Origin of the sequence: Marinobacter orientalis (assembly GCF_004792665.1) — a bacterium.
Classification (GTDB): Bacteria; Pseudomonadota; Gammaproteobacteria; order Pseudomonadales; family Oleiphilaceae; genus Marinobacter; species Marinobacter orientalis.
This window is the reverse complement of sequence record NZ_SRZX01000006.1, coordinates 56,878-114,548: the sequence shown is the minus strand read 5'-3', so window position 1 is coordinate 114,548 and position 57,671 is coordinate 56,878. Positions and strand designations below refer to the sequence as shown.

Genomic DNA, 57,671 nt, shown 5'->3' with positions numbered 1-57,671 from the left:
CAGTGTCCCGAGAAGCTTGCTGCCTGCTTCCGTTTTCACTGTGTGCTCGGGATCGTCGTTAATTTCGATGGTCACATCACCGGTGCTTACCAGCCTGGACCGTGCCGCGAGAATGACCGCGACAAGGGCCAGTACGATAACGGTGAACATGACCACGCCGAGAATAATTTCTGTATTCATGGTCTCGCCTTTTCGTTAAACCGAATCACCGGGTTGGTTACAGTGAAATACCTGAGAATGACATAAAGCCCAGGGACATCAGACCGACCGTAATGAAGGTGATACCCAGGCCGCGCAGGCCCTCGGGAACGTCACTGTACTTGAGCTTTTCACGGATTCCGGCCAGAGCGATGATGGCAAGTGCCCAGCCAACACCGGCACCGAATCCGTACACCACGCTTTCGCCAAAGGTGTAGTCACGCTCTACCATGAACAGTGAGGCGCCCAGAATGGCGCAGTTCACTGTAATCAGCGGCAAAAACACACCCAGCGCCGCATACAGCGCCGGAATGTACTTATCCAGAACCATTTCCATGATCTGGATAAGCGCAGCTATCACACCAATATACGTAAGCAGGCCCAAAAAGCTCAGGTCAACGTTCGGCAGGCCCGCCCACTCCAGCGCACCTTCCCGCAGGATGGTGTTATAAAGCAGGTTGTTCACCGGAACCGTAATCGTCAGCACCACGACAACGGCGATACCAAGGCCGGCGGCAGCCTCGATCTTCTTGGAGATCGCCAGGAATGTGCACATCCCCAGAAAGAAGGCCAGCGCCATGTTTTCAACGAAAATGGCCTTCAGGATCAGACTGATATAATGTTCCATCAGAAGGCCTCCTTAACTGTGTGACGGGACATTTTGAAGTCGGGCTCTTCTACCTGTTCCGGCTTCCAGACCCGCAGACCCCAGATCGCCAGGCCGATGATGAAGAACGCACTCGGCGGCAGCAGCAACAGACCATTGGGAATGTACCAGCCACCTTCGTTTACAACCGGCATCAGGGACACGCCAAACAGCGAGCCGGCACCCAGCAGTTCACGGAAGAAGGCCACAAAGAGAAGCAATACCGAATAGCCCAGGCCGTTACCAACGCCATCCAGGAAGCTCAGCCAGGGGCCATTCTTCATGGCGAAGCCCTCAGCGCGGCCCATAACGATACAGTTGGTAATGATCAGACCAACGAATACAGAGAGCTGCTTGCTGATTTCATAGGCGTAGGCCTTGAGTACCTGGTCCACCACGATAACCAGCGAGGCGATGATGGTCATCTGCACGATGATCCGGATACTGCCGGGAATCTGCGCGCGAACCAGCGATACCGCCAGGTTGGAGAAGGCTGTTACCGCGATTACCGCCGCACACATGACCAGAGTCACGTTCATGCTGGTGGTCACCGCCAGCGCAGAGCAGATACCCAGTATCTGCAGTGCAATCGGGTTGTTACTGAAAATCGGCTCAAAGAGAACCTGTTTGGCTGAAGCATCTGCCATGATCAGACCTCCTCTTCACGAAGTTTTTTCAGGAATGTCGCGTAACCCTGATCACCCATCCAGTAGTTGACCAGCTGCTCGACACCACGACTCGTCAGCGTTGCGCCGGAAAGGGCATCCACCTTGTGCTCCCTGTTGGCAGCATCAGAACTCACGCCCCCCTTTACCAGGCGTATCTGCGGCTCTGTCTTATCGTCGCCATAAACTTCTTTACCAACCCATTGCTGTTTCCAGCGGGGGTTATCCACCTCGCCACCAAGGCCAGGCGTTTCCGCGTGGGAGTAAAAGCCCAGGCCCTCGATGGTGTTGGCGTCACCCTTGAGAGAAACAAAGCCATACAGTGTCGACCAGAGACCATAGCCATGGATTGGCAGCACCACACGCTTGAGCTCGCCGTTCTCGCTCAGAATGTAGATCTTGGCAACATCGGGACGACGCTTGATGCCGGCCTTGTCAGCTGAAGACAGAATGTTGGTGGACATTTCAGGATCCGTTGATGCCTTGTACATATCGTACTTCATCGGATCCTCGACACCGACAGCCTCGGGCTCCACAAAGGTGCCTGAGTCGAGATCAAGCAGATGCACGTCAAAGCGAGCAAACTGCTCTTCGATTTCTGCCTCGCTGGCTCCCTCCTCGAGCATACCGGCCGCACCAAGGATGTTGGTCTTGATATCAAGGTTCTGGTTCTTTATCTGTGCCGGCCGCAGCGAAACAGCTGCAACAGAGACAACGACCGAGAAAAAGATACTCAGCACCAGCGCAACAATAATGGTTCTGGAGACAGTTTCTTTAGCTTTAGCCACGTGCGAGCCTCCGTTTGATGTTGGCCTGAACCACGTAGTGGTCCATCAGCGGTGCAAAAAGATTGGCAAACAGGATTGCCAGCATGATGCCTTCCGGGAAGGCCGGGTTGATCACGCGAATCAGCACGGTCATAACACCCACCAGAATACCAAAACACCAGCGACCGGTGTCGGTCATGGCGGCAGACACCGGATCTGTGGCCATGAACATCATGCCGAAGGCAAAGCCGCCCATCACCAGATGCCAGTGTGCCGGCACGTCGAACATCGGGTTGGTCTCGGAACCAATGATGTTCAGCAGCAACGCCATGCCAATCATGCCGATCAATACCCCCCCGACTATGCGATAGGAGGCAATCTTCATTACCAGCAAAATGATGCCGCCTATCAGCACCGCAAGCGTTGAGGTTTCGCCCATGGAACCCTGGATAGAGCCCATAAATGCTGACATCCAGCCGATCTGTGTTTCCAGGGCTTCCAGACCGCCACTGGCAGCCCAGCTCAGTGCGGTTGCGCCAGAGAAACCATCCACCGCCGTCCACACTGTATCACCGGAAATCTGCGCCGGATAAGCGAAGTACAGGAAAGCACGTCCGGTCAGGGCCGGGTTCAGGAAGTTCTTGCCGGTCCCGCCAAATACCTCCTTGCCGATCACTACGCCGAAAGTGATGCCCAGCGCCACCTGCCAGAGCGGGATGGTCGGCGGACAGATCAGCGCAAAAAGCACCGAAGTGACGAAGAAACCTTCGTTCACTTCATGCCGGCGCACGGTCGCGAACAGCACTTCCCAGAAACCACCCACCACGAAGGTGACGAAGTAAATAGGCACGAAATACGCCATGCCGTACACGAAGTTGTCCCAGACACTGGCTGCGTTATTACCGGCCAGGGCACTGATAAACGCAGTGCGCAGGCCTCCGTCGCCCATCAGGGCATCGGGGTTTTCAGCCAGGTAACTGTTGGCCTGGAAGCCGATGTTCCACATCCCGAAGAACATCGCAGGGAAGGTGCATAGCCACACCGTGATCATGATCCGTTTGAGATCAATGCCATCACGCACGTGAGAGGTAGTGGATGTTACGCTCGCCGGCGAATAGAAAATGGTATCCACCGCCTCGTATAGCGCATACCAGCGCTCGTACTTGCCACCTTTTTCAAAATGGTGCTCGATACCATCGAGAAACTGTCGGATTGCCATCGTTTTAGCCCTCGATCTCGATTCGGGTCAGGTTCTCACGGAGAATCGGACCGTACTCGTATTTACCCGGGCACACGAACGTGCACAGTGCCAGATCTTCTTCATCCAGTTCCAACGCGCCCAGCTTCTGCGCCATCTCGGTGTCGCCCACGATCAACGACCGCAACAACTGTGTAGGCAGAATGTCCAGCGGCATGATCTTTTCATACACGCCCACCGGCACCATTGCCCGTTCACTGCCGTTGGTGGTGGTGGTCATATCAAATCGCTTGCCGCCGACCAGTTTGGAAAGATAGATGTTCATCACGGAGAACTTGTTGGCTCCCGGTGAAAGCCAACCCATAAACTCCCGCTTGTTGCCCTCTTCCAGAATGGAGATCTGATTGGCAAAGCGACCAAGGTAGGCGCAAGGTCCATCACCACGCCGGCCGCCAAATACCGAACCGGAAATCGTGCGAACCTCACAATCCGTGGCAATCTCATCCTCCAGAAGTTCGGTGAGGTTGGCACCGATGCGGGTGCGGAGCAGGCGTGGCTTGAGCGCCTTTGGCCCGCCAACTGCGACTATCCTGTCTACCGGAAGCTCACCGGTCTCGAACAGCTTCGCAATATCGATAACGTCCTGGTAGCCAATGCTCCATACCACCTTGTCTCCGGCAATCGGGTCAAGATAGTGGATATGGGTACCAACATTGCCCGCGGGATGAACGCCGTCAAACTGCTGCACTTCCACCTTGTCATCTGATGGAACCGGCACATCGGAACCGGGCTTGCCGGTTACAAATACCTTGCCGTTCGTCAGCTTGGCGAGAATTTCCAGCCCTTTCTCAAAGGCGGCACCACTTTCTCCGATAATAACCGTCGGGTCTGCTGCCAGAGGGTTGGTATCCATTACCGAGACGAAAATGGAGTGCGGCGCCGTGTCGATGGCTGGCACCTTGCTGTAAGGACGGGTCTTGAAGGTCGCCCACAACCCTGACTCGACCAGGTTGTCAACAACCTGCTGACGTTCAAGGCCGGCAATATCAGATGCGTTGTAGCGCGCAAAGGTTTCAGCATCGTCACCATCAACCTCAATGACAATCGACTGAAACACGCGGCGCTCACCGCGGTTAATTTCCTTGACGACACCGGCAGCCGGTGAAGTATAACGAACGCCTTCGGTCTTCTTGTCCGTAAACAGCAGCGTGCCGCGCTTTACACGGTCCCCTTCTTTCACAGCCATCGTCGGCTTCATGCCGATATAGTCAAAACCGATCAATGCCACATGGCGAACGGGTTTGCCGTCAGTAATGGTCTGTTCAGGAGCGCCGCTGATGGGAAGATCCAGGCCTTTTTTGATCTTGATCATTAGCCTCATCCAATCATCAGAAACTGTTCGATGGATTTATAACGCCCGACGCTGCGGCCCGATTATACGGCTACAGAACGCGATGGGGAGCGGGTGTCAGACGTACCCAAAATCGCGCCAATTATAGAGATTAAGGAATACTATTTCCACCAGAAACCGCGCTGAGTTTGTGCCTGAGCGTAAACACAGAATGATTTATAGGCACCCAAAAAGAAACCCCGACCGCAAAAACGGCCGGGGCTTCCTGTTACACCGGGCTTATCGGCCGCTGATCAGTCTCTCGCCCGCTTCGGGAAAATCGGATAGGTAACGCCCGCCATCTGGTTAACCACACGGATAACCTGGGCGCTGTATCCGGCTTCGTTGTCGTACCACACATAGAGAATCAGTCGCTTGCCATTGGCAATGGTTGCCTGGGCATCCACGATGCCGGCATGGCGGGACCCGACAAAGTCGGTAGAGACCACTTCCGGTGAGTTGACGAAATCGATCTGCTTCTGCAGCTCAGAGTGCAGGGCCATGTCACGCAGGTACTCGTTTACGCCTTCAACCGTTACCTCTTTTTCCAGGTTCAGGTTGAGAATGGCCATGGAAACGTTGGGCGTCGGCACCCGGATAGCGTTACCGGACAGTTTGCCTTTGAGCTCCGGCAACGCCTTGGCAACGGCCTTGGCGGCACCTGTTTCGGTAAGTACCATGTTCAGCGGCGCACTGCGACCGCGGCGACTGCCCTTATGATAGTTATCAATCAGATTCTGGTCGTTGGTGTAAGAGTGAACGGTCTCAACATGGCCATCCTCGACCCCATACTCGTCCACAATCGCCTTGAGCACCGGGGTAATGGCATTGGTGGTACAGGATGCCGCAGAAAGGATACGATCCTCGTCAGTGATCCAGTCGTTGTTGATACCATGAACAATATTCTTGATATCGCCCTTGCCCGGAGCCGTCAGCATGACCCGGCTGACACCTTTTGACTTCAGGTGCTGGCCAAGCCCGGCTTCATCCCGCCAGATACCGGTATTATCGATAACAATGGCATTATTGATGCCGTACTGGGTGTAATCGACCTGGTCCGGACCCGGGGAATAAATCACCTTGATAAAGTTGCCATTGGCAATCAGCGCCGAATTCTCTTGATCGACGGAAATGGTGCCATTGAAGGGACCATGAACCGAGTCCCGGCGCAAAAGGCTGGCACGCTTCTCCAGATCGTTGTCGGCACCGCCCTGACGTACAACAATGGCACGCAGGCGAAGATTGTTTCCGCCACCGGCCTTTTCAATCAGGATACGCGTCAGCAGGCGACCGATACGACCAAAACCATAGAGGACAACATCCTTGGTGTCGTTTTCGGCATCTTCTTCCGACTGTGTCTGGTACAGACCTGCAATCGGGCCAATTTCACGCTTGAGGAAGTCCTCGAGGGAGCCGCCCTCCTCCTTGAACCTCACCGCCAGCTTGCCGATATCGACGTGGCCGCGACCCAGATCCATTTTGTCCATCGCCTGGAGTATTGGCAGGGTGTTGTGGACCGACAGCTCGCTGTCTTCAACCTGGCGCACAAAACGGTGTGCACGAATGATGTCGATGACTGACCGGTTAATAATGGACCGACCATACACGGACGTAACCACATTGTTTTTACGGTAGAGGCGACCGATCAGCGGAATCATGGCTTCCGCAGTGGATTCTCTTTCCGTCCAGTTAGACAGGTGCTGATTGATCTGTTCGTGACTCACGATTGAACCTCTGCAGTTGGAACCTGGAAAAGTGGGCCCACATTATCCAATGTTATGCTTCAGACAGCAAATGCAGTCTGTCATTCCCGGTGCCGCTGTCCAGGCCAGCTGCCATGACAGAGCAACGTCTGGCCGGTAGAATAGCGGCCTCGCAGTTGCCCGGCCCTCTACACCATTTCCACACGATTCCAGGAGAAAGATCCGACCCATGACGCAAGGTGCCTTCCATTCCGACAGACATCCCGTGCTGGTGGCGCCAGCCGCCCCGGCCAAGGCTGCGGATCATCGCACCTGGGGGCAACTGCATGGCAGCAGCGACGCCCTCGCCATCTGTGAGAGCGCGAAAGCCCATCATGGCCTGACTCTGGTGGTCACACGCAGCACTGAAGAAGCCATCCGTCTCGAGCAGTCCATGCGCTTTTACCTTGGCCTGCCCACAGATGAAGACCAGCCGGCCGTGACACCTGATGGCCTTGAGCTGCTGTCACTGCCGGATTGGGAAACACTGCCCTACGACCTGTTTTCACCACATCAGGATATCACCTCACGCCGAATCCGGGCGCTGCATCGCCTGCCCGGCACCAGCCACGGCGTGCTGGTGGTACCGGCCCGCACGCTGATGCACCGGCTGCCGCCGGTGAGTTATCTGCAGGGCAACACCCTGCTCCTGGAGGTCGGCCAGTCGCTGGACATCGACAACTGGCGCATGCAACTGGAATCCGCCGGCTATCGACATGCCGACAATGTCTATGAACATGGCGAATACGCAGTGCGCGGCGCCATCCTCGATATTTTCCCGATGGGTGCCACCCGCCCCTATCGAATCGACCTGTTCGATGACGAAATAGAAACACTACGTACGTTTGATCCGGAAACGCAACGCTCCATTGACCGGATCGGGAAAATCGAACTGCTGCCGGCCAATGAATTCCCCTGGCACAAGGAGGCCCGCTCCGGATTCCGCAATCGCTGGTTCGAGCAATTCCCACACGCTGACAAGGACGCGCCGATCTATCAGGATGTCAGTCATGGCATAACGCCTCCCGGCATTGAATACTACCTGCCGCTGTTCTTCGAGCAGACAGCAACCCTGTTTGACTATCTGCCGGGCGAGACACTGGTCTTCACGGCATCGGGTCTCAACGAATCGGCAGAACATTTCGACGCCGATACCCGCGCCCGCTACGAGGAGCGGCGCCATGACCGAATGCGCCCGATCCTGCCACCGGCGCAACTGTTCCTGCAGAAGGACGAACTGTTTGGCCAACTCAAACGTTTCCCGAGGGTAACACTCACCACTGACACCACCGATGCCGCCGGTGGCAGCAACCGCCCCACGGGGGTATTGCCTAACATAGCCATGGATGGCCGCGCAGCCGACCCCGCCGGCCGGCTCAAGCGATTCATCAATGACTTCCACGGCCGCATTCTGATCTGTGCGGAGTCATCCGGCCGGCGCGAGGCATTGATAGAAAACCTCGCCGACCACGGGCTGCAACTGTCTACGGTGGACAGCTGGCAGGCCTTTGTTGGCGACCCCGAAGTCACTCTTGGTATCACCGTTGCTCCGATGGAGTATGGCCTGTTGCTGCCGGAGCATCACATTGCCCTGATTACAGAAACAGCCCTGTTCGGCGAGCGGGTGCTGCAACGCCGCCGGCGGGAGAAGCCCACCGAAGCCGACGATGCCGGCTACCGGGATCTGTCCGAGCTGCGCATCGGAGCGCCGGTGGTCCACATTGACCACGGGGTTGGCCGCTATCAGGGCCTGGAAACCATTACCGTCGAAGGCGAAGCAAGCGAATTCCTGATGCTGGAATACGCCGGCGGCTCCAAGCTCTACGTACCGGTATCCAGCCTGCACCTGATTTCCCGCTACACCGGCTCTGACACCGATCACGCTCCGTTGCACAAACTTGGAACAGAGCGGTGGAGTAATGCCAAACAGAAGGCCCTGGAAAAAATCCGCGATACTGCAGCCGAGCTGCTCGACGTCTACGCGCGCCGGGAAGCCCGCAAGGGCTTTGCCTTTGAAGACCCGCAGGAGGCCTACCGTGCTTTCGCTGCCGGCTTCCCGTTCGAGGAAACCCCGGATCAGCAGGCTGCCATCGAGGCGGTTTTCGAGGACATGGTCAGTGAAAAGCCCATGGACCGCCTGGTCTGCGGTGATGTCGGCTTCGGCAAGACCGAGGTGGCCATGCGCGCCGCGTTCATGGCGACCTATTCCGGCAAGCAGGTGGCAGTTCTGGTGCCCACGACCCTGCTGGCACAGCAACATTACGAATCCTTCCGCGACCGCTTCTCGGATACTGCCGTCAATGTGGAACTGCTCAGCCGCTTCCGCAGCGGCAGCCAGACCACCAAGGCCCTGAGCGCTATAGAGGCCGGCAAGGCCGATATCGTGATCGGCACCCACAAACTGCTGCAGGGTGATATCAGGTTCAAAAACCTGGGACTGGTCATCATTGATGAGGAGCACCGTTTCGGCGTGCAGCAGAAGGAACGCCTGAAAGCACTAAGGGCAGAAGTCGACATGCTCAACCTCACGGCCACGCCGATCCCCAGAACCCTCAACATGGCCATGGGCCATCTGCGGGACCTGTCGATCATTGCCACCCCGCCGGCCCGGCGCCTGTCCGTAAAGACCTTTGTACGCCAGCGGGAAGAGCCGATGGTCAAGGAGGCCATCCTGCGGGAAGTATTGCGTGGCGGCCAGGTATACTTCCTCCACAATGACGTTGCTACTATCGAGAAAACTGCCGAGGACCTGCGGCGGCTGATTCCCGAGGCCCGGGTGGGTGTAGCCCACGGCCAGATGCGCGAGCGTGATCTGGAGCAGATCATGTCCGACTTCTACCACAAGCGCTTCAACGTTCTGGTCTGTACCACCATTATTGAAACCGGCATCGATATTCCCAGCGCCAACACCATTATTATCGAGCGTGCGGACAAATTCGGGCTTGCACAGCTGCACCAGCTGCGGGGCCGTGTCGGCCGTTCCCACCACCAGGCTTATGCCTATCTGCTGACCCCACCGCCGAGGTCGATCACAGCGGACGCCAGGAAGCGCCTGGAAGCCATCTCGGAGGCGCAGGACCTGGGCGCCGGTTTCATGCTCGCCACCCATGATCTGGAAATACGGGGCGCCGGGGAATTGCTGGGAGAGGAGCAGAGCGGCCAGATCGAAAGTATTGGCTTTACCCTCTACATGCAATTGCTGGATGAGGCCGTCCAGGCCATTCGCGAGGGGCGAACCCCCAATGCTGAATTGCCGCTCAGTCATGGCACAGAGATGAATCTTCGGATACCGGCCCTGATTCCGGACGACTACCTGCCCGATGTGCATAACCGGTTAATGCTGTATAAACGGATTGCCAGCGTCAGCGACACGGAGGGATTAAAAGAACTTCAGGTCGAAATGATCGACCGCTTCGGATTATTACCTGAACCGGCAAAGAACCTGATCCGTCAGTCGGAACTCAGAATCCGCGCTGAAGCTCTGGGAATCGTAAAAGTGGATGCCGGAAAGGAGTGGGCAAGGCTGGAGTTTGGCAGTTCCACCCCGGTAGATCCCCTGGTTCTGGTCAAGAAAGTGCAAGCCTCACCGGACCGGTATCGTCTCGAAGGCGCCAACAGTTTCCGTTTCCGGCTGAACGACACCTCAACCAGTGGTAAACTCGAGGGCATTTCCGACATGCTGGGCCAACTCGTTTGATGATGCGCCCGGCCCAGAGGCCCCTGATGAACAACAGGAACATTGGAGCAAAGCCCTTGCGAACGACCGGTAACCTATTGCCTGGAAAGTCCATTCTCATTTTCGCGGCCGCCCTGGCCGTGTCACAACTGGTGTCGGCGCAGCAGGCTTCTGAGCAACCGTCAGAACAGGCCGCAGCCGCAGAAACCCGGGAAGAGCAACGCAGCAGCGATCAGGCAACTGAGCGGGACGGCCCCCGCAAGGATTACTATCGTGCGGAACTCGTTATCCTGGAGCGCAGGATTGCACCAGACAACATCAATGAACAAATGGCCAGCCGCATCCCTGAGCCACCCGACCCGGAAATCAGCGAAATTCTGCGGGTGGTGGACGAAAACGGCACATCTGAAACCACGCTCGACCTGGTTTCACGGGGAGAGCTTCATCTCAACTCAGCCGCCAACCGGCTGGAGAACAGCGGCCGGTTCCGCATTCTCCTGGCAACCGGGTGGTACCAGTCCTTTCCGCCCGATTTCGAGGGTGAGCCACTGCGAGTCGCCATTGGAGACTGGCTGGCCGAGGCCGGGCACCGTGATGTAGAAGGCCATATCACCATTGACCGGCAGCGCTACCTGCATGTAGACGTGCACCTCAATCACTGGCAGCCAATGCCCGCCGAAGAAAAGCCGGCCGATGTGGGCGCTGACGACCTCGACATTGCCCAGCCTTCCGACGATGGCAACGCTGAAGGCGGTGAAGATGGCGCAGAGAGTAGCACCGGGGACAAGGAAGAGGTTCCGGTTGAGAATGTTACCGAAACCGTTGACCAGCCGGGTCAGGCGCCGACTTCGGACGTGAACCGGCCGCGGGCGGAGCTGGTGACCTGGATTCGCGAGACCCGCCGCATGCGTAGCGAGGAGGTTCACTTCCTCGACTCCCCCACCATTGGCGTTCTGGTATTCTTCAAGAAAATTGAGGAGTAAGGGCGCCCAGGCCGCTCATTGAGACTTCGAGAATCCGCTTGACACCAGACATCCCCTGGTCGATAGCGGCCTCGATTTCTGCCATGGTAATAACGTGGTCCGATTTGCCGGCAGCGTGGTTCACCACCAGCGCCAGACAGACGTAGTTCATCTTCAGCTCTGCCGCCAGGGCAGCCTCTGGCATCCCGGTCATCCCTACCAGATCACACCCGTCACGCTCCAGCCGCGATATCTCAGCCGCCGTTTCCAGCCTTGGCCCCTGAGTCGCCCCGTAGACACCAGAACCGGAAAACGGCAGATCCAGATCCCGGGCCCCGGCAATCAGCAATTCACGGGCTTTCTCTGTGTAGGGCCAGGTGAAATCGATATGGGTGGTTTCATCCAGTTCGCCCTCGAAGAAGGTACTCGCCCGGCCCCAGGTGTAATCAATGATCTGATCAGGGATCACTATGTGCGCCGGCCCCATGTCCGGATGAATGCCGCCCACGGCATTCACCCCCACCACGGTGCGAACGCCCGCATCATAGAGTGCCTGCAGGTTGGCCCGGTAGTTGACCTGGTGTGGCGGAATGCGGTGGGGGTTGCCATGACGGGACACAAACACCACCGCCTGATCCCCGAGAAGCCCCTCAACCAGCACCGACGATGGCTTTCCCCATGGCGTGTCCACCGGCCGTTCCGCCGTTATCTGAAGGCCTGACAGGGTTGTAAGTCCGGTGCCACCGATAATACCGACCGGCGGATTGTTTACTGGTGGATTCATGATCAATTTCCCGTTGCCTCGGCGCTGTCGCCCTGGGTTTCACTGGAGCCTTTACTGCCAGCTACCGGCGCACGACTGCTGCCGGGCTCGGCACTGGATGTTTCGCTGTCCCTGAGCGCCTGATCGTTGGCCAGGCGCACGCCATCCGGCAGGTGCAGTGTACGCGTCGGGAACGCAACCTCGGCACCATGACCCTCGATGATGTCACTGATCTTCAGCAGTACATCCTGCTTGACCTCATGAAACCGGACCCACTCAATGGTCTTGGTGAAGGTGTAAACCATGATATCCAGGGACGAGGCATTGAAAGCCAGAAAATTGACAATCAGTGTCTGATCGTGATCGATATCCTCATGCTGCTCCAGCATGTTGCGGATTTCCGCAACGATCTGCGCCATGCCGCTGACATCCGCGTAGCGGATTCCGATGGTTTCCGAAATACGGCGGTTAAACATTCTGGACGGGTTCTCCACCGATATCGTGGTGAAGACCGCGTTGGGTACATAAAGGGGACGCTTGTCGAATGTGCGAACAGTGGTCAGGCGCCAGCCGATGTGCTCAACGGTGCCTTCGATATTACGGTCTGGCGAACGGACCCAGTCACCCACCTTGAACGGCCGGTCCAGGTGGATAATAAACCCGCCGAAAAAGTTGGCCAGCAGATCCTTCGCTGCAAAACCGACAGCAATGCCACCAACGCCACCAAAGGCCAGCACACCGGAAATACTGTACCCCAGCGACTGGAGGGCAATCAGCACGGCGGTGATAATCACCACGGCCCGGGAAAGCTTGCTCACCGCATTGACCGTGGTGTAGTCCATCGGCTTTTTCATTTTGAGGGGCGAGGTCAGTATTTCCTCCCCCTGCTTGATAAACCTCAGCAAGGTCCACACCAGCAACCAGACAAAACCAATCTGTAACAGTGTGTCGTTGACGGAAAATATCTCGGCATCCGAGTAACGGTGGGCCACCTCCGCAGCCCAGTAGACCCCCTGCAGCCAGACAAAGGCAACTACCGGCTTCCTGCCGGCATGCAGCAGTGCATCGTCCCAGAAGTTGTCGGATTTCTTGAAATGCCGCTCAATGACCCCCACAACGAAACTGGCGATGAAGGCCACTACCGCAGTTCCAGATACCAGGGCAAACACCACAATCCCGACCCGCCAGCTCTCTGACAGCAGATTCCAGTCCTGAATCCAGTTAGTCACTATGGACGGAGTTTCTTCGATCATCGATTCTCTCGGCTCTTTCGGTTCAGGGACGGGTTCAGCGAATCAAAACCGGCATGCCCGGCCTCACCCGATTGTACAAATCAATCACGTCCGTGTTCCGCATACGGATACAGCCATGGGAACGCGGAATGCCCATGGGCTCGGTATCCGGCGTGCCGTGAATGTATATGAAGCGACGAAAACTATCGACCCCGGGGCCACGGTTTTTACCGGATTCCAGGCCACACAGCCAGAGGATTCGGGACAGGATCCAGTCCCGCTCCGGAAATTGCCGCGCAAGTTCTGTCGAATACACTTCTCCGGTTGGCCTGCGGGCTACAAAAACCGTGTTCGCGGGAACACCGGCACCAACCATGGCCCGCACATAATGGCTTCCCCTGGGTGTGCAGCCACTGCTCTGGCGCTCACCGGGACCATTGAGTGCCGTGGAAACCGGATAGGTAATGGAAGAGAAGGCGTCGTCCGCAAACAATGTCAGTGTCTGTGTGGCCAGATCGATTTCAATCCCGGGTGTCTTTTCGGGCACTGGTTACGCTCCCGGCGGATGGGTCAGAGCAGAAGCCTAACCGACAGCGTACAATTCAGGCAACCGAGCTTTTATGGGCAGGAGGTACCAGCATGGCATCCTCGGCCTGCATTCCGGCGGCGAGGAATGGCACCAGCCGTGCCGCAATTTCCTGCACCGTGGTTTCCACGCCCAGCTTGTTCTGCAGGATATCCCTCAGGGCATCGCTACTGGACATGGTGAACGCAGTAGCACCCAGCATGAACTGGATTCGCCAGTAGCGGTCCACCGAAGACAACTGTGGTGTGGCTTCCTTCAGCAAACGCATGAAACGACTGAATGGCTGGCTGTATTCCTGCTCGAGAAACTTGCGCAGATGCCCCTGGGACTGGGTATAGGCCAGACCAAGCAGACGCATGAATATGGAGATACCCTTCTCGTTACGCTGGGGCATACGCACAGCGCTTTCGGTCAGCGCCCAGAGAGTCTGGTTCAGCGTGGGCGGCTCGCCTTCACAGCGCGCCTCAAGGTCATCGAAGGCATTCTCGAGTGTCGCCGAAAAGGGTGTAAGAAAGCGGGCGAACACCGCATGAATCAGCGCATTCTTGGAGCCAAAATGATAATTGACAGCAGCCAGATTTACCTTAGCCTTACTGGTGATCATCCGCAGCGAGGTTTCGGAAAACCCCCGGTCTGCGAAAAGTTCTTCCGCTGCATCAAGAATCCGGTCAACCGTATCAGACTGAGCCATATTATTATCAGTGCCTCTAGCAAACGTCTGTTTGAAACATACGTTTGACCGGCAATCTTGTCAAGTTCTCGGCAACGACTGGGACGCCACGGCATCCCAGCCCTCGTCGATCGCCTGTTGGTGACCCTCGAAAAAAGCCTGCTGGGCCCGGGAATACGCTTTTTCAGCCTCAAGGAGATAAACGAGATAGAGGCGGACATGTTCCCTGCGGGTCACATTTCTTGCCAGTACACGCCGCTCGGACAGCGCCAGGAGTTCACTGAAACGCATTGCCTTGAGCGCCGGGTTGAACTCGGCCATGCGGGCACACTGCCACACCAGACCTTCTTTCCCTTCCAGGTGTCCAATATGCTTTCGTGCGTCTCGCAGCAAGCGGCGGCGCCGAATGATCAGATCCATGTAAGAGGGCCGCGAAGTATACAGACGCCGGACTGTCGGCACACCCATGAGCAGGATAATAACAAACGCGCCAAATCCGCCGCCTGCAATCCAGGCGGGTACAAAACCGGTCATTCCGCTGAGGAAGACAATTGCCGCCAGCAGCGCGCTGAACAACCAGAGATCCCGGTTCCTGCGTGCCGCGGAGAGTGTGTAGTTGTCGGGCCAGTCCGGCAGCGCCAGCAGGTCGAAATCCAGCAGCAACACTCGGTCGCACTGCCGCAGCATCAGTCTCAGCTTGCGCTGACGGGATTCTGCCAGGGTCTTTTCAGCGCCTTCCGGCTCATCGCTGGCAGCGGTCGGAGCGGCCTGCACTGGGGGCGCAGACGGCTGCGGATCGGCAGGACGCCCTTTCCTCAACAGGGGCGCCTCCGGATTGATACTCTGACGGACTGTGCTTTCGTTCTCTGCCATCACGATTTACCCGTTCATTGCCAGGCCAACAACCTGAAAACTGTGCCGCCCTTTCCGTCTATCGACCGCGCCAGCGTATCCTTGAGTCGGATTCGGTGATCTTTACCCTGCCACACCGCTTGGCATGGCTCCATGCTATCGCTATGCTTGCCTGCTCCAGTGTAGCCGGAAGCGGCCACAAACGTCGTTAGAGGGGGCAGGAATGTTTACAGGTATTGTTCAGGGTGTTGCCACCATTGACAGGCTAACCGCCGAACCGGGGCTCAGCAGCTTCGCAATCCGTTTTCCCGAAGAGCAGGTGCACGGCGTTACCATCGGGGCATCCGTTGCCATTGACGGTGCCTGCCTGACCGTGACCAGACAGCAAGGCAATCTGCTTTACTTTGATGCCATGCAGGAGACACTGCGTGCCACCACTCTGGGAGAACTCAGGCCCGGTGACCGGATAAACTTCGAAAGAGCCGCCAGAATCGGCGACGAGATTGGCGGCCATCTGCTGTCTGGCCACATTCACACAACCGCAGACATCGTGGCAATTGAGCGCCCGGAGAACAACTGCACCCTGGAATTCGAAGTGCCCGAATCCTGGGCCAGATACCTCTTTCCCAAGGGCTACATTGCCATCAATGGCTGCAGCCTCACCATCGGCGAGGTCCGGGATAACCGGTTCAATGTGTACCTGATTCCGGAAACCCTGCGCGCCACCACCTTTGGGGATGTATCGGTCGGCGACCGCGTCAATATCGAGATCGACAGCCAGACCCAGACCATCGTCGATACCCTGGCCCGAATGGGCTACGACCGGCCGGCCACCTGATTACCGGCTTCGAACACCACGAACCTGCGGTCCGCATCCAGTTGCCGGACCATTGAAAAGAAGCGTTTCAGGCTACGGTGATATCCCAGATGGCGATTTCCCACCATCAGCATTCGCCCGCCCGGAGCCAGGTGGCGGGCGACCTGCCGCAACAGCCGCATGGCGATGTGATCCCCGACCACGCCGCCCTCATGGAATGGCGGATTCAGCAAAATCAGCTGGAACTGGCCAGTATCTTCGGGAATACCATCACTGTGGTGAAAAACCACATCGGCCTCGGGAAGCGCATTCAGTACGTTGTCACGGGCACTGACCACCGCCTGGCTGGAAACATCTGAAAATGTCACGGCCAGCTCCGGATTTTCCGTCAACGCCGCCAGGCCCAGCACACCATTGCCACAGGCCAGATCCAGCACCCTGGCCCCAGTGCCCAGACCACCAGCTTCCCGTTTGACCAATGGCAACAGCAGCCGCGTGCCGATATCCAGCTTTTCCCTGGCGAACACCGCCGGCATGGCACTGACTTCATGCTCTGATTGTGGCAGTGGATATCCCTTCCAGAAATCGGTCCAGTTTCTCAGTGTCTGGTCTCCGGGAGCAGCAACAATCACCCTCGCCTTCTTGCGCGCCGGGCAGACTTCCCGGGTATGCACAAGGTCCGCGAAGACGCTGGCACTGCTGTCCGGCAGATGCTTGATCATGCCCCCGGCGATGAGCGTACCGTCAGGGGCCAGCACGCCATTCACCCACCGCAGCAGACAGCTCAGATAATCCACCTGCCGGGGAATACGCATGACCACCAGATCGAACGGACCTTCCGGTGGTGCCAGCCAGCTGGTTGGCGCCGCAATCTCTTGGCCGCCGGGCGCGTTTGTCTCCAGAGCCAGGGCGAGTGAGTGGCTGTCTGCGAAAGACACCGGGGCAAAGGGCGCAAGCCCGAGCGTCAGCGCACCAAACTGGTCGTCGACAATAAGCACGCGACACCGGGATTGCGGCGAAAACCGGGCCATGGCCTGTTGCAGCAGTTGTTCGTCTGCCGCATCCCAGGCCCGCAACCCCGGCCCTCCAGCGGGGCGCTTTAAAGGCAGAGAAACACCGCTTACTTCCAGTACATCACTTGTCATTTCACGCTTCCGCATTTCATTTTTGAAACAGCGGACATTCTAGGCTGATTATTCTAGAAATTAACCCTACTCTGCCAGAACGATTTCAGGTTGCTCCACTTTTTTGGAAGCCAACCTTTTTGCCCCTCACCCCAGGGGCTTTTTTTCGTCCCGAAAATCTACCGCGATTTCAGCCAGGTGCTGACCAAAAGCTCATTGGCGGCGGGCAGACCAGACAGTAAAGCGCCTATCGCTGGCGATGGCTCGAACTGGCCCCACATAGCGGCGAATCAGCTCAGCATAGGGCAGGAAGCTGTTAGCCACCAGCCGCAGCTCACCCCCCGGCTCCAGGTGCTCTGCCACCTGCCGCAGAAACTGCTCGGTCATTGATGTATCGGTCCGGATACCGGTGTGAAACGGGGGGTTGCTCAATACCGTCGTGTATTTGCCATGAACCCGGTCCAGACCATCGGAGGCAGTGATATCGCCGGTTGCGGCGGCACGCTCATAGGTTGAACGGGCGCAGATGACCGCCTGGGACTGAACATCCACGCCATCGACCCGAGTGCCCGACTGCCCCCGGGATCGCTGATAAAGCTGCAGCCAGGCGCCGATTACACCGGCACCACAGGCGAAATCCAGCACTACCCCCTGGTTCACGGGTAAATCCGCAAGGGAGCCGAGCAGCATGGCGGTACCGGCATCCAGCTCACCTGCACTGAAAATTCCGGGTAACGCGGCGACGTCGAGGCGGACACCCGCACACTCAACCGGGTGCCACTCCAGCCATTGGCGTACATCAAATGCTTCCGCTGGCTGCAGATTGTCTGCCAGCCAGACCTGGCAGTGTCGGGCGCTGTCTACCTTGATTGCCTGGGGCGCCAGGGTCCTGAGCTGTTTCACGGCACCGGCGATGCCTTCTTTCTTCTCTCCCACCAGGATCAGGCGGGCACCTTTTTCTGCCAGCCAGCGCGCCAGTTCCAGCCGCAGAGCCAGTTCGGCCCTTGCCTTGGGAAGGAATACCACAACCGTATCGGCGCAGGCTGGCGCCAGAACAGGGTCGTCATAGCCGAATGCGGTCCTCCAGCCCTCAATGCTGTTCAGTCGCTGCCAGAGACCATAATGCTCCGCCAGCACCAGGCCGGATTGCCCCAGGGCGGGAATCAGCGAAATGTCCGAAGGGCCGAGCACCGCCAGACGGCCGTGCAGGTATTCGTGGTTTTTCAGCAGTGCTTCGTGGGAGTTGGGCAGCGCAGGCATTATGGGACCGTTCCGGGTGGTGTCATTTTTTCTGACGCCCCGAGCGCACAGGCCTTAGCACCAGCTCATCAACGCTGTTCTGCCTGGTGCTTTCGCGTTCCCCTTCAGAGCCGATGGAAAGCCCCATGTCCCGCAGAATACCGTCGGCCACGTCATAAACGAAACCGTGAACAGTCAGCGGCTGCGCCCTGCGCCAGGCTTCCTGGACAATGTTGTTCTGACAGACATGCCCAACCTGCTCGACCACGTTAAGCTCGCATAGCCGGTCGATGCGGTCCTGGTCCGATGCCAACCCGTCAAGTACATGCTGGTGCTTGTCGCGAACGTCCTGAACGTGCCTCAGCCAGTTCGATATCAGACCAAAGCCTTCATTGTGCAGCGCTGCCTTCACCCCGCCGCAGCCATAGTGGCCTACCACCAGAATGTGCTTTACCTTCAGTACATCAATAGCGAACTGGAGTACCGAAAGACAGTTAAAATCCGTGTGCACGACTACGTTTGCGACGTTACGGTGCACAAACAGCTCCCCGGGCATCAGATCCACGATCTGGTTGGCCGGCACGCGGCTGTCTGCACACCCGATCCAGAGATATTCCGGGGCCTGCTGATTGGAAAGCCGGGTAAAAAAATCCGGGTCCTGACTTTTAATGCTGTCGGCCCACGCTCTGTTTTTATCCAGCAGTTTATCGAGCAACCCCATCAAACCTCCTGTCTGCAAATCAACGGTGACGGAATTGAACGGCAATCAACGCCATAAAGCAAGACTCAAATGGTCGGAGCCAAAGCGTCATCATGCTGCTGATGCATGGTGGTCTGGGCCAGGTCCAGCAGCTCCCGCAGTGCCACCGAAAACATCGCATATTCCGGCTCCCTGACGCTCTTGAGCTCGGTCAGCATGGACTTCCAGCGGCTGATCATGGCGTCGTGCCGCTGCATCCAGTTCTCGACACAGATGTTCACATCCGCCGGCGTGCCAGCCAGTTTGAGGACGCCGGTAGTCAGGGCCCGCTGTTGCCAGTCCAGGTCCTCACGGAAGCTCTCCCGCGCCAGAGCCTGCCAGTGAGAAGCGGGCACCAGGGCAGCGATGGCGTTGGCGAACCAGTTCAGATCCAGCCTGTCGCCAAGGTCATAGTAGAGATTGGCGACGGTCTTCAAGGGCATCCCCGTCGCTTCTCTCGCCTCTATAATACCCAGCGCCGAGTACAGATAGCTGGTGCCGGACACCACAGAAGCGAGATCCTGTGGCACCCCTGCTTCCACCAGCTCATCATGCCGCTTTTTCCAGTCTGCCCGGGCCTGGTCTCCCAGATAATCCGGCAGGTCCGCCGTGATCTTCCACACGCTGTCGGCAAACCGCTCCATATGGCTCTGGATACTGAGCTCGGCCCGGCGATTGCGCAGCAGCCAGCGAACCGCGCGACGAATCAGTCGCATCAGGTCACCCATCAGCTCTATTTGCAGGTCCGCCGCGATGAAGTAATCCAGGCATTCAATCTTGTCCCACCAAGTGTCCAGGCGGAACACATCACGGGCAATAATCCACGCCAGCGCGATAGAGGCCGCATCGGCGCCGGTAGACTGCTTCAGCCTCTCGACAAAGGTGATCCCCATGTGATTGACCATATCATTGGCAATCTGGGTAGCGATGATCTCCCGCCGCAACTGGTGTTCGCCCAGTTCCCGGGAGAACTTGCGGGTCAGATCCTGGGGAAACACCTTGTACATTTCCCCGGCCAGCAAGGGTTCATCGGGCAAACTACTGGCAATAAGAGTCTGTTTCAGGTCACCCTTGACGTAGGAAATCAGCACCGACAGCTCGGGGCGCGTCAGCCCTTTCTTGTCCAGCTTCCTCTCCGTTAGCGTTTCGTCATCCGGCAGGAACTCCAGGCTGCGATTGAGTTTGCCTTCACTTTCCATCGAGTTCATCAGGCGGCGATATTCTTCCAGCCGGGTAGCGGCGCCCACACTGGCAATACTGATGGCCTGGGTCTGCCGGTAATTGTTTTTCAGAACCAGCGCAGCAACGTCATCGGTCATCTCCTCCAGCATGATGTTGCGCTGCTTGTCGGTAAGATCACCCATGGCAACCACTTGGTTCAGCAGGATTTTCATGTTCACTTCGTGGTCCGAGCAGTCCACCCCACCGGAGTTGTCAATGAAGTCGGTATTCAGCCGGCCGCCTTTCAGCGCGAATTCAATCCGCCCCAACTGGGTCATACCCAGGTTACCGCCCTCGCCCACGATCTTGCAGCGGAGCTCGGAACCATTGATACGCAACCCGTCATTGGCCTTGTCGCCCACATCGGCATGGGACTCGTCACGCGCTTTGACGTAGGTGCCAATGCCACCAATCCAGAGCAGATCCGCCTGGGATTTGAGAATATGGGTGATCAGCATATTGGGGGGCACACGATCAGACTTGATGCCCAGCAGTTTTTTCATTTCCGGGCTGACCGGAATCGACTTTGCACTGCGGCTGAATACACCGCCACCGCTGGAAATCAGGCTGGTGTCGTAATCGGTCCAGGAGGAACGCGGCAGCTCGAACAGACGCTTGCGCTCCTTGTAACTCCTGGCTGCGTCCGGGGTCGGGTCAATGAAAATGTGGATGTGGTTGAATGCAGCAACCAGCTTCGTCTTCTCTGACGACAGCAGACCATTACCGAACACATCACCAGCCATATCACCGATGCCGATCGCGGTAAATTCGTCCAGCGCCGGGTTAATGCCCATCTCCCTGAAATGCCGTTCCACTGAGACCCAGGCTCCACGGGCAGTAATGCCCATTTTCTTGTGGTCATAGCCGTTACTGCCGCCAGAGGCAAACGCATCCCCCATCCAGAAACCGTATTCCGCAGCAAGGCCGTTGGCTATGTCGGAGAAGGTCGCCGTGCCCTTGTCTGCAGCGACCACCAGGTAGTGGTCGTCGTCGTCATGACGCACAACAGACTCTGGCGGATGTATGCCACCGTTCACAAGGTTATCGGTAATATCCAGCAGGCCCCGAATGAAGGTCTTGTAGGCCTCGATACCCTCGGCCTGGAATGCCTCCCGGTCCGATATGTCGGGCAGGCGCTTGGCCACGAAACCACCCTTCGCCCCCACCGGCACGATCACCGCATTCTTGACCTGCTGTGCCTTGACCAGCCCCAGGATCTCGGTGCGGTAGTCCTCGAAGCGGTCGGACCAGCGCAGGCCCCCGCGAGCCACTTTGCCACCACGCAGGTGCACACCTTCAACCCGCGGCGAGTAGACAAAAATCTCGAACATGGGCAGGGGCAAGGGCACGTCCGGAATCTCTGACGGATCGAACTTTACGCTGATATAGGACTTCGTGCGGCCATCCGTATCCGGCTGGTAGTAGTTGGTGCGCAGGGTGGCCTGCATCAATTCCAGAAACAGTCTCAGCACCCGGTCCTCACTGAGGTTTTCGACACTGTCGAGACCGGCGTTGAATTCAATTTCCAGCTTCTGCTGCGCAGCGGCGCTCTTACCGGCACTCTGGTAACGGGCGGGGTTGAACCGGACCTCGAAGAACTCAAGCAACTGGCGTGTCAGGTCTACATGGTTGACGAGGGTGTTGGATATGAAGGTCTGGCTGTTGGAGAAGCGGATCTGGCGCATGTAACGCGCATAAGTGCGAAGCAGGGCAATTTCCCGCCAGCTCATGTAGGAGGACAGCAGCAACCGGTTAAAGGCATCGTTTTCGGCATCGCCATACCAGACGCGACGGAACAGATCCTCAAAGATGGGGCGAATGCGGTGAATATCCACCACCTTTCCGCTCTGGGAGTACAATGTGAAATCGTGGATCCAGACCGACTTGCCGCGACGATCGCTGACTTCGAATGGGTGCTCGCCAATAACCCGGAATCCGAGATTGTCAAAAATCGGCATCACGTCCGACAGCGGTATAGGCTCATCCGGATAGAAAAGCTTGAAGTGCAGCGTGCTTTCGTCTTCCTCAAGCGCCCGGTAAAAGCTCATGGTGAGGTGCTTTTCCCTGGCCGCCCCGACAATGTGCTCCAGGTCTATGGCCGCACGACGTGGTGAAAACATGTCCCTGTAGCTGCCAGGAAAGCCGGCGGAATAAAGCCGGAACATCTCGTTGCCCTGCTCTTCGCCATACGCCTCATTGAGTGCTTCCAGCAGGCCATCGCGCCAGGACTGGGCAAGCTCAATCACCTTCTCGCGAATTTCAGAAATCGGAAGCTGACGGTTTTCCACCTGGGGCACACGGACCGTGAACTGCACCCTGGCCAGCACAGATTCTGAAAAATGAGTGACAAACTCGATGTCCTTGGCATCCAGCATGTCCTGCAATACCTGCTCGACTTTCAGACGCAGTTCGGTGTTGTAGATATCCCGTGGAAAAAACGACAGGCAGGTTACAAACTCGCCGTACACATCTTCACGCATGAACAATTCGATGCGTCGACGTTCCTGGATATACAGAATGCTCTTGGCGACCGAAAGCAACTCATCGGCCTCAATCTGGAACAGTTCATCCCGGGGATACACAGTGAGAATCTGATCCAGTTCCTTGCCCGCGTAATCGGCGCGCAGGAAGCCCGATCGTCTCATTACGGTCTGGACCTTGCGCCGCAGCAAGGGAATCTCATCCGGACGCTCGTTGTACACACGGGCCGTATACAGGCCCAGAAAGCGGCATTCGCCGACCACTTCACCCTTGCTGTTGAACTTCTTGACCGCAATGTAGTCCGGATAGGCCGGCCGATGAACCCGTGAACGCTGGGCAGACTTGGCAAAAATGAAAATATCGTCGGTGCGGGTCATCTCATGCCGTGTACGTTGCGGTAATTCGTTCAGCCGCACTTTGTCCGGGCGCTCATTATTGACGCGCAGAATACCCAGTTCCGAATTCTCGACCCGGCGGACCACCAGCCCGTTCTTGTCCTTGACGAAATCGTATTCGTCGTAGCCAAGGAAGGTAAAATGATCCCGAACCAGCCATTCCAGGAACGCCTTGGCCTCTTCTTTTTGCTCTTCGTCGATGCCGGCGGTGGTATTATCAAGCTCCCGGCTGATTTCATTAACTTTTTCGGTTACAACCGGAAAATCGCCGACCGCAATCCGGACTTCATGAAGAATGGTCTGAAACACCTCTTCCAGCGACCTGAGATCCTCCGGATTGCTGTGGCGGTCGATCTCCAGAACAATGAATGCCTCGTGATTACCTTCCGCGACCTTTTTCTTGGGGGGGTGCAGTTTCTTCAGCCTGCCCTCGGCGTCGCGTTCCACCTGGAGTACCGAATGCTGGATGGAGTGGGTGCCGATCTCACGCTGGTTGATCGCTATCCGCAGGGAATCGATCAGGAAAGGCATGTTCGGGTGAAGAACGAAAATGACGGAGTGGGTCGACTGCCAGCCGTCAGTTTCCAGTTCGGGGTTGAACACCGATACGGGAGTTTCGTCGGCCGTGCGTTTCTGGAGAAACTTCCAGGCGGCCATTACGGCTCCGTAAGTATCAGAAAACCGGCGGCTCACGAGCTCTTCAAGAGGAAGGTGGGCATAATGCTGTTTGGCGAATTCACTGATTTTCTTCGCTTCGGGTTTTGCCATTTTTTCGGCGAAAGCTTCGTCCAGCTGCTGAAAAAACTGTTCCTTGCTGGCGATTGTCAGCGCATTCATAGTCGACCTCTGTGAGTATGAAATAAACGTAATCGATGTACTGTCACATAAGCATAGTCAAAGCCTTGATTTTTGCGCCGCAGATGCGAAAACTGCGGCAACTACTTACGCTAACCGTACCTGCACCAGGAGTAGATATTTCCCATGGCATTACAGCATACGTTCGGTGAGCTCCGATCCCAGCTGGCAAAACGGATTATCGGCCAGGAAAAGCTGGTGGACCGTTTGCTGATTGCACTGCTCGCCGACGGTCACCTGTTGGTGGAAGGCGCTCCCGGCCTGGCCAAAACAACCGCGATCAAGGCTCTGGCCGATCATCTTGAGGGTGATTTTCACCGCATCCAGTTCACTCCGGACCTGCTCCCCTCAGATGTAACCGGCAGTGAGATCTACCGGGCAGAAACCGGCCAGTTCGAATTCCAGCACGGGCCGATCTTCCATAACCTGGTGCTGGCCGATGAGATCAACCGCGCGCCGGCCAAGGTTCAGTCAGCACTGCTGGAGGCCATGGGAGAACGCCAGGTCAGCGTCGGCATGCGCACCTTTCCGCTGGACCGCCTGTTCATGGTGATGGCCACCCAGAACCCCATCGAGCAGGAAGGTACCTATCCGCTCCCCGAAGCCCAGCTTGACCGGTTCCTGATGCATGTGGTCATCGATTACCCTTCCGCTGAAGCGGAGAAAGCCATTCTGCACCTGGCCAGAAACGACTACCGGCGGGGGCAGGTTGCCGCGGAAGTCCGGCTGACGGCAGAGCAGGTTTTTGAGGCCCGGAATGCCGTTTCCGACATCTACATGTCGGAGCCTGTCGAACAGTATCTGCTGGCGTTGGTGCTGGCAACCAGGGACCCGGTCACCCTGGACCCGGAGCTCGCACGCTGGACAGCCTTTGGCGCAAGCCCCCGCGGCACCATTGCACTGGATCGTTGTAGCCGCGCCATGGCCTGGCTCGAAGGGCGCGATTACGTCAGTCCTGACGATGTCCGCAGCATCGCCTTCGATGTCCTCAGGCACCGCATTCTGCTGACATTCGAAGCGGAAGCCGAGGGCCTGACCGCCGATGCCATCATCCAGCGACTGATCGACCGTGTGCCGGTGACCGCCTGAACACCGTGACTATGACTGCAGCCGATCCAGCCACACACATCTCCCTGCCCGGCCTGATCCGGCTGCAGGCGGACGCCCGTGCATTGAAGTTGCCATCCGCACGGCCGGTCAGGTCGCGCCAGGCCGGCCTGCAACGCTCTCCCCGTCGCGGGCGGGGCATGGCCTTTGCAGAGGTGAGACAATACCAGCCGGGCGACGATATACGCAGTATCGACTGGCGGGTTACCGCCCGGCGGCAATCGCCCCATACCAAGCTCTATGAGGAGGAGCGCGAGCGGCCGGTACTGCTGTTATGTGATCTTGGCCCGTCACTGTTCTTTGCCAGTACCGGTGCCTACAAGCAGGTTCGCTGTGCCCAGCTGGCAGGCATCCTGGCGTGGCTGGCGCTCTGGTCCGGGGATCAGGTGGGAGGCATTGTATTCAATGGCAGGGAATTGACCGTACAACGTCCCGCGCGCCGCAAGAAATCGGTGCTGCGGTTTCTTGATACCATCGCACGGCAACAGAGGGTATCCCGTGGCGCCGGAGACCTGCACTCAGCCACAGAGACAGCGGCGGACCTGGATACCGCGCTCCAGGAAGCACGCCGGGTCGCCCACACCGGAAGCCGGATTTTCGTGGTCAGTGATTTCCTCAACATTACCGGCGACACTTCAAGGCTACTGGGTTCCCTGGCACGCCATAACACCGTCAGCGCACTCAGAGTCGTTGATCCGCTGGAGCTTAAACTGCCCGACAGCGGTCGCTTTGCCATCGCCGGCAACGACGGGCCGGTGTGGTTTGACAGCAGCAACCCCCGGTTTCAGAAGGCGTATGCTGAAAAGGTACAACAACACACCGAAGCACTCGCGGAATGCTTCCGCATGGCCGGCGTACAGCCGGCCAGCGTCATGACCAGCGATGAGCCGGCGCTGGCACTCCAGTCACTGCTCGGCCCTCGTGGCCACATCGGATAACAGGACCGCTTCAAGCCCATGATGGAACAGGATCCACTGAGCCAGCTCAGAGACATACACCTGCCACAGCCGGGTGGCTTCTGGCCTCCCGCACCGGGCTGGTGGATTCTGCTGGCCATTGGCATAGCCCTGACGGTACTGGCTTTTGTCTACCTCAGGCGGAAACACCGCAGAAACCGCTGGCTGGGTCCCGCCAGGAAGGAACTGCAGGAGCTGGCACAAAATCCTTCAACAGACAATCAATGGTTCGCCGATTTGAATCAGCTGCTAAAGCGGTCAGCTCGAATACGCTACCCGGAACGGGTGCCGGAGTCCCTGTCTGGTGAGCCGTGGATTCAATTCCTCCTGGAAACCAGCCCGAAAGACCGGGTGGCATCCAGGCCCGTGGTCGAGACCATGGTCAATAGCGCCTGGCAACCGATCCCCGGATGTAAACCGGAGGACGCCATCGCCTTCGCCCGAGTGTGGCTGGGAGGCCAGAAATGCTGAGCCTTGCCTACCCCTGGGTCCTGGTTCTGGCCCTTCTGCCGTTACTTCTGCGGCTGCGCCGACGCAGTGCCCAGGCAGTGGAGGCGCCGGTATTTCCTGTCGGCCACTGGTTGTCCGATTTACCCGGCGTCAGTCGCACTGGCAGCCGGGTTCCCCTCTGGCAACAGCTGGTGTTGCTGCTGATCTGGTTTCTGCTGGTGGTAGCACTGGCCCGGCCGCAACATGTAGGAGAGCAGGTACAGATGCCCGTCAGCGGTCGCGACCTGCTGCTGGCCGTGGACATCTCTCCCTCCATGGATGAGCCGGACATGGTAATCCAGGGCCGCAGCATTAACCGATTGCAGGCGGTCAAGCGGGTACTGGATGACTTTATCCAGCGCCGTGAAGGTGACCGGCTCGGGCTTCTGCTGTTCGGTACCGAGCCCTATATCCAGGCACCCCTTACATTTGACCGGGCCACGGTGCAGACCTTACTGGACGAGGCAGGCATCGGCATGGCAGGGCGTGCCACCGCAATTGGCGATGCCCTGGGCCTGGCGGTCAAGCGTCTTCGGGACCGGCCCCAGGAACAGCGGGTTGTCATACTGCTGACCGATGGCGCCAACACGGCAGGAGAAATTGCCCCGGACAAGGCTGCCGAGATTGCCAAAGCCGCAGGCGTGCGCATCTACACCATCGGCATTGGTGCCGAGTCCATGGTGCAGCGCGGACTGCTGGGCTCTCGCCGGGTCAACCCCTCCCGGGATCTGGACGAGGGCCTGCTGAAACGGGTTGCCCAGCAGACTGGCGGTGAATATTTCCGTGCCCGCAGCCTCTCCGAGCTGGAACGGATCTATGAGAGCATCAACCAGTTGGAACCCATTGAGCTGGAGGGCAAGCACTATCGGCCGGTGACCGAACTTTATGTCTGGCCAGCGGGCCTTGCAGCCCTGACGTGGGTATTGATGCAGGCCCTCAGGCTGGCCCGGCTCAGGCGAGGATCCATGACCCCCGTGAAGGAGGCAGGTAATGGCTGACTTTCACTTCCTCCGCCCACTTTGGCTACTGTTGTTACTGGCGGCTCTGTTCTTGCCACTGCTTTTAAGGCGCTTTCACCAGAGCGACAGTGGCTGGAGCAGAATCATTCCGGCAAATTTGCTGCGCCCGATGATCAGCCAGTCGGGTGCCGCCGGGGCTCGCCGTAAATCCCCGCTATTACCGGCGACAGCAGCTGTCGTCGTGCTGGCAATTGCGCTTGCAGGGCCGGCCTGGCGACAGGCACCAACGCCCTTGCAACAGCAGAACGACAGCCTGGTGGTCGTGCTGGACCTGTCCCTGTCCATGCTGGCAACCGATGTCGAGCCGGACCGGCTGACCAGGGCCAAGCGCAAGATTCGCGATATCCTCAAGGCCCGTGAGGGCGCTCTGACGGCTCTGGTGGTTTATGCGGCAGATGCCCACGTGGTAACGCCGCTGACGGATGACCGTAATACCATCGAGGGCATGCTGGATGTGCTCGAACCCGTCATCATGCCGGCTACGGGAAACCGCGCCGATCTGGGCGTCCAGCGGGGTCTTGAACTGCTGGAACAGGGAGCGCCCGGCAGCGGACGCCTGCTGCTGATTGCAGACGACGTTGGCGAACGCTATCGCGAGCGCATCAGTGACCGACTGGCGGGAAGCCGCTTTGCCCTGAGCACCCTCACTGTCGGTACTGCTGAGGGCGGACCGATACCACTGGCGCGCCACGGATTCATCAGAGACAACGGCGACATCGTCATTACCCGTGCCAACCCTGACGCCATGGAAAGTCTGGCAGAGAGAAACGGCGGCAACAGCCATGAGCTGACCCTCACTGATGACGATATCCGGGCCCTGGAACTGCGCCCCATCGACTCTGCAGACTGGCAGGCCAGCGCTCAGGACCTGACCGTCAATCGCTGGCAGGACGACGGCTACTGGTTACTGTGGCTGGCAGCGCCTCTGGCACTTATTGGCTGGCGGCGGGGCGCCATGATTATCATGCTGTTTGCGATCCTGCCACTGACGCCCCGCCCGGCCATGGCACTGGACTGGGACAGCCTCTGGTCGCGGCAGGATCAGCGGGCGCCGGAGCTGATTGAACAGGATCCCGGGCGCGCGGCAGAGATACTGGATGATCCCGCCTGGCGTGGCAGCGCCCTCTACCGGGAAGGCGACTACGAGAGCGCTGCAAAAGCCTTTTCCCGGGCCGAAATTCCCTCGGCAGAATACAATCGTGGCAATGCCCTGGCACGGGCTGGTGAGCTCGAACAGGCACTGGAGGCTTATGAAAAGGCGCTGGAAAAAAATCCGGATAACGAGGACGCCCGATTCAATCACGACCTGGTGAAGCAGCTGTTGGAGCAACAACAGCAAAACCAGTCCGACGATGAAGGGGACGAATCTTCCGACCAGGGCGGCGACCAGCAACAACAGGATAATCAGCAGAATGACCAGGGAGGCCCGGACAGCCCGAACCAGCAGGGCGACTCGTCCGATCAGGCCGGCGACCAGCAGGACAACCAGCAACAACAAGGTGAGCCGGATGGCGACAGCGACAATGAGGAGCAGCAACCCTCCCAGGGGCAGGAAGACCAGCGCCGCGCCGAGGGAACTGAGGGCGACAGCCAGGAGTCCCCGTCGCCGGCAGAGCTGGAGACCTCCCCACTGAGCCAGGGCCAGGAACAATGGCTCAGGCGTGTCCCGGACAATCCCGGCGGCCTGCTGCGTAGAAAATTCCTGCAACAGTATCAGGAACGGGAAACACCATCTGACGAGGGCGACACACCATGGTAAGCCGGCTGACCTATCCGTTAATTCTGATATCACTGCTGATGGCCATGGTCGGCCAGGCCATGGCTGCAAACGATCTGACTGTCGAACCGGACAGGACCCGTCTTTACCAGGGCGAGGTGCTTACCCTGACGGTAACCGGCAGCACCAGGATTGACATCAACCTCGGCAATCTGTTCGATTTCGACATGTCCAGCCTGCCAAAGCCGGATATTGAGAAGGTGGAAGAGGATTTTGAAATCCTGGCCCGCAACCAGCAGTATTCCATCCGTACCATCAATAACGACATGCTCGGCGAAATCACCTGGACCTATCAGTTGGCTCCCAAAACCACCGGGAAGCTGACGATTCCGTCACTCAGATTCCGCGATTCGGAATCCGATCCGGTCACAATCAATGTTATCGACGGCACACCACCAGAGTTGGAGGCCGACGTCTCACGTGACAGTTTTATCGAATTGGCAGCCGACAAGGACGAGGTCTACGTGCAGGAACAGCTCGTCCTTACCATCAGGCTGTTTTTCACTGGCAACCTGATTCGCGGCGAGTTGTCAGAGCCGGAGCATCCCCACGCCATCATTGAGTCGCTGGGCAAGCAGAACGAATACACCCGCTACCGGGACGGCGTACGCTATCGAGTGGTGGAGCGCCGATATGCCCTTTTCCCCCAAAAAGAGGGACAACTCAGCCTGCGGCCCATCCAGTTCGAGGGGCAGGCCCGTGCCAATGATGGTACCTTGAAACTCCTCCGGGACACTGCCACCCTCTTCGACGTGCCGGTCAAGGGCGTACCAGCGGATTTCAGCGGCAGCACCTGGCTGCCCGCACGTAACCTGGAACTGAATGAATCCGGGTTGCCAGAGAACCGGACAGTGTCTGCAGGCCAGAACCTTACCCGAACCCTGAAACTGCAAGCCGAGGGCCTGCCCTCGGAGACCCTGCCGCCGTTGTCCGAAGAGCTGCCCGATGGCATTCGTGGCTATCCCGAGAAACCAGAGCGCACAACAACGCCAGGCAGTGAAGGACTGTCATCTCAGCTGACACAGACAACCGCACTGGTACCAGTCCAGCCAGGGAAGCTGATACTGCCGGAAATCCGGATCCCCTGGTGGGACACTGAGAGTGACACCGAGCAAGTTGCGGCCATCCCCGCCCGGCCCCTGACAATCGAAGCCATTCCAGGCCAGATTGAAGCATTGCCAGCAGACTCATCCGTCGACACAGACGTTGCTGCCGAAGATGGAGGAAAAGATGCTGACAATGCAACCGCAGGGAATGCGGACGCCGGTTTCTGGCCACTGGCTACGCTGGCATTTCTGGGAGCCTGGCTGGTAACTCTCGCAGCCTGGTGGCTATCCCGACGCAGGTCGGAGCCCAAGCCGGTGGTCCGCGATCCCGGAGACTTCCGTGAAAAGGCCCTGTTCAGAGAACTGTGTGAAGCAGCACAAAAGGGTGAAGCGAAGACCACCGACTTGCTGGTGCGTTGGATGGCGGCAAGATATCCCGAAAACACCTTCCACAGCGTGGTGGATGTTAACCGGTTTCTGCAGGACAAGGAGCTGGCAGCCTGCATTGAAGCGCTGCAACAACGATTGTTCGGAACGCCGGAACAGCAAGCATCCATACCCTGGAACGGGGACCGCCTGGTGGCAACACTGATCCGGATTCGTGGCGCCGCCGGTTCAGAACCGGCAGAAGAACACTTACCACCACTCTACCCCGACCAACTGAGAACCAGCGGAAGCTGAGCCAGCTACTGCACCAGTTGCGTATCGATAACCAGAGTGACCGGGTCGGCTTCATCAGCGGTAACCGGTACCGGTTCGTCCAACTGGCCCTGCCAGTCGCCGGCCTGGGGCCGGGCTGTTCCCGACCTTGAGAGTCTTGCCTGCACACGAACCTCCTCGGCATCCGACAGCTTGCTATCAGGTGACATAGTGAAACGGTCATCCAGGCGTATATCCGTGGGCAACTGTCCCGCTGTCAGGCGTGCTACCGCCAGTGGCGGGCCACCCTGCCCTTCGGCACTGCGGGCAAACACAAACAGCGTGGTGTCGTCAGGAATTTCACCACGGAATGACTCATCAATCTCTACACGCACCGTAACGCCAGGCCCCGCCGCAACTTCCCTCTCTGCGGCAGGGGCCTCACGACCAAGGCGCTGATAGGCCTGCTCTATTCCCTGTTGAATAGAGCCAATCTGCGGGTGGTCAGGTGCCACCTCAACAATTCGCTCCCAATACCCGATTGCCTCTTCGTAGTTTTCCTGGCCAAACGCATAAATACCTAACAGGCCGAGCGCATTGACCTCATCCGGATTCAGTGCCCTGGCCTTCTCAATGGCTCCGGTAACCTCAGGCGTCAGCTCTCCCCGGCTCAGAAAAAACCGGGCTTGCGCCGACAATCCCCAGGCCACCGCCTTGCCGTTGTCATTATCTTCGATGCTATCGGCAAGCCGCTCAAAGGCCCAGGCTGCATCATTGTATTGTTCCAGGCGCATATAGGTGCGACCCAGCATCGCCCAACCGTCGGTATTCTCCGGATTTTCCTCAAGGCGCTTCCGAAGCTGGGCGGTCAGTTCCTGCATCTGGCCCAGCCGGTCGCCGTCCTCCGCCATCATTTCCTGCATGGCACCAAACTGCTCCACATCGTCCAGGGCACCCCATTGTTGATACAGAAACACCGCAGCAGCGGGAACGACTACCAGGCTCAGGAGTATCACCGCAACAGTGCTCTTGCCACCCTTGACCTGAGCCGGCGACCCAAGCACGCCGCGGTCGGCGTCAGGCACATCGTCCAGCATGCTGCCCGCGAGCTCCTCCTTGAGCTGCCTGTAGCTTTCTTCATCCATGGCCCCGGCTTCAAACTCGCGATCCAGCTCCGCCATCCGGCTTCGGTAAGCCAACAGGTTCTGGTTGCGCAGATCCAGTTCTGCACGGCGACCAGAGTGGTGAAAGAACAAAGGCGCGACAACGAATGCCAGGGCAAGGATGATCAGTACTGCGGATATCAGCCAGAAGGTCTGTGTCATAGAACGGTCATGGTCCGGTTAAGAGAAATGGGGCAGCGTTAGTACGATTGACCTGCAGGCCGGCGGCTCTCAGGACGTGCGATCGGATCCGTCACCATCAAGGATCCTGGATGCGCGCTCACGCTCTTCGGCGGATAACCCGGAGTCGCCCTGGTTGTCACGGCGAGAGCGGATCACAATGCCCGCGACCACCAGCAAACCAATCACCACTGCGATCACTGGCGTGGCCCATAAAAGAAGCGTGCGGCTTTCCACCTGCGGTTTGTAACGCACGAATTCGCCAAAACGGTCCACCAGAGCACCGACAATTTCGTCATTGGAGGCCCCCGAAGACATCATCTGGTATGCCTCTTCACGCATGTCCTTGGAGATGGGGGCATTGGAGTCTGCAATATTCTGGTTCTGGCATTTCGGGCAGCGAAGCTCCGAGATCAGATCGTGAAACCGCTGTTCCTCTGCCCGCGTATCAAAATCGTATACATCACTGGGCTCGGCTGTCAGGAAAGGCCCGTATGCGAACAGTAGCAAGGCTATCAGTACCGAGCGCGTCATCAGATATTCTCCCTGTACCGTTTCACCAAAGGCTCGATATCCTGCTCCCAGACTTTCTCGTTAACCACCCCGACATGGCGGTGGCGCACAATACCTTCGGCGTCAATCACGTAGGTTTCCGGTGCACCGTAGACGCCCAGATCAAATCCCAGGCGGCCACGGGGGTCGTAAATGGAAACCTGATACGGGTCCCCCAGCCTGTCCAGCCACACCAGGGCGTCGTCACGGTTGTCCTTGTAGTTCAGGCCGACGATACGAATACCCTTCTCTTCCGCCAGCCAGACCAGATCGTCGTGTTCATCGCGACAGGCCGGACACCAGGTGCCCCAGACATTCAGCAGTGACACCTGGCCCCTGAACAGCTCACGGTTCAGCTCACGCCCTTCGTCATGAAGGTCCGGCAACTGGAATTCCGGCACCGGCTTGCCGATCAGGGCGGATTCCAGCTTGTTGGGATCCTTGCCGATACCGGCAAACAAAACCACACCAAGCGCCACGGCCAGAACGACGGGAATAAACAGAAGCAGACGTTTCATGATACAGCCCCTGCCGGATCAGGGCGGCTGTTGTCACCACTCTGACCTGCTGTTGACGGCTGACCTTCAGAGACCTTGGCACGAATACGGTAACGGCGATCAGAAATTGCCAGGAAACCACCGGCAGCCATGAACAGTGAACCCAGCCACAACCAGCGCACCAACGGTTTGTATTGCATACGGATCGCCCAGGCATCATCGGAAACCCGCTCGCCGATGGCGACAAACACATCCCGGAACAGGCCGGCATCAATTCCGGCTTCGGTCATGGTATTGCGCTGTACCATGTATTGACGTTTTTCCGGATAAAGTGTCGAAACCACCTGACCGTTGCTGTCGGAGACCTCAAAACGCCCGTATTCCGCGGTAAAGTTCTTGCCCCGACGGTTGCCGATCTCCGCAAACGTCACCTGGTAGTCCCCCACTGAGGCGGTGTCGCCCGGGGACATCCGCACATCCCGCTCGATACCGTAATTGGATGCCACTGTGGCACCAGCCATGACAATGGCCATGCCCAGATGTCCGAGCACCATGCCATAGTAGCTTCGCGACTGGCGCCTGAGACCGTGGAGTCGACCCTTTCTGGATCCGGACTTGTCCCAGATATCCCAGAAGGTGGCAACGCTGACCCAGACCGCCGCGAAAATACCGGCAAAAGCCCAGGGCTTGAAGCTGCCGTACCCTGCTATTACCGCAGCCGCTATCACCATACTCACAGCCAGTGGCCAGAGCAGTTTGCGACCCAACCAGCCACCATCGGTTTTTTTCCAGCGCGAAAATATCCCTGCACCAAGGAGCAGGCCAGCGGCTATGCCCAGTGGGCTGAAAGTCAGGTTGAAGAAGGGTTCACCGATAGAAAGCCGGCCCATATCGAGATAATCCAGCACCAGCGGATACAGGGTTCCAACAAGTACCAGCAACGTGGCGGCCACCAGCAACACGTTGTTGAGCAGCAGGAAGATCTCCCGCGAAAAACTTCCGTAACGAGAGCGCACATGCACCACCGGTGCCCGGAACGCATAGAGTGTCAGGCTGGAGACGATGGTAATCGCCAGCAGCGCAAGCAGGAACGTACCGCGATCGGGATCGGACGCAAAGGCGTGCACAGAGGTCAGCACACCGGAGCGCACCAGGAAGGTTCCCAGCAGGCTCAGGGCAAAGGTGACAATTGCCAGCAGCACGGTCCAGCTCTTGAAGACCCCACGCTTTTCGGTAACAGCAAGACTGTGCATCAATGCGGTACCGGATAACCAGGGCAACAGCGAAGCATTTTCGACCGGATCCCAGAACCACCAGCCACCCCAGCCAAGCTCGTAATAGGCCCACCAGCTCCCCAGGGCGATACCCAGAGTCAGGAAAGACCAGGCCACGGTTGTCCAGGGACGGGACCAGCGTGCCCAGGCAGCGTCCAGCTTGCCGTTAATCAGCGCGGCAATGGCGAAGGCAAAGGCCACGGAGAAGCCCACATAGCCCATGTACAGCATGGGCGGATGGATAATCAGACCGAAATCCTGCAACAGGGGATTCAGGTCCGCACCGTCGGCGGGAACATTGGGGAGGGTACGGTCAAAAGGGTTCGAGGTGATGATCGTAAACAGCAGGAAACCCACCGTGACCATACCGATAACGGCCAACACCTGAGACACCATCACTGCCGGCAAACGGCGGCTGAACACGGCAACCGCAAGGATCCAGCCAACAAGCATCAACACCCAGAGCAGCAATGAGCCTTCATGGCCTCCCCAGACGGCGCTGAGTTTGTAGTACCAGGGCAGCATGCTGTTGCTGTTGTTGGCCACGTAAGCCACGGAGAAATCGTCCGTCATGAAGGCGTGGGTGAGTATTCCATAGGCCAGCGCCACAAACACGAACAGCCCGGCGGACAGCGGCCTGGCAAAAGCCTGCAATTGGTCACGGCCGGTCACCGAGCCCACAAGAGGGACCACGGAAAGCAACACTGCCAACAACAGCGCGAGTATCAGTGCAATCTGTCCAAGTTCCGGATACATCAGGATTCTCCTGCGATTTCAACAAGGTGGCCAGCGGGTTCAGTAGCTGACGGCAGATTCGCTTTCCGCGCCAGACATGGCGGCCCGTTTACCGGCCGCTTTCTCCAGCGCCTCGTTCACTTCCGGCGACATATAATTTTCATCATGCTTTGCCAGCACCTGGTCCGCCACAAAGCGGCCCTGGCCATCCAGGCGGCCCATGGCAACAACACCCTGCCCCTCGGCGAAGAGATCGGGCAGAATACCGGTGTATTCCATCAATACCGATGAGGTAAAATCGGTTACCTTGAACTCCACTCTAAGGCTTTCCGGATCCCTTCGCACAGAGCCTTCTTCCACCATGCCACCGGCTCTTATACGCACATCCACCGGCGCCTCCCCCTCAGCAATCTGGCTGGGGTCATAAAACAGGTTGATGTTCTGCCGCAGCGCGTAGGTGGTCAAGCCTACCGCCACCGATACCCCGGCAAGCAGGAAAAGAACAATGGTGAGCCGTTTTTTGCGAATCGGGTGCATGGTTCATCTACCAGTCAGTCTTGTGAAGGTTCAATTCGGGTGAAGCTTGCGCCTGCCGGGCTCTTTTCCCTTACCCGGGGACTCTCGGCCCGCCGGTGCTGCGCGATAACGGCACGACGCTGGCGTAGTGACCACAGCGAAACAGTACCCATTAACAGAAAAAATACGAAGTAACAGGTCCACACATAGGGGCCGTGCCCTTCCATAATCATAAACGCACCGAAAGAATCGAATGCCATGGGATCAGTTCCCCCGTGCCTGAACCAGTTCTTTTACCCAACGCGTCCGGCCTTCCCGCACCAGGATCTCGGTCTGCATACGCAGGCAGGCCAGCCAGCCGAAAATCAGGTAGAGCCCCAGCACCGAAAGCAACAGCGGCACCCACATTTCCGCCGGCATGCTGGGCTTTTCTGTCAGCTTGAAGGTGGCCGGCTGATGAAGGGTATTCCACCATTCAACAGAATATTTGATGATAGGTATATTTACTACACCCACCAGCACCAGAACGGCTACCGCTCGCGCCGACGATTTTTCATCGGATATGGCTGCACCCAGTGCCATCACGCCGAAATACAGAAACAACAGGATCAGCATCGACGTCAGCCGGGCATCCCATATCCACCAGGTTCCCCAGGTAGGCTTGCCCCAGACCGCACCGGTAAACAGAGCCAGGAACGTCAGAATCGCCCCAACTGGCGCGACAGCCCTGACAAACACATCGGCCAGTTTCATGCGCCACACCAGAGTCACCAGGCCGGCTACAGCCATCATCATATACACGGACTGCGCAAGGAGGGCAGCTGGCACGTGGATGAAAATGATGCGGTAGCTATTACCCTGCAGATAGTCCTTGGGAGCAAAACCCAGACCCCAGACAATGCCGGCCGCCAGCAGCGAAAGGCCAACCCATAGCAGCCAGGGCATCAGTTTTGATGCGATACCGAAAAACCACTTCGGTGAACCCAGCTTGTGAAAAATTTGCCACATCAGGTTGCTACCCTTTTTTTACTTTTTAACTGTTGGACAGGCTGATTCTTAGAGCGGCTGCCGATGCAAACGGAGCCAAGGTCAGTGCCAACACCAGAAATGCCCCCATCAGCGCCAGCTGTCCTTCCACCGACGCGCCCTCAGAGGCGGCCATCACCGTTCCGGTGCCGAAAATCAGCACCGGAATGTACAGCGGAATGATCAGCAGTGACAAGAGCACGCCTGCTGATCGCAAACCGAGGGTCAACGCTGCCCCAATGGATCCGATCAGGCTGAGCACGGGCGTGCCGATCAGCAGCGTTAGACACAGAACCGCAACAGAGTTCCCCTCAAGATGCACCATCACCCCGAGAACTGGCGCCAGCAGAACCAGAGGCAGGCCGGTCAGCACCCAGTGCGCCAGAGATTTGGCCAGTACCAGCAGAAACAGTGGCTGCGGCTGAAGCACCAATTGCTCCAACGTACCATCATCAAAATCATGCCGGTACAAATGATCCAGTGACAGAAGCACCGACAGCAATGCCGCCACCCACAGGATACCGCTGCCGGCCTGCTGCAGGAATGACACTTCCGGGCTAACTCCCAGGGGAAAAAGGGTTACCACCATCACGAAGAACAGTAACGGGTTGAGCAGATCCTGGGGCTGACGGAACGCCGTTTTCAGGTCCCGGACGAAGACCGCTTTCATGGCAGTTGCGGTGCCCACCGATGCCTCGGGGGCCCGCAAGCCGACGGTGAACTCAGTAGTCATAGCCATCACCTCCGCCAAGGGTGAGTCTTTGCATGGATGGCAACTGCAAATCATGGTGGGTTGTTACTACGATGGCGCCGCCATTTTCCACCCGCTCAACCAGCAGCCGCTCCAGGGCGCCCACCCCCTGGATATCGATCGCGGTGAATACTTCATCCAGTATCCACAAGGGCTCATCCGCTATTAACAGCCTGGCCAGAGCAACCCGCCGCTGCTGGCCGGCGGAGAGATTACGGCAGGGAACCGTCTGGAAACCACCAAGCCCCGTGCCTTCCAGCGCCTGCCACAGAATTCTGTCCGGCAATGACCGGCGGCCGTCCATGAGAGCACGCAGATTTTCCATCGGAGTGAGCAGGGGCTTGATGCCCGGACGGTGACCGAGATAGAGCATGTTGCGAAGGAATTCTTCCCGGTAACCATGGCGGTTTTTGCCTCGCCAGAGCAGATCACCGCTGTAACTGTCGTTCAGTCCGGCCAGGATTCGCAACAGCGTGGTCTTGCCGGACCCATTAGGACCCTCGACACGGATCAGAGTACCGGGCAGTATGGAAAACGAGAGATCACGGAACAGTACCCGGTCATCACGCTCACACTCAAGATTGACAGCCTGTAGTAACGGCTCAGACATCGGGGCCCCAGGGCTATATACATTACTGACCCGGCGGGTTCAGACGTTCGGGAAGGCAGACCTTGCCAGCCACGATATTATACCGAAAGCGTCGCGGGAATACTCTTGTCTGACATCAAATCAGTGACAATGAAATTACCAAACAATAACCCTGTACCACCACCAGAATCCGGAACGCCCGCCCAGCATGCCGGCCGGGCTTCAGCAGCGCAACCGTCGGTAACGCCGGATGTAGCATCCGCTCGGGTGCAGCTCGATCAGCTCAAGCTTGCCAACCGGGAAGTCACACTGGCACGGGTGGCCGAAGTGATCAACCGCCAGTCGTCCGGTGGGGCGCAGTTGTTGCTGGAAATACGCGGACAAGCGCTGACGGTTCAGGCAGCCATCGGGGAAACATCCCTGGCGACCGGTGACTGGGTCAAGGTGATGCGGGCGGGCAATGAACTGCAACTGATGGGCAAGCTTGCCCAGGCACCGGAAGCCGGCATTGCCCGTGCCCTGGCCCAGCGCCTGCCGTGGCAACAGTCCATTGATGCCGGCCTGACGAAACTTGTCGCTGCTCTTACTCAAGGCCTCAAGCAGGACCCTCTTCCCGGCCAGTTACCCTCATCCAGGCTGGCCCAGCCGCTCCCGGAGCCGGCCCGGAAGGCCATTGAACAGATAGTGGCAAGGCTTCCCTCGGGCAACATGCTGGCACCGGGCGCGGGCACTGAGGGTACCGCGCCACAACAGGTCCGCCAATGGCTTGCTGAAAGCGGACTGTTTGCCGAATCGCGCCTGGCCCGGGCGCCCGCCAGTGAGCTGCCCGATCTCAAATTGGCCCTGGGCCGGATCATCACGGCCTTGCTGGCACAGCAGGGCAGCACACCGGAACAGTTCAACCGGTTGACGCCCACCTCAACGCCAGAACTGATGCAGGCGCCGCTGCAGTTCCCGCAACCCTTGGCAACGCCCCAGGCGCGGAATGACGGCGAGCCATCCAGTGTCGGGCAGATGCTTCGCCTGCTGGCGGGAATGCTTAACCGTATCACGGTCAACCAGCTGCACAGCCAGGTATTGACGGCCAGGGGCGGCGGCGATGCAACCGCGCCGACCTCCACTATGCTGCTGGACCTGCCATGGCTGACGCCACAGAATGAACCCAGGCTGGCGCAACTGCGGATGGATCAGTATCTGGAAGACAGGGCATCGGAGGGAGAATCCCCGACGCGTGCAACAACCGAGTGGCGCCTGTCATTGGCGATGGATCTGGATGAAGCCGGCCCGCTGCACTTCGATATTGCCCTGCGGCAGCAGGCGGTCAGCGCCCGGGTCTGGGCGGAAAAACAGACGACCCTGCGCCGGGTTAATCAGGAACTGCCCGTACTGCGACAGTGTCTGGCAGATCTCGGCCTGGAGGTGACAGAGCTGGAATGCCGCCGCGGCACCCCCCAGAGCAGCGTCACCCGACTCGAACACAGACTGGTGGATACCCGGGCATGACATCACAGACAGAGCACCAAAGCAGAGCCGCCGTCGCGCTCAATTACGACGGTGAAAAAGCGCCTACGATTACGGCAACCGGCACCCACGAGCTGGCCGAGGAAATTATCCGCATTGCCCGGGAGCATGACGTTCCGTTGTACGAAAATGCAGAGCTGGCAAGCATTCTCGCCCGGCTTTCGCTCAATGAGGAAATCCCCGAGTCACTCTACCGGGTGATTGCCGAAGTTCTTGCGTTTGCCTTCCACATTCGCGGACTGACGCCCGAGGACCGGAAACCGTAGGCCTGACTGCATAAACGTTTGTGTCCCCCCCCTGTCAGGCCGCCTGGCGTTTTCTGAGTGCTGACACCAGTTCGGCTTCGGGACGGGAAATTCCGCAGGTGTTCATGAGGTCGTCGATATCAGCCCCGAGATCAACAAGTCTTGAGGCTTCATCATAGGATATCCTCAGCGGGTCATTCTGGCGCATCTCATCCAGCATGCCCCGCATCTCGTGAAGCTGGCGTTCACAGGCTACCACCCGCTGCCCGACTCCCATACTGCCGCTGGCGGTTGCATGAAGCTCGCGGCCCAGAATTTCGCAGCGCTCTTTGATCTGTTCCCGAAGCTTGCGGTTTTCGCGCCGCAACAACATGCCCTGGACAAAAAGCAGCCCCAGTGCAACGGTGGTGAGAAGCCAGGGGGCGCTGGAAGCTATATCTGCAAACATGACGGACGTCCTCGGTTAATGGTTCCCCGGGCGTCCATCCTGACTGCACTCCATCCGGCGACCGCCGGCGTTACAGTGCGGAGACTTCAGCCCATTCGTGCTCTGACAGCATCTTGTCGAACTCGACCAGTATGATCAGTTCGCCATTCCTGTTACATACACCCTGGATGAACTTGGCGCTTTCCTCATTCCCCACATTGGGTGCGGTCTCTATTTCACTGGATTTCAGGTACACCACCTCGGCCACCGAGTCCACCAGAACTCCCATCACCTGGTTGGAGGACTCCATTACCACAATACGCGTTGCGTCCGTTACTTCCGCATCCGCCAGCCCGAAGCGACGGCGTGTATCGATAACGGTGACCACGTTGCCCCGCAGATTGATGATGCCCAGAACATAATCCGGGGCACCTGGAACCGGTGCGATTTCGGTGTACCGCAACACTTCCTGGATCTGCATGACATCAATGCCATAGGTTTCGTCATCCAGCCTGAAGGTGACGTACTGCAGTACCTGATCGTCCTGGGCCTGATTTTGCTGTCCGCTCGGGGATGCCATAGCCTTGTGTCTCCTGTGGGCCGCCCCGTGCGGGCAGCCTGATCGTCAAAATTTCATCATCAGCGCCCAATACTATAATCAAGGGCACAAACCGTGCCAGCACGGCATGGTTTCATTCAGTAACCGATGTTATTGCTGAGCTAGCTCAGATCCAGATGGTGCTCGCGCTCGGCCCGGACCAGCAATTCCGCCATGGTCCTGACGTCAACCAGTGCGCACATGTGATCAATGACCGTGCCCGCCAGCCAGGGACGCTTGCTGCGGGCCGTCCGCCAGCGCACCTCGTCCGGTTTCAGGGTAAAAGACTGGGCCACGTCGTCACAGGCCAGGCCCCATTCACTGCTGTCGAGGCGGATTACAAAACGATAGTTGTCCCTGGCATTGGCCGGTGCCCTGCCTGCCATTATCCATTCAGCGGTATCCACAACACGAAGGTTGTGGTCCCGCTCCGGTCGCATGCCCATATACCAGCGCGGGCTTCCGGGAATCGGCTTTACCGGCTCGTCAATGCGGTGAATGGCTCCCAGCAGGATCAGGGGTACCGCCAGTTGCAGGCCTGCCACAGTAAAAATAAGACACTCGAAAGGCGTGTCGGACCATTCTGGCCTGCCCGGTGGCTCCGAAGCCGGTGGTGACGGAATGTCGGCGGCCGTGCCTGTCTCCGCCGCTGGCTCTGCAATCTCGGGAGTCTTTTCCACCACCGGCGCAACAGACACCGGGGTTTCAACCCTGGTTTCCGGGATTGACCTGACCACCGCCAGCGCGGGCCGGGGAGCAATGCGGGCACGCTCGCGAGCAACCCGTTCTGGCCGTGACTCCGGCGCTTCCTGCCTGGCGGTATCCGTTGCCGTATGCAGTAACTCATCCAGATAGCTGGCAATGGCGGAGGTGGGGTCTGCCACCTGCGTCAATTTCTTGTCAGGCATGCCGACGCTCCGCTAACGGGCCGGTCATTTCCTGCAAATCCTTCAGCAAATGGCTATACGCCCTTACACCATGGGTTTGCGCGTCCAGTGACGAGGGCGTAACACCGGCCTGACTGGCATCGCGAAACTTGGTGTCCACCGGAACAGCAAATCGCCAGAGTGAATCGGTATGGGTTTTACGCAACTGGTTCAGACTTTTTACCGAGGCCTGGGTGCGACGGTCAAACAGGGTCGGCACAATGGTGTAGGAAAGCCGGTTCTTCTGGGAGCGCATGATCATGGTGAGCGTATGCAGCATTCGCTCCAGGCCCTTGATAGCGAGAAACTCGGTCTGCACAGGAATAATCAGGTGCTGCGCGGCGGCAAGCGCATTCACCATCAGCACACCCAGAGATGGCGTATTATCCAGCAGCACATAGTCGAAATCGTCCCATAACTGCGCCAGCGAACGCGAGACAATCAGCCCCATTCCCTCAACACCGACCATGCGCCGCTCCAGGGTAGCCAGTGCGGTACTGGCTGGCAGCAGGGACAGCCCCGGGCAACCGGTTTCGGTAATCAGTTGCGCAGGCAGGCCGTCCGGCACCTTGCCCTGATGCTGGAACAGATCGAACACGCTGTGGGCGATGGTGTCCGGGTCATACCCGAACCAGCTTGTCAGTGAGCCATGGGGATCCAGATCCACCACCAGCACGCGTTTGCCGCTTTCTGCCAGCAGACCGCCCAACGCCACAACCGATGTGGTTTTCCCCACACCGCCTTTCTGATTGGCTACTGCCCAGATTCTCACGCTGCATTCTCCAGAAAAATCAGCTCCGGAAACGCCGGAAACCCTATAAAGGTATCGGCCATCATCCGCTCAACTTGAAGACAATTCGGCAACGGATTGCCGCCATTAAAGATGTCCGGCAATCAATACAGATATTGTGCCAGTTTGCCTGTAGCGGGCTTCGGACGTCGCCCGCCAGGCTGCTGACCGCAAACCGCTTATCGCATGGCGCCGCGGATACTGGCGTCCCGGGAAACCAGCAGAACCACGCGGCGATTGCGACGTCGCCCCTCTTCGGTGTCATTGCGGGCAACAGGCTGATGTTCACCGTAGCCCACAGCCGCCAGCCGCTCGGGCTCAACCCCCTCCATCGACAGCATCCGCACGACCGCAGCCGCCCTGGCTGCCGAGAGCTCCCAGTTCGAGGGAAACGCACTGGTTCGTATTGGCTGATTGTCAGTAAAACCTTCCATGCGGATGGCATTATCGCGATCGCGAAGTACACCGGCGATTTTTTCCACCACCTCAAAAGCGTCGTAATGGGGTTCTGCATCCCCGCTGCCAAACAGCAGGCTGTTGCGCAAACTGAGCTCCAGCCACTCATCACTGGTTTCCAGCGTCACCACACCCTGGTTTATCAACTCATCGAACTCCAGCGCCAGCTGGTCAGCCATGGCACGAAGCGCTTCGGTTCGCCCCGCCGCGCTCATGGACGGATTCTGTGGTGCTTCGGTTACCGGGGGTTCGATCACGTCTTCCGCGGCCCGGGGCGTTGAACGGCGGGGCTGATCACCCACTTCAATCGGCTGGAAGGAGCGCTGGGGCGCGTTGAAAACCCCCGTCAGTGTTTCCGACAGTACCTTGTACTTGCCCTCGTTCACCGACGACACCGAATACATCACCACGAAGAAGGCGAACAGCAGGGTGATGAAGTCGGCGTAGGAAATCAGCCAGCGTTCTTTATTGTGAAGGTCATCGTCCTGGCGCCTGCGACGTCTCACAGAAAGCCCCGCAGGCGCAGCTCGATGGACTTGGGGTTCTCGCCTTCAGCGATGGCAATGATGCCGTCGATCATCATGTCTTCATAACGGGTACGCTCCCGCAGGATGCCCCGCAACTTGTTGGCAACCGGGAAAAACAGAAGGTTTGCCAGCGCCACGCCGTAAATGGTAGCAACAAATGCCGTGGCAATGCCGCTACCCAGAGACTGCGGGTCCTCAAGGTTGGTCATCACCTGGATCAGTCCCATGACCGCGCCAATGATGCCGATGGTCGGTGAATAGCCCCCCATGGCCTCGAATACCCGCGCGGATTCCAGGTCCCGCTGCTCACGGGATTCCAGGTCCACTTCCATGATGCCACGAATGGTTTCGGTTTCAGCACCATCGACCAGCAGTTGCAGGCCCTTACGGGCAAAGCGCTCGGATTCCTTCTCCGCCAGCCCTTCCAGACCCAACAATCCCTGTTTGCGGGCTTTCACGCTCCAGTCGATAACCTTGCCAATACCATCTTCCAGGCTGATATACGGGGGAAAGAATACCCAGCGCGCCTGGGAAAATGCCCTTTTGAGCAGCGGCCAGGATGTCTGGAGAATGGTCGCTGCGAGGGTACCGCCAATAACGATCAGCGCAGCCGGTGCGTTGAACAGGGAACTGATCGCGCCGCCTTCCAGCAGGTTTCCGCCAAGAATGGCAACGAACGCAAGAATAACCCCCAGAAGGCTGAGAATATCCATCAGCTCACTCCGCCAGCCAGGCGTGGGCCAATGTCGTCAAGGGCCAGGATCTCATCCGTAAGGCCGGCTCTGGCCACCGCCATTGGCATACCGTAGATCACCGATGTCTTTTCATCCTGGGACCAGATATCGGAGCCGCTCTGTTTCATCAGCCGGCAGCCCTCCCTGCCATCGGCTCCCATGCCGGTCAGGATCACCCCAAGCGTTTTGCCCGGAAAACTGCGCGCCAGCGAGCCAAAGGTAACGTCTACACAAGGTTTGTAGTTGAGGCGATCATCACCGGGAAGAATACGCACCCGCCCCTGACCACCCCGGTTCTCTATCATCATCTGCCTGCCTCCGGGCGCGAGCAGAGCCAGCCCCGGTTTCAGCACATCGCCGTCGGCCGCCTGGCGCACTTCAATCTGGCAAAGCCTGTTCAGTCGTTCAGCGAACGCCGGGGTGAAACTGGCCGGCATGTGCTGAACCAGCACCACCGGGGCCGGAAAGCGCGCTGGCAGTGCTGTCAGTACCCGCTGCAACGCCACCGGGCCACCGGTGGAGGTACCGATAGCAACTACACTGTAGTGCTTCGCCGCTCCGCGACGGGAGGCGTGCCTGGCGGGTGCTTGTGACTCTGGTGCCGGCCGCGGAGTTTCGCGCCCGCGCTCGGTGCGGGGACTGGCGGGGGGGACAGCACGTTTTTCAGAGGATACAGTGGCCGCCGGAGTCGGAGCTGGCCCAGGAACAGATTTTGCGCCTGGCCGGCTACGTGCCACATCCAGAATGCGATCGATCAGAATCTTCTGGAGCTGGCTGGAGTCCCTGGCAATTTCCTCGAAATTCTTGGGCAGGAAATCAACTGCGCCAGCCTCGAGAGCATCCAGGGTCACGCGGGCACCCTCGTAGGTCAGGGAAGAAAACATCAGTACCGGGACCGGATGCCGTTTCATGATTTCCCGGACAGCACTGATACCGTCCATCACCGGCATTTCATAATCCATGGTGATGACGTCGGGCCGCAGCTTTGCGGCCAGCTCGACGCCCTCGCGGCCATTGGTGGCTGCGCCCACCACCCTGATCTGACCGGAAGCGGTCAGGATTTCCGTCAGTCGTTTGCGGAAGAAACCTGAATCATCAACGACCAGGACAGAAACCGTCATCCATTTCTCCTAAACCCGGGCCTGCTGCCGAGCTGCGACTGAAAACGTGTCAGCCGTAGTTCTGCAGCAGGCTTGGAACGTCAATTATGAGGGCAATACGGCCGTCACCGGTGATGGTTGCACCCGCCATTCCCGGTGTCCCCTGCAGGGCCCGACCAAGAGGCTTGATCACCACCTCTTCCTGACCGATCAGCTGGTCCACCACAAAGCCGACACGACGGGTACCCATGGCGACAATCACCACATGGGCATTCTCTGGCTCCGGCTCTCCTGCGGCACCCTTCACCAGCCACCGCTTGATATGAAACAGCGGGAAAACCTTGTCACGAACCACAATGCATTCACGGCCATCAACAACATTCTTTTTGCTCAGATCCAGGTGGAAAATTTCCACTACGTTGACCAGCGGCAAGGCGAAGGACTGATCCCCGAGCATGATCATCAGGGTGGGCATGATGGCCAGGGTCAGCGGTACCTTGATAACGATTCGGGAGCCTTTGCCCAGCTCGGACTCTACATGCAACTGACCGTTCAGCTGGCCGATCTTGGTCTTGACCACATCCATGCCCACACCCCGCCCGGACACGTCGGAAATCTGCTCCTTGGTGGAGAAGCCAGCGGCGAAAATCAGGTTGTAGCATTCGGCGTCGGTGAGCCGGTCGGCAGCATCCTGTTCGTAAATGCCCTTTTCGACTGCTTTGCGCCGCAACACCTCGGGGTCCATACCGGCGCCATCATCTTCGATAAACAACAGGATATGGTCGCCCTCCTGCTCCGCGGAAAGGGTCACCTGACCCTGGCGCGGCTTGCCCGCCTTTTCACGGACATCCGGCGCCTCAATTCCATGGTCAACCGAGTTGCGGACCAGGTGCACCAGAGGGTCGGACAACGCCTCCACGAGGTTCTTGTCCAGATCCGTATCTTCGCCGTGCATCTCGAGATTGATCTCTTTCCTGAGACTCCGCGCCAGGTCACGAACCACCCGCGGGAAACGGCCGAACACCTTCTTGATAGGCTGCATCCGCGTTGCCATCACCGCGGACTGAAGGTCGGTGGTGACCACATCCAGGTTGGAGACAGCCTTGTGCATATGCTCGTCTTCGCTCTGCGCGCCCAGGCGCTGCAACCGGTTACGAACCAGTACCAGTTCACCCACCATGTTCATGATGTCATCGAGCCGCTTGGTATCAACACGCACCGAGGTCTCTGCCACCGGCGCACTGGCGTCCCTGGACGGCATCGCAGGCGCAGCGCCACTCCTTGTTTCTGCAGGGGCCTTCTCGCGACTGTCCGGTTCGGCAGACTTTTCAGCCATGCTGTCCTCAGGCTTCGCTTCCGCTTTCCCGGCGGCAGCAGCTGGCGAGGCCTTTGCAGTATCCGCCGTGGGGCTGCCTCCCTTGCCGTGCAGGTCGTCCAGCAGCTTTTCAAATTCATCGTCCGAAATCAGGTCGTCAGTGCCGCTTTTGCCGGCATCTTCAACAGCTTCCGGCTTTTGATATTCAGTATCGCCCGTCTCTGGCGGGCCGGCGAACCGGCCCTTGCCGTGCAGCTGATCCAGCAGCGCTTCAAACTCGTCATCGGAGATTTCCTCGTCGCCGGCGCTGCTTTCGCTGCCGACAGCCGGACTGTCGCCCACGGCTCCGGCCGGGGTTGCGGCTTTCTCATCCTGCAGGGCATCCAGAAGCTGCTCGAATTCATCGTCGGTAATGTCGCCGCCGTCGACGTTTGAGCCGGATTCATCCGGCGACTCCGCCTGCTCAACCACCAGGCTCGCGGCCGGGGCTGCAGCCGCTGGTTTCGCCAGTGCATCCAGGGCGACAATCAGTTCATCGGGTGCAGGCGTCAGTTCCTCGTGACGACGAACCTGCTCGAACATGGCGTTGACGTGGTCCAGTACTTCCAGCACCACATCCATCAGTTCCGGGTCCACCTTACGCTTGTGGTTGCGAAGGATATCGAACACGTTCTCTGCGGAATGGCAGCAACTGACCAGAGCGTCCAGCTGAAGAAAGCCTGCACCGCCCTTTACAGTGTGAAAGCCACGAAAAATGGCATTGAGCAGATCACTGTCATCCGGATGTTGCTCAAGGTCGACAAGTTGCTCTGACAGCTTTTCGAGTATCTCGCCCGCCTCCACAAGGAAGTCCTGCAGGATCTCTTCATCGGCATCAAACGCCATGGGTTACCCTCTTTACTTCAGAAACCGAGACTGGACAGAAGGTCATCGACATCGTCCTGGCCCGATACAACATCTTCGCGTTCTTCCGCCTTTATTTGCGGACCCACACCCTGCTCCGCGGCAACTTTTTCCTTCTCGTCCAGCTCGTGTATGGTGCCGGTCATCTGGTCCACGTGGCTGGCCATCACCACCAGGCTCAGCAGGTGTTCTTCCACCTCCTTGACCAGGGTGGTGACCTTCTGGATAACCTGGCCGGTGAGGTCCTGAAAATCCTGCGCCAACAGTATTTCCGACAGGTTCTCGTACATGGCGCCAGCATCGGAATTGAGACTGACAAAGAAGCTATCTATCCGCGCGTACAGTTCCCGGAATTCCGCCGGAGCCATCTCGCGGCGGCGCAGTCGCTGCCATTCATCTCTCAGCTCCGCTGCTTCGTCACGAATGGCACTGGCCCTGGGCATGGCCTCTTCCACCAGATCCATGGTGCGGTTGGCAGCTTTTCCAGTCATCTGGACAACGTATTCAAGGCGGTCCGATGCGTCGGTCATTTTTGACAGCGCCTCGGACTGTTCGGCGTTACGCGGATCAATCTGGAAGTTGCGGATTGCCTCGTGGAGGCTGCGGGTCAACCTGCCTACCTCCCGGTACAGACTCTGATCCCTTACCTCGCTGAGTTCATTGATCAGGGTCATGGCCCGGCCATACTCTCCGGCGTTTACCTGCTCTACCAGCTCGGCGGCCTGGCTGCGGAGTTTTTCTGTAATCTCCGGGTCGAGACCCTGCTGCTTCTTGTCACTTTCGCTCATGGGAGCTCGTCCAACCTCTGGTTACTGGATTCGCTCGAAGATTTTCTCAATCTTCTCCTTGAGGACTGCCGCGGTAAACGGCTTGACCACGTAACCGTTGACTCCGGCTTGCGCCGCCGCAACGATCTGATCCCGTTTCGCTTCCGCAGTTACCATGAGCACAGGCAGGGTCTTGAGGTTGTCATCGGCCCTGACTTCCTTGAGAAGGTCCAGGCCCGACATGCCCGGCATGTTCCAGTCCGTGACCAGAAAATCGTATTTACCGCTGCGCAGCATGGGCAGAGCGGTATTGCCGTCATCCGCTTCATCGGTATTGGTAAAACCGAGATCACGAAGCAGGTTCTTGATGATCCGTCGCATTGTGGAGAAGTCATCCACGATCAGGATTTTCATGTTCTTGTCCAATGGGACCTCCAGTTTAAAACGCCCGGAATTCGTTTTTGGCTTCCGGCTCTCAATCGAGCAGGCCGGCAGATTAACCGCCTATTGTCTTGCCTTTGGCACGGTTGTAAAGCGCCGGTTACCAAAAGGCTACAGTAAAGAATGCTTTGCAACGCTGCACTGACACTGTGGTGCAATGAGAGCCTATTGCTGCCAGTCGGACAGCCGACCCCGCAGGCGCAGCGCCGCCTGACTGTGGATCTGGCTCACCCGGCTTTCGCTGACACCCAGCACTGCGCCAATCTCCTTCAGGTTCAGCTCTTCCTGGTAATACAGGCTGAGTACCAGTTTTTCACGTTCCGGCAGATCGCCAATGGCTGTTGCCAGGTTCTTCCGGAAGCTGTCCGAAGCCAGGCCCTCCAGTGGATTATCACTGGTCTCTGCTTCTTCTATCGGCAGCTCTCCGGATTCATTGAGCTCATCGAGGCTAAAAAGTCGGCCACTGTTGGCATCGCTCAGGGAAGAATGGTATTCATCGAGGGACAGACCAAGCTCTTCGGCCACCTCCCAGTCCAGGGCTTCACGACCCAGACGGTCCTCAACGGCCTTGATGGCTTTGGCAATGCGGCGGGAGTTTCTATGAACGGAACGGGGCACCCAGTCCCCCTTGCGGATCTCATCCACCATGGCACCACGGATGCGGATACCGGCGTAGGTTTCAAAGGTGGCCCCCCTGGTGGAGCTGTATCGCTGGGCCGCTTCCAGCAGGCCGATCATACCGGCCTGCATAAGGTCGTCCAGCTGAACAGACGCGGGCAACCGGGCCATCAGGTGGAGCGCTATTTTCTTGACCAGCGGAGCCTGCTCCTCAACGAGTTGTGAGGGCCCCTGGGTGCCAGTCTGGTGGTAAATTCCAAGTTCTTTCGCCAATGTCATGCATCCGGCTTTTCGGTGACAGGATCAAAATCAGACTTCGACGAGCCGCTCCACAAAGAATTCCAGGTGCCCGCGCGGCGACTGCGGCAACGGCCAGCTGTCAACCTTCTCCGCCAGGCTCTTGATGGCGAGCGATGCCTTGGCACGGGGATAGGCATCGAGCACGGCGCGCTGGCGCTGAACTGACTTTTTCACAGCCTCGTCGTAAGGCACTATACCCACATATTGCAGCGCCACATCCAGGAAACGCTCGGTCACTCTGGTCAGTTTTTCAAACAGATGGCGGCCTTCCTGTTCATTACGGACCTGATTTGCCAGGATGCGGAAGCGATTGGTGCCGTAATCGCGATTCATCAGTTTGATCAGTGCGTAAGCGTCGGTGATGGAAGTGGGCTCGTCACAAACGACCAGTAACAGTTCCTGGGAAGCACGGAGGAAGCTGACCACAGACTCGGATATTCCGGCTGCAGTATCCACAATCAGCACATCGATCTGGTCGCCCAGCTCACTGAAGGCATTGATCAGGCCGGCATGCTCAAACGAGGACAGCTGCGTCATACGCTGGGTGCCGGAGGAGGCCGGCACAATCCTGATTCCGCCCGGGCCGTTTACCAGCACATCACGCAGGTCGCATTCGCCGGAAATGACGTCCTGGATGTTGCGGTTGGCGGTAATTCCAAGCAATACATCGATATTGCCGAGACCAAGATCGGCATCAAGCAACACGACACGCCGCCCCATCTGTGAAAGCGCAATGCCAAGGTTTACAGCAACGTTACTTTTGCCGACGCCCCCCTTCCCGCCAGAAATCGCGATCACCTGTACCGGATGTGGTTTGCTCATACTGATCCTGATCTCTTGCCACGTTTAACCGCAGGCTGTGTTGTTGCTAAACAGCGACTGCCTCTTGCTGCTGGAGTTTTTTCAGCCTCTCCACGGCCAGCCGCACCAGCGGAACAGCCTCGGCATGGTGCAGGTCTTCCGGGATTTTCTGTCCATCGGTGTAATACGCCACCGGCAATCCCGTTTCCATGACAAATCCCAGCGCTTCTCCCAGGGTCAGCGCTTCATCAATTTTCGTCATAACGCAGCCGGAGAGATTTGCCATCTTATAGCAATGCCAGACGGATTTCATGATGCGCGGCTGACTGGTTGCGGAAACGACCAGATGGGTGCGAATCCGGTGGTGGCTGCGTGCCAGCTCCGTAAGTTGCTCCTCGTAGCCTTTGTCGGTACTGGTCAGCCCGGCAGTATCAATCAGCACAAGATGCCGGTCCGACAACTCATCCAGTATATCATCGAGTGAGTGCGACTCATCCACCACCCTGACGGGCACATTGAGGATGCGACCGAATACGAACAGTTGTTCATGGGCAGCCACCCGGTAGCGGTCAGTGGTCACCAGCGCCAGCGAGTCGGCACCATGGGCAAGCACGTAATGGGCCGCAAGTTTGCCGATGGTGGTGGTCTTGCCGGAACCGGTGGGCCCTACCAGTGCATAGACGCCCCCTTCCTCGGCCCACTCGGTACGGGCGGTTTTCACCCCGGCGGCCAGCATTTTCAGGGACTGTTTCCAGCCGTCCTCAAGGCGCCCGGCACGATGGCGGCGGGACAGTGAACCGGCAAGTTCGTGGCCCAGACCGAATTCCTGCAGCCGCTCGGCCAAACGTTGCTGCACGGCATTCACCGCCGTTTTTTCAGGCTCGGCTCCACGATGATGACCGCTGACCAGATCCCTCAGGGAGCTGATTTCAGCGCGCATCTGGGCCAGCTCACCGGAATAGGCCGGATTCGCGACTGCGGTTTCTTCCGGCACCATGTCGCTGGCGCCGGCCATATCGGCTGCCGGTCGGATATCGCCCGCGTACGCGCCATTATTCCGGCTATCTGACAGCGCACGTTTTTCCCGGACCTCGCGGATACGCTCCCTGGAACGGCCAAGTTCATCCTCCAGGCGGCGGTGCTGTTCCGCCTGGAGTTCTGCCAGCCTGGAGCCATTGGTCGCTTGCCGCGCGGCATCTCCCAACTGCTGACGCGCCATGTTTTCGTCATAATCCAGCGCTGTCACAATTTCGACACCGCCATCCACACGACGGTTGGACAGAATCACCGCTTCGGGCCCCATCTGGTCCCGCACCTGGCGCAGTGCCTCTGCCATGCTCTGGGCAAAAAACCGTTTTACTTTCATGATGACTCTCCCTCCCCGGTCAGCGCTCTGTGGCGCCTTCCGCCCTGCTGTCCGCGAGCCTTACTGGCCTACGGATGCCACAATGGTGATCTGTTTGTTATCCGGAATTTCCTGGTACGACAATACGTGCAAGCGCTCTACCCCGAAGCTTGCAAACTTCGCCAGCACCGGCCGCAGCGGCCCGGACACCAGCAGTATCGCCGGCTTGCCCAGCATCTCCTGGCGCTGGACACTGTCCTGGAGTGAACGCTGGAGCTTCTCGACCATGTTCGGCTCCAGTACCAGCCCGATGTCTTCCTGACCGCCGGATTGTTGACTCTGCTGCATGGACTTAAGCAATAACTGTTCCAGATCCGGATCCAGGGTGATAACCGGGATTTCTGCGTCGTTGCCGCAAATGCTCTGGACAATCATCCGCCGGAGCGACTGACGGGCTACCGTGGTCAGCAGTTTCGGGTCCTGGCTCCTGGGGTGAACATTGACGATGGCTTCGGCGATCGAGCGCATATCGCGGATCGGCACTTCTTCTTTCAGCAGGTTCTGCAACACTTTCAGCAGCAGGCTGATGGAGACGGTGGTAGGGACCAGCTCTTCCGCCAGCTTCGGAGAGGCTTTTTCCAGCTGGTCCAGCCACTTCTGGACTTCCTCGTGGCCCAGTAATTCATGGGCGTGCTTCTGCAGGATCTGGTTGAGGTGGGTCGCGACCACCGTGCTGGCATCGACCACGGTGTAGCCCAGGGTCTGCGCCTGGTCTTTCTTGTCCGGTTCGATCCAGCTGGCATCCAGACCGAAAGCAGGGTCTTTTCCTTCGATACCCTCGATCTTGCCGAATACCTGGCCGGGATCGATGGCCAGTTCGCGATCGGGATGGATCTCGGCTTCCGCAATGGTTACGCCCATCAGGGTAATGCGATACACGTTGGGCATCAGATCCAGATTGTCGCGAATGTGAACCGACGGCATCAGGAAACCAAGATCCTGGGAAAGCTTCTTGCGTACGCCTTTTATCCGACTGAGCAACTGCCCGCCCTGGGACTTGTCGACCAGAGGAATCAGCCGATACCCCACTTCCAGGCCAACAATGTCCACCGTGGCCACATCATCCCAACCCAGTTCACGGGTCTCCCCCGGCGGAGGGAGCTGGGCGCCCTGGTCAGCAACATCACCACCCGAGGGAAGATCCCGCCCTGCCGGTCTCGCGCCGCCACCCCTGACCGGGAACGCACCGTCCTCCTCGACGGTCTGGCGCTCCTCCTGCCAGATGTACCAGGCGATGGCACCGGAAATGGCACCAAGACCAAGAAAAGCCACATGGGGCATGCCCGGAATCAGGCCGAGAATAAGCAGGATGACCGCCGCAATCGCCAGGGCCTTGGGCGCATTGAACATCTGCTGCAGTATCTGGCCGCCCATGTCCTGGCTGGAGGTTACCCGGGTAACCATGATGGCGGCGGAAGTGGACAGCAACAGCGATGGAATCTGCGCCACCAGGCCATCACCAATGGTCAGCAATGCGTAGTTCTGGGTGGCGGTGGCAAAATCCAGCCCATGCTGCAGCATGCCGATGGCAATACCACCAATCAGGTTGATCGCCAGGATCAGCAGGCCGGCGACCGCATCGCCCTTGACGAACTTGCTGGCACCGTCCATGGAACCGTAGAAATCCGCCTCCTGAGCGATCTCGGAACGACGGTGCTTGGCCTCCTCCTGGTTAATCAGGCCGGCATTCAGATCCGCATCGATGGCCATCTGCTTGCCGGGCATGGCATCCAGGGTAAAGCGTGCGCTGACCTCCGACACCCGGCCGGCACCCTTGGTCACCACCAGGAAGTTGATGATCATCAGGATGGCGAACACCACCAGGCCAACGGCATAGTTTCCACCAATCAGCACCGCACCGAAGGATTCAATCACCTTACCGGCGGCATCCCCGCCCTCATGGCCGTTGAGCAGCACAATCCGCGTGGAGGCAACGTTGAGCGCCAGCCTCAGCAGAGTGGCTACCAGCAGAACGGTCGGAAAGGATGCGAACTCCATCGGGCGCAGGGCGTACACACACACCAGCAGAATCACGATGGACAGGGTGATGTTAAAGGTAAAGAACACGTCCAGCATGAACGCCGGCATGGGCAATATCATCATGCCCAGCAGCCCCATCAGCATAATGGGAACACCCAGATTACCCCGCGTCAGGGATTTGACATTATTGAGGACTAACGCTCGGTCCATGCCCTAAAACTCTCCGGTATACCGTTAACCGCGACCATTCGCAGGTGGTTTTTTTGACGCCAACGCATCGATTGGAGGGATATTGGCAAGATCCGTACCAGCCCTTACGGCTTTTCTGTTCATCATGCCTGACGGACCTGTCGATATACGGTATCCTTGCGCCATTTGCCGGCCGCTGCCGCCGCGCGGACATCCGGAATCCAGACGCAGACAGTAGCCAGACACAGACAGACCGCTAGCTAAAAAGGTGAGCCCCATGCCAATCCACGAGGTGAAACACCCGCTGATCCGCCACAAACTCGGCCTCATGCGCCGCGCCGATATCAGCACCAAGAATTTCCGTGAGCTGGCCCAGGAAATAGGCGCCCTGCTGACCTACGAGGCCACCCAGGATTTCTCGCTCCAGCAGAAAACCATTCAGGGCTGGGCCGGCCCGGTGGACATTGAACAGATCCAGGGCAAGAAAATCACCATCGTTCCTATCCTGCGGGCAGGCCTGGGCATGCTCGACGGGGTACTGACCCTGATCCCGGGCGCCCGGGTCAGTGTTGTCGGCCAGATAAGGAATGAAGAAACCCTGGAGGCCAGCACCTACCTCGAGAAGCTGGTGGGCGAGCTGGACCAGCGCATGGCGATGATCGTGGACCCCATGCTGGCGACCGGCGGCTCAATGATTTCCACCATCGACCTGCTGAAAAAGGCAGGCAGTAACGAAATACGCGCGCTGGTGCTGGTGGCCGCACCGGAAGGCATTGAAAAGGTGCTGGAGAAACACCCGGATGTGTCCATCTATACCGCGTCTATTGACCAGCGGCTGAATGACAAAGGCTATATTCTCCCCGGCCTTGGTGATGCCGGTGACAAGATTTTCGGCACCAAGCAGAAGGACGTCTGAGCATGCAGGACCACCTGAACGACCCGGTCTGGAAGCAGGCCATTGCCGGCTCGCAGATGTTGCTGGTGGCGTTTGGCGCACTGGTGCTGATGCCGCTGATCACCGGCCTGGACCCCAACGTTGCCCTGTTTACCGCCGGTATTGGCACCCTGATTTTTCACATTGTCACCGGCGGCCAGATTCCCATTTTCCTGGCGTCTTCGTTTGCGTTTATCGCCCCCATCATTGCTGCCAAGGGCCGCTTCGGCCTTGAGGAAACCCTCGGTGGCCTGATGGCTGCCGGCATTCTCTACATTATCCTCAGTGGTGCTATACGCCTGCGCGGTAACGGTTTTGTCACCCGACTGCTGCCACCCGTCGTTATCGGTCCGGTGATCATGGTAATCGGCCTGGGCCTCGCCCCGGTCGCCGTACATATGGCCTCCGGGCGCACCGGCGATGGCGCCGAGCAACTGGTGCCCTACGACACCGCCGTCTGGATCGCGATGATTTCCCTGGCGGTTACGGTTATCACGGCAGTCTGGTCCAGTGGCATTTTCCGGCTCATTCCGATCATGTTCGGCATTATCGTGGGTTACATACTTTCGGCCATTGCCGGCATCGTGGACCTGTCCCCCATTACCGAGGCACCCTGGTTCGCCATCCCCAATTTCGTGGCACCGGAATTCAGCTGGGCAGCCATCCTGTTCATGATTCCTGTGGCCATCGCGCCAGCGATTGAGCACATCGGCGACGTCCTGGCTATCGGCACCGTTACCCGCAAAAACTACCTGGAGAAGCCGGGCCTGCACCGGACTCTTCTCGGAGACGGACTGGCCACCAGCGCGGCGGCAGCCCTCGGTGGCCCGCCCAACACCACCTACTCCGAAGTCACCGGCGCCGTGGTACTGACCAGAAACTTCAATCCGAAAGTGATGATATGGGCCGCCTGTATCGCCATTGTACTGGCCTTTGTGGGCAAGTTCGGCGCCGCACTGCAGACGATACCGGCACCGGTGATGGGTGGCATCCTGTGCCTGCTGTTCGGCTCGATTGCCGTGGTGGGCCTCAATACCCTGATCCGCCACCAGGTGGACCTGTCACAGGCCCGCAACCTGGTCATTGTGGCCATCACCCTGGTATTCGGTATTGGCGGCATGGCAATTGGCAACATGGAAGGCATTGCCCTCAGTGCCGTGGTCGCCATTGCCCTGAACCTGGTCCTTCCCGGCGCGGGTGAAGCATGGGGTAAAAAGATTCATGAACACGACACCCTCTAAAGACAGCTCGGGCATCAGCTTTACCGCCCTCTACACCGGTGCCGTCTGGCACCGGCACGGGCTCTCTGATGACGTTCTCGCCACTGATCGGGGCCGATGGCTCTATCACCTGATGACCCCGTTTGAAGCCGCCAGCAAGGCCTTTATCGGCGGTAACATCCGCACCTTCCTGCTGCAGCGACACCTGATCATCGACCACCTGATCGAACAGGCCCTCGAAGGCGGTGTTACCCAGGTGCTGGAAATCGCCTGCGGGATGTCACCCCGTGGCATCCGCTTACGGGACAGACACCCACAGCTCCACATGGTGGAAGCCGACCTGCCCGACATGGCCACCCGCAAGGCGGCAAGGTTGCTGGTGGCTGGTCGCCTGGGTGCCAACCACCAGATCATGCCCGTCGATATTCTGGCGGCGTCCGGCGAGCAGACAATAGAGGCAGTGGTGGAGAGAGCTTTCGATAACAACGAACCCATGGTTGTTGTCACCGAGGGCCTGACCAGCTACTTTTCCCTGCCGGTCATTTCAGAATTCTGGCAACGCCTGGCCCGGCTGATGCAACAGCGCCCGGGCTCGGTGTATCTGTGCGAAAGCTACCTGATGCCAGGCCAGCCACTGCTGCGCGGCACCCTGAAAGCTCTCGGTGGCCTGCTGGGATCGGTTACGCGAAGTGATGTCAGCTTTCATTTCATGGACGATCAGCAAGCCACTGAGCACTTGACCCTTTGCGGCTTTCCGTCCGTGGCGATTCACAACCCTGCCGATTATTATGACCGCCTTCCGATTCCTGAGAGCCGTAATGATCCTATGGTCAGGGTTATTGAGGCCTGGCCCTGAGCCGCTTGTAGCCTGCCTTTTCGGTGGCGGCGGGTGTGGGAAAGGGGCTCCCAAAAAACGCCCGTAAATACATCCATGTAGGGC

At 58.4% G+C, this 57,671-nt stretch carries 53 protein-coding genes (1 of these 53 running past the window's edge); 14 read left to right on the top strand and 39 right to left on the bottom strand.

Going from position 1 to position 57,671, the window contains the following annotated elements; all coding sequences use genetic code 11:
* The 7 genes from nqrF to DIT72_RS15285 form a co-directional block, all read right to left on the bottom strand.
* Positions 1 to 180, bottom strand: partial view of an NADH:ubiquinone reductase (Na(+)-transporting) subunit F gene (gene nqrF, locus DIT72_RS15315; RefSeq protein WP_135956121.1) — the 5' end (the start) only. Its footprint begins 1,047 nt before the window's first position; only the first 180 of its 1,227 coding nucleotides appear in the window; its start codon is at positions 178 to 180; its stop codon lies beyond the left edge, outside the window.
* A 37-nt stretch (positions 181 to 217) separates the two neighbouring features.
* The gene (gene nqrE / locus DIT72_RS15310) at positions 218 to 826 is read right to left on the bottom strand and encodes an NADH:ubiquinone reductase (Na(+)-transporting) subunit E (RefSeq protein WP_135956120.1); all 609 of its coding nucleotides are present in this window, start codon (positions 824 to 826) and stop codon (positions 218 to 220) included.
* Positions 826 to 1,491 (bottom strand): NADH:ubiquinone reductase (Na(+)-transporting) subunit D, encoded by a 666-nt coding sequence (locus tag DIT72_RS15305; protein WP_135956119.1) that lies wholly within the window; start codon positions 1,489 to 1,491, stop codon positions 826 to 828. Before DIT72_RS15305 ends, nqrE begins: the two co-directional genes overlap by 1 nt.
* A 2-nt stretch (positions 1,492 to 1,493) precedes the next feature.
* Positions 1,494 to 2,297 carry a Na(+)-translocating NADH-quinone reductase subunit C gene (locus DIT72_RS15300; protein ID WP_135956118.1) on the bottom strand — a complete coding sequence of 268 codons (804 nt, stop codon included), beginning with the start codon at positions 2,295 to 2,297 and terminating at the stop codon, positions 1,494 to 1,496.
* On the bottom strand, positions 2,290 to 3,495 hold the full coding sequence (locus DIT72_RS15295) for an NADH:ubiquinone reductase (Na(+)-transporting) subunit B (protein ID WP_135956117.1): 1,206 nt from the start codon (positions 3,493 to 3,495) through the stop codon (positions 2,290 to 2,292). The genes DIT72_RS15300 and DIT72_RS15295 overlap by 8 nt, the downstream gene beginning before the upstream one ends.
* Positions 3,496 to 3,499: 4 nt before the next feature.
* A complete protein-coding gene (locus DIT72_RS15290; protein WP_135956116.1) occupies positions 3,500 to 4,846 on the bottom strand; it encodes a Na(+)-translocating NADH-quinone reductase subunit A in 1,347 nt (448 codons plus the stop codon).
* Between the two features lie 272 nt (positions 4,847 to 5,118).
* Positions 5,119 to 6,522, bottom strand: coding sequence for a glyceraldehyde-3-phosphate dehydrogenase (locus DIT72_RS15285; protein ID WP_407657992.1), 1,404 nt, complete (start codon positions 6,520 to 6,522; stop codon positions 5,119 to 5,121).
* A gap of 274 nt (positions 6,523 to 6,796) precedes the next feature.
* Here DIT72_RS15285 and mfd point away from each other — a divergent pair, with 274 nt between their 5' ends.
* Both mfd and DIT72_RS15275 read left to right on the top strand, forming a co-directional pair.
* Positions 6,797 to 10,303, top strand: a complete 3,507-nt coding sequence (mfd, locus tag DIT72_RS15280) for a transcription-repair coupling factor (protein WP_135956114.1) — start codon at positions 6,797 to 6,799, stop codon at positions 10,301 to 10,303.
* A 26-nt stretch (positions 10,304 to 10,329) separates the two neighbouring features.
* Positions 10,330 to 11,265, top strand: coding sequence for a CsiV family protein (locus DIT72_RS15275; protein ID WP_135956113.1), 936 nt, complete (start codon positions 10,330 to 10,332; stop codon positions 11,263 to 11,265).
* On the opposite strand, the gene DIT72_RS15270 is transcribed toward DIT72_RS15275, so the two are convergent.
* The 5 genes from DIT72_RS15270 to DIT72_RS15250 are packed head-to-tail and all read right to left on the bottom strand — an operon-like array spanning position 11,246 to position 15,368.
* Entirely contained in the window at positions 11,246 to 12,028 is a 783-nt protein-coding gene (locus tag DIT72_RS15270) for an S-methyl-5'-thioinosine phosphorylase (RefSeq protein ID WP_135956112.1), read from the bottom strand. The genes DIT72_RS15275 and DIT72_RS15270 overlap by 20 nt on opposite strands.
* Before the next feature lie 2 nt (positions 12,029 to 12,030).
* Positions 12,031 to 13,260 carry a mechanosensitive ion channel family protein gene (locus DIT72_RS15265; RefSeq protein WP_135956111.1) on the bottom strand — a complete coding sequence of 410 codons (1,230 nt, stop codon included), beginning with the start codon at positions 13,258 to 13,260 and terminating at the stop codon, positions 12,031 to 12,033.
* A 34-nt stretch (positions 13,261 to 13,294) separates the two neighbouring features.
* A complete protein-coding gene (locus DIT72_RS15260) occupies positions 13,295 to 13,786 on the bottom strand; it encodes a L,D-transpeptidase (protein ID WP_135956110.1) in 492 nt (163 codons plus the stop codon).
* Between the two features lie 55 nt (positions 13,787 to 13,841).
* Positions 13,842 to 14,516 carry a TetR/AcrR family transcriptional regulator gene (locus DIT72_RS15255; protein WP_135956109.1) on the bottom strand — a complete coding sequence of 225 codons (675 nt, stop codon included), beginning with the start codon at positions 14,514 to 14,516 and terminating at the stop codon, positions 13,842 to 13,844.
* A gap of 60 nt (positions 14,517 to 14,576) precedes the next feature.
* Complete coding sequence (locus DIT72_RS15250; protein ID WP_135956108.1) at positions 14,577 to 15,368, bottom strand: hypothetical protein; 792 nt, start codon at positions 15,366 to 15,368, stop codon at positions 14,577 to 14,579.
* A gap of 202 nt (positions 15,369 to 15,570) precedes the next feature.
* Here DIT72_RS15250 and DIT72_RS15245 point away from each other — a divergent pair, with 202 nt between their 5' ends.
* Complete coding sequence (locus DIT72_RS15245) at positions 15,571 to 16,185, top strand: riboflavin synthase subunit alpha (protein ID WP_135956107.1); 615 nt, start codon at positions 15,571 to 15,573, stop codon at positions 16,183 to 16,185.
* On the opposite strand, the gene DIT72_RS15240 is transcribed toward DIT72_RS15245, so the two are convergent.
* The 4 genes from DIT72_RS15240 to DIT72_RS15225 form a co-directional block, all read right to left on the bottom strand.
* Positions 16,164 to 17,309 (bottom strand): class I SAM-dependent methyltransferase, encoded by a 1,146-nt coding sequence (locus DIT72_RS15240; protein WP_135956106.1) that lies wholly within the window; start codon positions 17,307 to 17,309, stop codon positions 16,164 to 16,166. The two genes, DIT72_RS15245 and DIT72_RS15240, sit on opposite strands and share 22 nt — an antisense overlap.
* 192 nt (positions 17,310 to 17,501) lie before the next feature.
* The gene (locus tag DIT72_RS15235) at positions 17,502 to 18,548 is read right to left on the bottom strand and encodes a methyltransferase (RefSeq protein ID WP_135956105.1); all 1,047 of its coding nucleotides are present in this window, start codon (positions 18,546 to 18,548) and stop codon (positions 17,502 to 17,504) included.
* 22 nt (positions 18,549 to 18,570) lie between these two features.
* On the bottom strand, positions 18,571 to 19,248 hold the full coding sequence (can, locus tag DIT72_RS15230; protein WP_135956104.1) for a carbonate dehydratase: 678 nt from the start codon (positions 19,246 to 19,248) through the stop codon (positions 18,571 to 18,573).
* A gap of 65 nt (positions 19,249 to 19,313) precedes the next feature.
* Complete coding sequence (locus tag DIT72_RS15225) at positions 19,314 to 24,200, bottom strand: NAD-glutamate dehydrogenase (protein ID WP_135956103.1); 4,887 nt, start codon at positions 24,198 to 24,200, stop codon at positions 19,314 to 19,316.
* 144 nt (positions 24,201 to 24,344) lie between these two features.
* Between DIT72_RS15225 and DIT72_RS15220 the strand changes: the two genes are divergently transcribed.
* From DIT72_RS15220 to DIT72_RS15195, 6 genes are read left to right on the top strand one after another with little or no spacing between them, the layout of a single operon-like run.
* Complete coding sequence (locus DIT72_RS15220) at positions 24,345 to 25,307, top strand: AAA family ATPase (RefSeq protein ID WP_135956102.1); 963 nt, start codon at positions 24,345 to 24,347, stop codon at positions 25,305 to 25,307.
* 11 nt (positions 25,308 to 25,318) lie between these two features.
* Positions 25,319 to 26,263 (top strand): DUF58 domain-containing protein, encoded by a 945-nt coding sequence (locus tag DIT72_RS15215; RefSeq protein WP_135956101.1) that lies wholly within the window; start codon positions 25,319 to 25,321, stop codon positions 26,261 to 26,263.
* A gap of 18 nt (positions 26,264 to 26,281) precedes the next feature.
* Positions 26,282 to 26,752 (top strand): DUF4381 domain-containing protein, encoded by a 471-nt coding sequence (locus DIT72_RS15210; RefSeq protein WP_135956100.1) that lies wholly within the window; start codon positions 26,282 to 26,284, stop codon positions 26,750 to 26,752.
* Positions 26,746 to 27,768 (top strand): vWA domain-containing protein, encoded by a 1,023-nt coding sequence (locus DIT72_RS15205; protein WP_135956099.1) that lies wholly within the window; start codon positions 26,746 to 26,748, stop codon positions 27,766 to 27,768. The genes DIT72_RS15210 and DIT72_RS15205 overlap by 7 nt, the downstream gene beginning before the upstream one ends.
* Positions 27,761 to 29,548, top strand: coding sequence for a VWA domain-containing protein (locus DIT72_RS15200; protein WP_135956098.1), 1,788 nt, complete (start codon positions 27,761 to 27,763; stop codon positions 29,546 to 29,548). Before DIT72_RS15205 ends, DIT72_RS15200 begins: the two co-directional genes overlap by 8 nt.
* Positions 29,542 to 31,293 (top strand): BatD family protein, encoded by a 1,752-nt coding sequence (locus DIT72_RS15195; protein WP_135956097.1) that lies wholly within the window; start codon positions 29,542 to 29,544, stop codon positions 31,291 to 31,293. Before DIT72_RS15200 ends, DIT72_RS15195 begins: the two co-directional genes overlap by 7 nt.
* 5 nt (positions 31,294 to 31,298) lie before the next feature.
* Here DIT72_RS15195 and ccmI read toward each other — a convergent pair whose 3' ends face one another.
* The 9 genes from ccmI to ccmA form a co-directional block, all read right to left on the bottom strand.
* Complete coding sequence (ccmI, locus tag DIT72_RS15190; protein ID WP_135956096.1) at positions 31,299 to 32,576, bottom strand: c-type cytochrome biogenesis protein CcmI; 1,278 nt, start codon at positions 32,574 to 32,576, stop codon at positions 31,299 to 31,301.
* A 69-nt stretch (positions 32,577 to 32,645) separates the two neighbouring features.
* Positions 32,646 to 33,128 carry a cytochrome c-type biogenesis protein gene (locus DIT72_RS15185; RefSeq protein WP_135956095.1) on the bottom strand — a complete coding sequence of 161 codons (483 nt, stop codon included), beginning with the start codon at positions 33,126 to 33,128 and terminating at the stop codon, positions 32,646 to 32,648.
* Positions 33,128 to 33,664, bottom strand: a complete 537-nt coding sequence (locus DIT72_RS15180) for a DsbE family thiol:disulfide interchange protein (RefSeq protein WP_135956094.1) — start codon at positions 33,662 to 33,664, stop codon at positions 33,128 to 33,130. Before DIT72_RS15180 ends, DIT72_RS15185 begins: the two co-directional genes overlap by 1 nt.
* Positions 33,661 to 35,673 carry a heme lyase CcmF/NrfE family subunit gene (locus tag DIT72_RS15175; protein WP_135956093.1) on the bottom strand — a complete coding sequence of 671 codons (2,013 nt, stop codon included), beginning with the start codon at positions 35,671 to 35,673 and terminating at the stop codon, positions 33,661 to 33,663. Before DIT72_RS15175 ends, DIT72_RS15180 begins: the two co-directional genes overlap by 4 nt.
* 39 nt (positions 35,674 to 35,712) lie before the next feature.
* On the bottom strand, positions 35,713 to 36,189 hold the full coding sequence (ccmE, locus tag DIT72_RS15170) for a cytochrome c maturation protein CcmE (protein WP_135956092.1): 477 nt from the start codon (positions 36,187 to 36,189) through the stop codon (positions 35,713 to 35,715).
* Between the two features lie 14 nt (positions 36,190 to 36,203).
* Complete coding sequence (ccmD, locus tag DIT72_RS15165; RefSeq protein WP_135956091.1) at positions 36,204 to 36,428, bottom strand: heme exporter protein CcmD; 225 nt, start codon at positions 36,426 to 36,428, stop codon at positions 36,204 to 36,206.
* 4 nt (positions 36,429 to 36,432) lie between these two features.
* A complete protein-coding gene (gene ccmC, locus DIT72_RS15160; protein ID WP_323053156.1) occupies positions 36,433 to 37,179 on the bottom strand; it encodes a heme ABC transporter permease CcmC in 747 nt (248 codons plus the stop codon).
* Between the two features lie 22 nt (positions 37,180 to 37,201).
* Entirely contained in the window at positions 37,202 to 37,927 is a 726-nt protein-coding gene (gene ccmB, locus DIT72_RS15155; protein WP_135956089.1) for a heme exporter protein CcmB, read from the bottom strand.
* Positions 37,917 to 38,555, bottom strand: a complete 639-nt coding sequence (gene ccmA / locus DIT72_RS15150; protein ID WP_135956088.1) for a cytochrome c biogenesis heme-transporting ATPase CcmA — start codon at positions 38,553 to 38,555, stop codon at positions 37,917 to 37,919. Before ccmA ends, ccmB begins: the two co-directional genes overlap by 11 nt.
* Before the next feature lie 129 nt (positions 38,556 to 38,684).
* Here ccmA and fliK point away from each other — a divergent pair, with 129 nt between their 5' ends.
* Complete coding sequence (gene fliK / locus DIT72_RS15145) at positions 38,685 to 40,037, top strand: flagellar hook-length control protein FliK (protein ID WP_135956087.1); 1,353 nt, start codon at positions 38,685 to 38,687, stop codon at positions 40,035 to 40,037.
* Positions 40,034 to 40,321 carry an EscU/YscU/HrcU family type III secretion system export apparatus switch protein gene (locus DIT72_RS15140; protein WP_135956086.1) on the top strand — a complete coding sequence of 96 codons (288 nt, stop codon included), beginning with the start codon at positions 40,034 to 40,036 and terminating at the stop codon, positions 40,319 to 40,321. Before fliK ends, DIT72_RS15140 begins: the two co-directional genes overlap by 4 nt.
* Positions 40,322 to 40,355: 34 nt before the next feature.
* Here DIT72_RS15140 and DIT72_RS15135 read toward each other — a convergent pair whose 3' ends face one another.
* From DIT72_RS15135 to flhA, 14 genes are all read right to left on the bottom strand, one after another.
* The gene (locus DIT72_RS15135) at positions 40,356 to 40,748 is read right to left on the bottom strand and encodes a DUF2802 domain-containing protein (RefSeq protein ID WP_135956085.1); all 393 of its coding nucleotides are present in this window, start codon (positions 40,746 to 40,748) and stop codon (positions 40,356 to 40,358) included.
* 70 nt (positions 40,749 to 40,818) lie between these two features.
* A complete protein-coding gene (locus tag DIT72_RS15130; protein WP_135956084.1) occupies positions 40,819 to 41,307 on the bottom strand; it encodes a chemotaxis protein CheW in 489 nt (162 codons plus the stop codon).
* A gap of 140 nt (positions 41,308 to 41,447) precedes the next feature.
* Entirely contained in the window at positions 41,448 to 42,233 is a 786-nt protein-coding gene (locus DIT72_RS15125) for a chemotaxis protein CheW (RefSeq protein ID WP_135956083.1), read from the bottom strand.
* Complete coding sequence (locus DIT72_RS15120) at positions 42,226 to 43,023, bottom strand: ParA family protein (RefSeq protein WP_135956082.1); 798 nt, start codon at positions 43,021 to 43,023, stop codon at positions 42,226 to 42,228. The genes DIT72_RS15125 and DIT72_RS15120 overlap by 8 nt, the downstream gene beginning before the upstream one ends.
* Positions 43,024 to 43,220: 197 nt before the next feature.
* Complete coding sequence (motD, locus tag DIT72_RS15115; protein ID WP_135956081.1) at positions 43,221 to 44,003, bottom strand: flagellar motor protein MotD; 783 nt, start codon at positions 44,001 to 44,003, stop codon at positions 43,221 to 43,223.
* On the bottom strand, positions 44,000 to 44,737 hold the full coding sequence (locus DIT72_RS15110) for a flagellar motor protein (RefSeq protein ID WP_135956080.1): 738 nt from the start codon (positions 44,735 to 44,737) through the stop codon (positions 44,000 to 44,002). Before DIT72_RS15110 ends, motD begins: the two co-directional genes overlap by 4 nt.
* A complete protein-coding gene (locus DIT72_RS15105; protein WP_135956079.1) occupies positions 44,737 to 45,879 on the bottom strand; it encodes a protein-glutamate methylesterase/protein-glutamine glutaminase in 1,143 nt (380 codons plus the stop codon). Before DIT72_RS15105 ends, DIT72_RS15110 begins: the two co-directional genes overlap by 1 nt.
* Positions 45,880 to 45,928: 49 nt before the next feature.
* On the bottom strand, positions 45,929 to 48,058 hold the full coding sequence (locus DIT72_RS15100; RefSeq protein ID WP_135956078.1) for a chemotaxis protein CheA: 2,130 nt from the start codon (positions 48,056 to 48,058) through the stop codon (positions 45,929 to 45,931).
* 17 nt (positions 48,059 to 48,075) lie between these two features.
* Complete coding sequence (locus DIT72_RS15095; protein ID WP_135956077.1) at positions 48,076 to 48,864, bottom strand: protein phosphatase CheZ; 789 nt, start codon at positions 48,862 to 48,864, stop codon at positions 48,076 to 48,078.
* Between the two features lie 21 nt (positions 48,865 to 48,885).
* Positions 48,886 to 49,269: a chemotaxis response regulator CheY gene (gene cheY / locus DIT72_RS15090; protein WP_135956076.1), complete on the bottom strand. Its 384-nt coding sequence runs from the start codon at positions 49,267 to 49,269 to the stop codon at positions 48,886 to 48,888.
* 180 nt (positions 49,270 to 49,449) lie between these two features.
* Positions 49,450 to 50,181 carry an RNA polymerase sigma factor FliA gene (locus DIT72_RS15085; RefSeq protein WP_135956075.1) on the bottom strand — a complete coding sequence of 244 codons (732 nt, stop codon included), beginning with the start codon at positions 50,179 to 50,181 and terminating at the stop codon, positions 49,450 to 49,452.
* 30 nt (positions 50,182 to 50,211) lie between these two features.
* Entirely contained in the window at positions 50,212 to 51,024 is an 813-nt protein-coding gene (locus DIT72_RS15080; protein ID WP_135956074.1) for a MinD/ParA family protein, read from the bottom strand.
* A gap of 46 nt (positions 51,025 to 51,070) precedes the next feature.
* A complete protein-coding gene (gene flhF, locus DIT72_RS15075; protein ID WP_135956073.1) occupies positions 51,071 to 52,369 on the bottom strand; it encodes a flagellar biosynthesis protein FlhF in 1,299 nt (432 codons plus the stop codon).
* 60 nt (positions 52,370 to 52,429) lie between these two features.
* Positions 52,430 to 54,598 (bottom strand): flagellar biosynthesis protein FlhA, encoded by a 2,169-nt coding sequence (flhA, locus tag DIT72_RS15070; protein WP_135956072.1) that lies wholly within the window; start codon positions 54,596 to 54,598, stop codon positions 52,430 to 52,432.
* A 256-nt stretch (positions 54,599 to 54,854) separates the two neighbouring features.
* On the opposite strand from flhA, the gene upp reads away from it, so the two are divergent.
* From upp to DIT72_RS15055, 3 genes are read left to right on the top strand one after another with little or no spacing between them, the layout of a single operon-like run.
* Complete coding sequence (upp, locus tag DIT72_RS15065) at positions 54,855 to 55,493, top strand: uracil phosphoribosyltransferase (protein ID WP_135956071.1); 639 nt, start codon at positions 54,855 to 54,857, stop codon at positions 55,491 to 55,493.
* Positions 55,494 to 55,495: 2 nt separating this feature from the next.
* A complete protein-coding gene (locus DIT72_RS15060; RefSeq protein ID WP_135956070.1) occupies positions 55,496 to 56,752 on the top strand; it encodes a uracil-xanthine permease family protein in 1,257 nt (418 codons plus the stop codon).
* Complete coding sequence (locus tag DIT72_RS15055; protein ID WP_135956069.1) at positions 56,733 to 57,587, top strand: class I SAM-dependent methyltransferase; 855 nt, start codon at positions 56,733 to 56,735, stop codon at positions 57,585 to 57,587. The genes DIT72_RS15060 and DIT72_RS15055 overlap by 20 nt, the downstream gene beginning before the upstream one ends.
* The last annotated feature ends 84 nt before the right edge of the window (positions 57,588 to 57,671 follow it).

Coding starts and splice junctions, on each gene's coding strand:
- nqrE (WP_135956120.1), bottom strand. CDS start 826: ATGGAACATTATATCAGTCTGATCCTGAAGGCCATTTTCGTTGAAAAC.
- DIT72_RS15305 (WP_135956119.1), bottom strand. CDS start 1,491: ATGGCAGATGCTTCAGCCAAACAGGTTCTCTTTGAGCCGATTTTCAGT.
- DIT72_RS15295 (WP_135956117.1), bottom strand. CDS start 3,495: ATGGCAATCCGACAGTTTCTCGATGGTATCGAGCACCATTTTGAAAAA.
- DIT72_RS15290 (WP_135956116.1), bottom strand. CDS start 4,846: ATGATCAAGATCAAAAAAGGCCTGGATCTTCCCATCAGCGGCGCTCCT.
- DIT72_RS15285 (WP_407657992.1), bottom strand. CDS start 6,522: ATGATTCCGCTGATCGGTCGCCTCTACCGTAAAAACAATGTGGTTACG.
- mfd (WP_135956114.1), top strand. CDS start 6,797: ATGACGCAAGGTGCCTTCCATTCCGACAGACATCCCGTGCTGGTGGCG.
- DIT72_RS15275 (WP_135956113.1), top strand. CDS start 10,330: ATGAACAACAGGAACATTGGAGCAAAGCCCTTGCGAACGACCGGTAAC.
- DIT72_RS15270 (WP_135956112.1), bottom strand. CDS start 12,028: ATGAATCCACCAGTAAACAATCCGCCGGTCGGTATTATCGGTGGCACC.
- DIT72_RS15265 (WP_135956111.1), bottom strand. CDS start 13,260: ATGATCGAAGAAACTCCGTCCATAGTGACTAACTGGATTCAGGACTGG.
- DIT72_RS15255 (WP_135956109.1), bottom strand. CDS start 14,516: ATGGCTCAGTCTGATACGGTTGACCGGATTCTTGATGCAGCGGAAGAA.
- DIT72_RS15250 (WP_135956108.1), bottom strand. CDS start 15,368: ATGGCAGAGAACGAAAGCACAGTCCGTCAGAGTATCAATCCGGAGGCG.
- DIT72_RS15245 (WP_135956107.1), top strand. CDS start 15,571: ATGTTTACAGGTATTGTTCAGGGTGTTGCCACCATTGACAGGCTAACC.
- DIT72_RS15240 (WP_135956106.1), bottom strand. CDS start 17,309: ATGACAAGTGATGTACTGGAAGTAAGCGGTGTTTCTCTGCCTTTAAAG.
- DIT72_RS15235 (WP_135956105.1), bottom strand. CDS start 18,548: ATGCCTGCGCTGCCCAACTCCCACGAAGCACTGCTGAAAAACCACGAA.
- can (WP_135956104.1), bottom strand. CDS start 19,248: ATGGGGTTGCTCGATAAACTGCTGGATAAAAACAGAGCGTGGGCCGAC.
- DIT72_RS15225 (WP_135956103.1), bottom strand. CDS start 24,200: ATGAATGCGCTGACAATCGCCAGCAAGGAACAGTTTTTTCAGCAGCTG.
- DIT72_RS15220 (WP_135956102.1), top strand. CDS start 24,345: ATGGCATTACAGCATACGTTCGGTGAGCTCCGATCCCAGCTGGCAAAA.
- DIT72_RS15215 (WP_135956101.1), top strand. CDS start 25,319: ATGACTGCAGCCGATCCAGCCACACACATCTCCCTGCCCGGCCTGATC.
- DIT72_RS15210 (WP_135956100.1), top strand. CDS start 26,282: ATGATGGAACAGGATCCACTGAGCCAGCTCAGAGACATACACCTGCCA.
- DIT72_RS15205 (WP_135956099.1), top strand. CDS start 26,746: ATGCTGAGCCTTGCCTACCCCTGGGTCCTGGTTCTGGCCCTTCTGCCG.
- DIT72_RS15200 (WP_135956098.1), top strand. CDS start 27,761: ATGGCTGACTTTCACTTCCTCCGCCCACTTTGGCTACTGTTGTTACTG.
- DIT72_RS15195 (WP_135956097.1), top strand. CDS start 29,542: ATGGTAAGCCGGCTGACCTATCCGTTAATTCTGATATCACTGCTGATG.
- ccmI (WP_135956096.1), bottom strand. CDS start 32,576: ATGACACAGACCTTCTGGCTGATATCCGCAGTACTGATCATCCTTGCC.
- DIT72_RS15185 (WP_135956095.1), bottom strand. CDS start 33,128: ATGACGCGCTCGGTACTGATAGCCTTGCTACTGTTCGCATACGGGCCT.
- DIT72_RS15180 (WP_135956094.1), bottom strand. CDS start 33,664: ATGAAACGTCTGCTTCTGTTTATTCCCGTCGTTCTGGCCGTGGCGCTT.
- DIT72_RS15175 (WP_135956093.1), bottom strand. CDS start 35,673: ATGTATCCGGAACTTGGACAGATTGCACTGATACTCGCGCTGTTGTTG.
- ccmE (WP_135956092.1), bottom strand. CDS start 36,189: ATGCACCCGATTCGCAAAAAACGGCTCACCATTGTTCTTTTCCTGCTT.
- ccmD (WP_135956091.1), bottom strand. CDS start 36,428: ATGGCATTCGATTCTTTCGGTGCGTTTATGATTATGGAAGGGCACGGC.
- ccmB (WP_135956089.1), bottom strand. CDS start 37,927: ATGACTACTGAGTTCACCGTCGGCTTGCGGGCCCCCGAGGCATCGGTG.
- ccmA (WP_135956088.1), bottom strand. CDS start 38,555: ATGTCTGAGCCGTTACTACAGGCTGTCAATCTTGAGTGTGAGCGTGAT.
- fliK (WP_135956087.1), top strand. CDS start 38,685: ATGAAATTACCAAACAATAACCCTGTACCACCACCAGAATCCGGAACG.
- DIT72_RS15140 (WP_135956086.1), top strand. CDS start 40,034: ATGACATCACAGACAGAGCACCAAAGCAGAGCCGCCGTCGCGCTCAAT.
- DIT72_RS15135 (WP_135956085.1), bottom strand. CDS start 40,748: ATGTTTGCAGATATAGCTTCCAGCGCCCCCTGGCTTCTCACCACCGTT.
- DIT72_RS15130 (WP_135956084.1), bottom strand. CDS start 41,307: ATGGCATCCCCGAGCGGACAGCAAAATCAGGCCCAGGACGATCAGGTA.
- DIT72_RS15125 (WP_135956083.1), bottom strand. CDS start 42,233: ATGCCTGACAAGAAATTGACGCAGGTGGCAGACCCCACCTCCGCCATT.
- DIT72_RS15110 (WP_135956080.1), bottom strand. CDS start 44,737: ATGGATATTCTCAGCCTTCTGGGGGTTATTCTTGCGTTCGTTGCCATT.
- DIT72_RS15105 (WP_135956079.1), bottom strand. CDS start 45,879: ATGACGGTTTCTGTCCTGGTCGTTGATGATTCAGGTTTCTTCCGCAAA.
- DIT72_RS15100 (WP_135956078.1), bottom strand. CDS start 48,058: ATGGCGTTTGATGCCGATGAAGAGATCCTGCAGGACTTCCTTGTGGAG.
- DIT72_RS15095 (WP_135956077.1), bottom strand. CDS start 48,864: ATGAGCGAAAGTGACAAGAAGCAGCAGGGTCTCGACCCGGAGATTACA.
- DIT72_RS15085 (WP_135956075.1), bottom strand. CDS start 50,181: ATGACATTGGCGAAAGAACTTGGAATTTACCACCAGACTGGCACCCAG.
- DIT72_RS15080 (WP_135956074.1), bottom strand. CDS start 51,024: ATGAGCAAACCACATCCGGTACAGGTGATCGCGATTTCTGGCGGGAAG.
- flhF (WP_135956073.1), bottom strand. CDS start 52,369: ATGAAAGTAAAACGGTTTTTTGCCCAGAGCATGGCAGAGGCACTGCGC.
- flhA (WP_135956072.1), bottom strand. CDS start 54,598: ATGGACCGAGCGTTAGTCCTCAATAATGTCAAATCCCTGACGCGGGGT.
- upp (WP_135956071.1), top strand. CDS start 54,855: ATGCCAATCCACGAGGTGAAACACCCGCTGATCCGCCACAAACTCGGC.
- DIT72_RS15060 (WP_135956070.1), top strand. CDS start 55,496: ATGCAGGACCACCTGAACGACCCGGTCTGGAAGCAGGCCATTGCCGGC.
- DIT72_RS15055 (WP_135956069.1), top strand. CDS start 56,733: ATGAACACGACACCCTCTAAAGACAGCTCGGGCATCAGCTTTACCGCC.